General features: G+C 60.8%; 55 protein-coding genes, 1 tRNA gene and 1 pseudogene (2 of these 57 running past the window's edge). 35 read left to right on the forward strand and 22 right to left on the reverse strand.

The features are described from left to right. The 5 genes from recB to JF545_RS02660 form a co-directional block, all read right to left on the reverse strand. Positions 1 to 329, reverse strand: partial view of an exodeoxyribonuclease V subunit beta gene (recB, locus tag JF545_RS02640; RefSeq protein WP_206938459.1) — the 5' end (the start) only. It extends 3,586 nt beyond the left edge of the window; 329 of the gene's 3,915 nt are visible here — the first part of the coding sequence; its start codon is at positions 327 to 329; the stop codon falls past the left edge of the window. After that, a complete protein-coding gene (gene recC, locus JF545_RS02645; RefSeq protein ID WP_206938460.1) occupies positions 326 to 4,135 on the reverse strand; it encodes an exodeoxyribonuclease V subunit gamma in 3,810 nt (1,269 codons plus the stop codon). The genes recB and recC overlap by 4 nt, the downstream gene beginning before the upstream one ends. A gap of 126 nt (positions 4,136 to 4,261) precedes the next feature. After that, complete coding sequence (locus JF545_RS02650; protein WP_206938461.1) at positions 4,262 to 4,489, reverse strand: hypothetical protein; 228 nt, start codon at positions 4,487 to 4,489, stop codon at positions 4,262 to 4,264. 132 nt (positions 4,490 to 4,621) lie between these two features. Then, positions 4,622 to 4,945 (reverse strand): hypothetical protein, encoded by a 324-nt coding sequence (locus JF545_RS02655; protein WP_206938462.1) that lies wholly within the window; start codon positions 4,943 to 4,945, stop codon positions 4,622 to 4,624. 480 nt (positions 4,946 to 5,425) lie between these two features. Next, positions 5,426 to 5,785 (reverse strand): hypothetical protein, encoded by a 360-nt coding sequence (locus tag JF545_RS02660; RefSeq protein WP_206938463.1) that lies wholly within the window; start codon positions 5,783 to 5,785, stop codon positions 5,426 to 5,428. A 369-nt stretch (positions 5,786 to 6,154) separates the two neighbouring features. Here JF545_RS02660 and JF545_RS02665 point away from each other — a divergent pair. From JF545_RS02665 to JF545_RS02685, 6 genes and pseudogenes are all read left to right on the forward strand, one after another. Continuing rightward, positions 6,155 to 7,219, forward strand: a pseudogene (locus JF545_RS02665) (IS3 family transposase). A gap of 8 nt (positions 7,220 to 7,227) precedes the next feature. Next, positions 7,228 to 7,515, forward strand: a complete 288-nt coding sequence (locus JF545_RS20130) for a helix-turn-helix domain-containing protein (RefSeq protein WP_347401301.1) — start codon at positions 7,228 to 7,230, stop codon at positions 7,513 to 7,515. A 135-nt stretch (positions 7,516 to 7,650) separates the two neighbouring features. Further along, the gene (locus tag JF545_RS02670; protein ID WP_206938464.1) at positions 7,651 to 8,061 is read left to right on the forward strand and encodes a PAAR domain-containing protein; all 411 of its coding nucleotides are present in this window, start codon (positions 7,651 to 7,653) and stop codon (positions 8,059 to 8,061) included. A 69-nt stretch (positions 8,062 to 8,130) separates the two neighbouring features. Then, complete coding sequence (locus JF545_RS02675) at positions 8,131 to 8,787, forward strand: polymorphic toxin type 44 domain-containing protein (RefSeq protein WP_206938471.1); 657 nt, start codon at positions 8,131 to 8,133, stop codon at positions 8,785 to 8,787. Between the two features lie 3 nt (positions 8,788 to 8,790). Continuing rightward, positions 8,791 to 9,261, forward strand: a complete 471-nt coding sequence (locus JF545_RS02680) for a hypothetical protein (protein ID WP_206938473.1) — start codon at positions 8,791 to 8,793, stop codon at positions 9,259 to 9,261. Between the two features lie 661 nt (positions 9,262 to 9,922). Continuing rightward, positions 9,923 to 10,909: an IS481 family transposase gene (locus JF545_RS02685; protein WP_206938476.1), complete on the forward strand. Its 987-nt coding sequence runs from the start codon at positions 9,923 to 9,925 to the stop codon at positions 10,907 to 10,909. A 345-nt stretch (positions 10,910 to 11,254) separates the two neighbouring features. On the opposite strand, the gene JF545_RS02690 is transcribed toward JF545_RS02685, so the two are convergent. Further along, positions 11,255 to 11,331 (reverse strand) — tRNA-Pro (locus tag JF545_RS02690). Positions 11,332 to 11,536: 205 nt separating this feature from the next. On the opposite strand from JF545_RS02690, the gene JF545_RS02695 reads away from it, so the two are divergent. The 7 genes from JF545_RS02695 (at position 11,537) to JF545_RS02725 (ending at position 17,494) form a co-directional block, all read left to right on the forward strand. Continuing rightward, positions 11,537 to 11,890 carry a CidA/LrgA family protein gene (locus JF545_RS02695; protein ID WP_206938478.1) on the forward strand — a complete coding sequence of 118 codons (354 nt, stop codon included), beginning with the start codon at positions 11,537 to 11,539 and terminating at the stop codon, positions 11,888 to 11,890. Next, positions 11,890 to 12,618 carry an LrgB family protein gene (locus JF545_RS02700; protein WP_206938480.1) on the forward strand — a complete coding sequence of 243 codons (729 nt, stop codon included), beginning with the start codon at positions 11,890 to 11,892 and terminating at the stop codon, positions 12,616 to 12,618. Before JF545_RS02695 ends, JF545_RS02700 begins: the two co-directional genes overlap by 1 nt. 89 nt (positions 12,619 to 12,707) lie before the next feature. After that, a complete protein-coding gene (locus tag JF545_RS02705) occupies positions 12,708 to 12,881 on the forward strand; it encodes a DUF2970 domain-containing protein (RefSeq protein WP_206938482.1) in 174 nt (57 codons plus the stop codon). A gap of 247 nt (positions 12,882 to 13,128) precedes the next feature. Beyond that, the gene (coxB, locus tag JF545_RS02710; RefSeq protein ID WP_206938484.1) at positions 13,129 to 14,259 is read left to right on the forward strand and encodes a cytochrome c oxidase subunit II; all 1,131 of its coding nucleotides are present in this window, start codon (positions 13,129 to 13,131) and stop codon (positions 14,257 to 14,259) included. Between the two features lie 96 nt (positions 14,260 to 14,355). Then, positions 14,356 to 15,984, forward strand: a complete 1,629-nt coding sequence (ctaD, locus tag JF545_RS02715; RefSeq protein WP_206938486.1) for a cytochrome c oxidase subunit I — start codon at positions 14,356 to 14,358, stop codon at positions 15,982 to 15,984. A gap of 17 nt (positions 15,985 to 16,001) precedes the next feature. Continuing rightward, positions 16,002 to 16,634 (forward strand): cytochrome c oxidase assembly protein, encoded by a 633-nt coding sequence (locus JF545_RS02720; RefSeq protein WP_206938488.1) that lies wholly within the window; start codon positions 16,002 to 16,004, stop codon positions 16,632 to 16,634. After that, complete coding sequence (locus tag JF545_RS02725) at positions 16,631 to 17,494, forward strand: cytochrome c oxidase subunit 3 (protein WP_206938490.1); 864 nt, start codon at positions 16,631 to 16,633, stop codon at positions 17,492 to 17,494. The genes JF545_RS02720 and JF545_RS02725 overlap by 4 nt, the downstream gene beginning before the upstream one ends. A gap of 172 nt (positions 17,495 to 17,666) precedes the next feature. On the opposite strand, the gene JF545_RS02730 is transcribed toward JF545_RS02725, so the two are convergent. Then, positions 17,667 to 17,858, reverse strand: coding sequence for a DUF2909 family protein (locus JF545_RS02730; protein ID WP_206938492.1), 192 nt, complete (start codon positions 17,856 to 17,858; stop codon positions 17,667 to 17,669). Between JF545_RS02730 and JF545_RS02735 the strand changes: the two genes are divergently transcribed. The 13 genes from JF545_RS02735 (at position 17,857) to ihfA (ending at position 30,834) form a co-directional block, all read left to right on the forward strand. Next, positions 17,857 to 18,576, forward strand: coding sequence for an SURF1 family protein (locus JF545_RS02735; protein WP_206938494.1), 720 nt, complete (start codon positions 17,857 to 17,859; stop codon positions 18,574 to 18,576). The genes JF545_RS02730 and JF545_RS02735 overlap by 2 nt on opposite strands. Positions 18,577 to 18,599: 23 nt before the next feature. Then, the gene (locus JF545_RS02740; protein ID WP_206938495.1) at positions 18,600 to 19,370 is read left to right on the forward strand and encodes a hypothetical protein; all 771 of its coding nucleotides are present in this window, start codon (positions 18,600 to 18,602) and stop codon (positions 19,368 to 19,370) included. Then, positions 19,363 to 20,517: a COX15/CtaA family protein gene (locus JF545_RS02745; RefSeq protein ID WP_206938497.1), complete on the forward strand. Its 1,155-nt coding sequence runs from the start codon at positions 19,363 to 19,365 to the stop codon at positions 20,515 to 20,517. The genes JF545_RS02740 and JF545_RS02745 overlap by 8 nt, the downstream gene beginning before the upstream one ends. Next, a complete protein-coding gene (gene cyoE, locus JF545_RS02750) occupies positions 20,510 to 21,427 on the forward strand; it encodes a heme o synthase (RefSeq protein ID WP_206938499.1) in 918 nt (305 codons plus the stop codon). Before JF545_RS02745 ends, cyoE begins: the two co-directional genes overlap by 8 nt. 385 nt (positions 21,428 to 21,812) lie before the next feature. Continuing rightward, positions 21,813 to 22,280 carry a DUF2489 domain-containing protein gene (locus tag JF545_RS02755; protein ID WP_206938501.1) on the forward strand — a complete coding sequence of 156 codons (468 nt, stop codon included), beginning with the start codon at positions 21,813 to 21,815 and terminating at the stop codon, positions 22,278 to 22,280. Between the two features lie 319 nt (positions 22,281 to 22,599). Further along, positions 22,600 to 23,406, forward strand: coding sequence for an OmpA family protein (locus JF545_RS02760; RefSeq protein ID WP_206938504.1), 807 nt, complete (start codon positions 22,600 to 22,602; stop codon positions 23,404 to 23,406). Between the two features lie 243 nt (positions 23,407 to 23,649). Beyond that, a complete protein-coding gene (thrS, locus tag JF545_RS02765) occupies positions 23,650 to 25,548 on the forward strand; it encodes a threonine--tRNA ligase (RefSeq protein WP_206938513.1) in 1,899 nt (632 codons plus the stop codon). 97 nt (positions 25,549 to 25,645) lie between these two features. Next, positions 25,646 to 26,185 carry a translation initiation factor IF-3 gene (infC, locus tag JF545_RS02770; RefSeq protein ID WP_315857894.1) on the forward strand — a complete coding sequence of 180 codons (540 nt, stop codon included), beginning with the start codon at positions 25,646 to 25,648 and terminating at the stop codon, positions 26,183 to 26,185. An 86-nt stretch (positions 26,186 to 26,271) separates the two neighbouring features. Then, positions 26,272 to 26,466, forward strand: a complete 195-nt coding sequence (gene rpmI, locus JF545_RS02775; protein ID WP_045991495.1) for a 50S ribosomal protein L35 — start codon at positions 26,272 to 26,274, stop codon at positions 26,464 to 26,466. Positions 26,467 to 26,502: 36 nt separating this feature from the next. Next, complete coding sequence (gene rplT / locus JF545_RS02780) at positions 26,503 to 26,856, forward strand: 50S ribosomal protein L20 (RefSeq protein WP_045991494.1); 354 nt, start codon at positions 26,503 to 26,505, stop codon at positions 26,854 to 26,856. A 153-nt stretch (positions 26,857 to 27,009) separates the two neighbouring features. Then, positions 27,010 to 28,029 carry a phenylalanine--tRNA ligase subunit alpha gene (gene pheS / locus JF545_RS02785; RefSeq protein WP_206938518.1) on the forward strand — a complete coding sequence of 340 codons (1,020 nt, stop codon included), beginning with the start codon at positions 27,010 to 27,012 and terminating at the stop codon, positions 28,027 to 28,029. Positions 28,030 to 28,095: 66 nt separating this feature from the next. Further along, on the forward strand, positions 28,096 to 30,477 hold the full coding sequence (pheT, locus tag JF545_RS02790; protein ID WP_206938520.1) for a phenylalanine--tRNA ligase subunit beta: 2,382 nt from the start codon (positions 28,096 to 28,098) through the stop codon (positions 30,475 to 30,477). 57 nt (positions 30,478 to 30,534) lie between these two features. Then, positions 30,535 to 30,834: an integration host factor subunit alpha gene (gene ihfA, locus JF545_RS02795; protein ID WP_206938522.1), complete on the forward strand. Its 300-nt coding sequence runs from the start codon at positions 30,535 to 30,537 to the stop codon at positions 30,832 to 30,834. Between the two features lie 112 nt (positions 30,835 to 30,946). On the opposite strand, the gene JF545_RS02800 is transcribed toward ihfA, so the two are convergent. Together JF545_RS02800 and JF545_RS02805 are read right to left on the reverse strand one after the other, a co-directional pair. Next, positions 30,947 to 32,332 (reverse strand): uracil-xanthine permease family protein, encoded by a 1,386-nt coding sequence (locus JF545_RS02800; protein WP_242520571.1) that lies wholly within the window; start codon positions 32,330 to 32,332, stop codon positions 30,947 to 30,949. 507 nt (positions 32,333 to 32,839) lie between these two features. After that, positions 32,840 to 33,046: a DUF2788 domain-containing protein gene (locus JF545_RS02805; RefSeq protein ID WP_206938526.1), complete on the reverse strand. Its 207-nt coding sequence runs from the start codon at positions 33,044 to 33,046 to the stop codon at positions 32,840 to 32,842. A gap of 141 nt (positions 33,047 to 33,187) precedes the next feature. On the opposite strand from JF545_RS02805, the gene JF545_RS02810 reads away from it, so the two are divergent. Both JF545_RS02810 and JF545_RS02815 read left to right on the forward strand, forming a co-directional pair. Beyond that, positions 33,188 to 33,652: a flavodoxin domain-containing protein gene (locus JF545_RS02810; RefSeq protein ID WP_206938528.1), complete on the forward strand. Its 465-nt coding sequence runs from the start codon at positions 33,188 to 33,190 to the stop codon at positions 33,650 to 33,652. Further along, complete coding sequence (locus JF545_RS02815) at positions 33,652 to 34,020, forward strand: hypothetical protein (RefSeq protein WP_206938530.1); 369 nt, start codon at positions 33,652 to 33,654, stop codon at positions 34,018 to 34,020. Before JF545_RS02810 ends, JF545_RS02815 begins: the two co-directional genes overlap by 1 nt. A 116-nt stretch (positions 34,021 to 34,136) precedes the next feature. On the opposite strand, the gene ppnN is transcribed toward JF545_RS02815, so the two are convergent. Further along, complete coding sequence (gene ppnN, locus JF545_RS02820) at positions 34,137 to 35,510, reverse strand: nucleotide 5'-monophosphate nucleosidase PpnN (RefSeq protein WP_242520577.1); 1,374 nt, start codon at positions 35,508 to 35,510, stop codon at positions 34,137 to 34,139. A gap of 26 nt (positions 35,511 to 35,536) precedes the next feature. Then, a complete protein-coding gene (locus tag JF545_RS02825; protein WP_206938532.1) occupies positions 35,537 to 35,827 on the reverse strand; it encodes a YfcL family protein in 291 nt (96 codons plus the stop codon). A 205-nt stretch (positions 35,828 to 36,032) separates the two neighbouring features. Here JF545_RS02825 and JF545_RS02830 point away from each other — a divergent pair, with 205 nt between their 5' ends. Continuing rightward, positions 36,033 to 36,950 carry a LysR family transcriptional regulator gene (locus tag JF545_RS02830; protein ID WP_206939245.1) on the forward strand — a complete coding sequence of 306 codons (918 nt, stop codon included), beginning with the start codon at positions 36,033 to 36,035 and terminating at the stop codon, positions 36,948 to 36,950. A gap of 54 nt (positions 36,951 to 37,004) precedes the next feature. Here the strand turns inward: JF545_RS02830 and gcvP are convergent, their stop codons facing one another. Together gcvP and gcvH are read right to left on the reverse strand one after the other, a co-directional pair. Continuing rightward, positions 37,005 to 39,899 carry an aminomethyl-transferring glycine dehydrogenase gene (gene gcvP, locus JF545_RS02835; protein WP_206938534.1) on the reverse strand — a complete coding sequence of 965 codons (2,895 nt, stop codon included), beginning with the start codon at positions 39,897 to 39,899 and terminating at the stop codon, positions 37,005 to 37,007. 255 nt (positions 39,900 to 40,154) lie between these two features. Further along, positions 40,155 to 40,547: a glycine cleavage system protein GcvH gene (gene gcvH / locus JF545_RS02840; RefSeq protein WP_206938536.1), complete on the reverse strand. Its 393-nt coding sequence runs from the start codon at positions 40,545 to 40,547 to the stop codon at positions 40,155 to 40,157. Between the two features lie 754 nt (positions 40,548 to 41,301). Between gcvH and JF545_RS02845 the strand changes: the two genes are divergently transcribed. Further along, positions 41,302 to 42,636: an alanine/glycine:cation symporter family protein gene (locus JF545_RS02845; RefSeq protein ID WP_242520666.1), complete on the forward strand. Its 1,335-nt coding sequence runs from the start codon at positions 41,302 to 41,304 to the stop codon at positions 42,634 to 42,636. Between the two features lie 81 nt (positions 42,637 to 42,717). Further along, positions 42,718 to 43,827, forward strand: coding sequence for a glycine cleavage system aminomethyltransferase GcvT (gene gcvT, locus JF545_RS02850; protein ID WP_206938540.1), 1,110 nt, complete (start codon positions 42,718 to 42,720; stop codon positions 43,825 to 43,827). Between the two features lie 222 nt (positions 43,828 to 44,049). Here gcvT and JF545_RS02855 read toward each other — a convergent pair whose 3' ends face one another. From JF545_RS02855 to JF545_RS02880, 6 genes are all read right to left on the reverse strand, one after another. After that, positions 44,050 to 44,649, reverse strand: a complete 600-nt coding sequence (locus JF545_RS02855) for an alpha-ketoglutarate-dependent dioxygenase AlkB family protein (protein WP_206938542.1) — start codon at positions 44,647 to 44,649, stop codon at positions 44,050 to 44,052. Positions 44,650 to 44,804: 155 nt separating this feature from the next. Beyond that, entirely contained in the window at positions 44,805 to 45,380 is a 576-nt protein-coding gene (locus tag JF545_RS02860; RefSeq protein ID WP_206938544.1) for a phosphatase PAP2 family protein, read from the reverse strand. A gap of 59 nt (positions 45,381 to 45,439) precedes the next feature. Next, positions 45,440 to 46,600 (reverse strand): glycosyltransferase family 4 protein, encoded by a 1,161-nt coding sequence (locus JF545_RS02865; protein WP_206938546.1) that lies wholly within the window; start codon positions 46,598 to 46,600, stop codon positions 45,440 to 45,442. A 238-nt stretch (positions 46,601 to 46,838) separates the two neighbouring features. Further along, positions 46,839 to 47,777 (reverse strand): LysM peptidoglycan-binding domain-containing protein, encoded by a 939-nt coding sequence (locus JF545_RS02870; RefSeq protein WP_206938557.1) that lies wholly within the window; start codon positions 47,775 to 47,777, stop codon positions 46,839 to 46,841. Further along, complete coding sequence (locus tag JF545_RS02875) at positions 47,720 to 48,595, reverse strand: acyltransferase (RefSeq protein ID WP_206938559.1); 876 nt, start codon at positions 48,593 to 48,595, stop codon at positions 47,720 to 47,722. Before JF545_RS02875 ends, JF545_RS02870 begins: the two co-directional genes overlap by 58 nt. Positions 48,596 to 48,722: 127 nt before the next feature. Then, positions 48,723 to 49,649: a LysR family transcriptional regulator gene (locus JF545_RS02880; protein ID WP_206938567.1), complete on the reverse strand. Its 927-nt coding sequence runs from the start codon at positions 49,647 to 49,649 to the stop codon at positions 48,723 to 48,725. Positions 49,650 to 49,828: 179 nt separating this feature from the next. On the opposite strand from JF545_RS02880, the gene JF545_RS02885 reads away from it, so the two are divergent. The 3 genes from JF545_RS02885 to JF545_RS02895 all read left to right on the forward strand — a co-directional run bounded on the left by JF545_RS02885 (position 49,829) and on the right by JF545_RS02895 (position 52,889). Next, entirely contained in the window at positions 49,829 to 50,530 is a 702-nt protein-coding gene (locus tag JF545_RS02885; RefSeq protein ID WP_206938569.1) for a CoA transferase subunit A, read from the forward strand. A gap of 90 nt (positions 50,531 to 50,620) precedes the next feature. Continuing rightward, positions 50,621 to 51,280 (forward strand): CoA transferase subunit B, encoded by a 660-nt coding sequence (locus JF545_RS02890; protein ID WP_206938571.1) that lies wholly within the window; start codon positions 50,621 to 50,623, stop codon positions 51,278 to 51,280. 331 nt (positions 51,281 to 51,611) lie between these two features. Next, entirely contained in the window at positions 51,612 to 52,889 is a 1,278-nt protein-coding gene (locus JF545_RS02895; RefSeq protein WP_206938573.1) for an MFS transporter, read from the forward strand. 66 nt (positions 52,890 to 52,955) lie between these two features. Here JF545_RS02895 and JF545_RS02900 read toward each other — a convergent pair whose 3' ends face one another. From JF545_RS02900 to JF545_RS02910, 3 genes are all read right to left on the reverse strand, one after another. Then, positions 52,956 to 53,714 (reverse strand): DUF1338 family protein, encoded by a 759-nt coding sequence (locus JF545_RS02900; protein WP_206938575.1) that lies wholly within the window; start codon positions 53,712 to 53,714, stop codon positions 52,956 to 52,958. A 354-nt stretch (positions 53,715 to 54,068) separates the two neighbouring features. Beyond that, the gene (locus tag JF545_RS02905) at positions 54,069 to 54,332 is read right to left on the reverse strand and encodes a GrxA family glutaredoxin (RefSeq protein WP_206938577.1); all 264 of its coding nucleotides are present in this window, start codon (positions 54,330 to 54,332) and stop codon (positions 54,069 to 54,071) included. Between the two features lie 226 nt (positions 54,333 to 54,558). Further along, the gene (locus JF545_RS02910) at positions 54,559 to 55,395 is read right to left on the reverse strand and encodes an inositol monophosphatase family protein (protein ID WP_206938579.1); all 837 of its coding nucleotides are present in this window, start codon (positions 55,393 to 55,395) and stop codon (positions 54,559 to 54,561) included. A gap of 98 nt (positions 55,396 to 55,493) precedes the next feature. On the opposite strand from JF545_RS02910, the gene JF545_RS02915 reads away from it, so the two are divergent. Beyond that, on the forward strand, positions 55,494 to 55,639 hold the 5' end (the start) of the coding sequence (locus tag JF545_RS02915) for a [NiFe]-hydrogenase assembly chaperone HybE (RefSeq protein WP_206938580.1). 328 nt of this gene lie beyond the right edge of the window; only the first 146 of its 474 coding nucleotides appear in the window; its start codon is at positions 55,494 to 55,496; its stop codon lies off the right edge, out of view.

Below are 55,639 nucleotides of genomic sequence, written 5' to 3' on the forward strand. Positions count from 1 at the left end.
GCCTCGGCGGCCTGTACCAGGCGCGCCCGAATGCGCTCTCGCAGCTCCTGGCTGGCGGCTTCGGTGAAGGTCACCACAAGGATGTCGGGGGGCACCAGCGGCTGTGAAAAGCCGTTGCCCGCGCGACAGTCGCTGCGCCCCGGCTGGCCATGGCCCAGTACCAGGCGCACGTAGAGCAGGGCGATGGTAAAGGTCTTGCCGGTCCCGGCACTGGCCTCGATCAACTGGCAGCCGGTAAGTGGCAGGGCCAGCGGTAGCGCCTTGGTTGACGGGGGCTGATGTGCGTCTGACACCAGGGGGCCGTCAGCGGTGGTCTTGGCTGAGCTCATGCTTTGGCCCCCTTGGCGGAGTGACGGTTGCCTTGCGTTGCAGGGGCAACCGCAAGGGGAGACTGACGCGCGCGGCTGATCCAGGTGTGCAGGTCGGCATACAGCTCCCGGGTGGCGTCGGCAAAGTCTGGAGCGGTGACCAGTGCTTCCAGGGTAGGGAACTCCCGCAACATCAGCGGGCTGCGTTCGGCCAGGCGTTCCCAGCGGTTTTCCCATGAGGTGCGAAGCTTGGGATCGGACGCCAGGTCAGGTGGTGGCCAGTCAGGGTCATCCGCCGCGGGATAGGCCTCAAGGGCGTGGAAGGCGATATCGGGATGGGTCGGGGTGGCGCGCTGCATGGCGTGCTGCCACCGCTCCATCAGCCGGTTCAGCCGCTGTTCGGCCTGGGCTCGTGTCATGCCCGGTATGGTGAGCTGGCCGCTCGGCGATACCAGGTGGGTGACGGCGCCCGGATAAAGGGTTTGCAGCGCCAGGTGAGCAGGCCAGTGGCGCAGGATCTGGCGCCAGTTGAAGTGCTCGCCCTGGTGGATCTGACTGGTCAACAGCACGATGCGGGCCACTTCGGCTGAGGCATCTGCGCTGGCCTTTTCTCCCAGTTTCTCTCCCTGTCTTTCGCCCAGTGAGAGGGGCCGGTCGGCGTGCAGCTGGGTCAGGGTGTCTTCCAGCCGCAGGGTGAGCGCCTGCGTGTCGTCATCAGCGGCCAGTCGGCTTGCCTCCAGCGTAAGCCCGCTGTCGTGGCTGACCCGTGGGGCGATCTCCAGGGCATAGGGATAGCGGGCGAGCAGCGCCCGATAGGCCTCCAGGGCAGCGGGAATCCGCTCCAGCAGGCGGTGTCGAATGACCGGGCCCACCGGGGCCGGTGGATAGTGTCCGGCGCGCTGCTGGCGCAGGACCTGGCGGTCGATCAACTCGCTCAGTGAGGCGGGGTCGTCTGGCCGGTGCGCCAATTGCTGACCAATGGGCTGGACCAGGGCCTCGCGCTGTTGCCAGGCGGCCAAACCCGCAAAGCCAAAGGGCTCGTCGTCGTCATTCAGCACGTTGTCATCGCGCATGCTGGTGGACAGGCGCTGCTGAAACAGCGCTTCGACCGGGTCACGCAACAGCCCGGCCAGGTGCGACAGCTGAAGGGGGCCTTCCGGTTGCCATGGGCCCAGGCCGTTGGTCGCGGAATCTGCTCCATGCGGCCCGTGGGGGGCCGTCGAGTCGACTGCCGCCCCCGGCGAGTTAGCGGCCGCGCGAGTAGCGCCCCCAGCGGCAGTGTCCATGGTGCTGCCAGAGGCGGCGTGCAAGTCCTGCCACTCGTCGGCGTAGGTGAACAGTCGGGAATCCGCCTGGAAGTAGGCGGCGCCAAAGGGCTGCAACGGGTGCTGGGCCGTCAGCGCTTCGAGCAGGGCGTCGGCCATCTTGGCATCGTCGGCCAGGCTGCGCTGGGCGTGAGGCGGCTGACCAGGGAGGCGCCAGCCTTTGGCCAGGTGGTCGCGCAACTGGCCCACCAGCACGCTTGGGGGCTTTTCACCGTTGTCCTGTGGGCTGCGACCGCACCAGCTGATGGTCAGGCGCTCCCGTGCGGACAACAAGGCCTCCAGAAACAGGTAGCGGTCGTCGTCTCGACGTGAGCGATCTCCCGCGCGATAGTGACCGCGCATGGCCATCAGGTCGAAGTCCATGGCGGTGGCCTGGCGCGGGTAGGCGCCGTCATTCATGCCCAGCAGCACCACCTGCCGGAACGGAATGGCACGCATCGGCATCAGGGTGGCGAAGGTGATGCGACCCATCATGAAGCTCTGGGACAGCTGCGGGTCATCGATGCGCGATAGCCAGCTTTCGCGCACCACGGCCAGGGGCAGGTCGGTGGTCACCGCTGCCGAAGTGATCTCTTCCTGCCAGGTCTCGAGGGAGGCCTGGATGCGACCCATCAGGGTCTGCTCCGCGCTGGTGCTGGGGGTTAAGGTGCGTTCGAGCATGGTCGATAGCACGCGGTCCCAGTCCGCCGCCGGACGGGGTGCGGACAGCAACTGGCGCAGCTCACTCAGGGTCATGATCAGCCGGTACAGGGGGCCGACCAGCGCCGCGTCTAGGCCGGCCACCTCGTCGTAGGGCACCACCTCGAGCCAGTCGTCGCCACTGTCCTCGGCCTCGCCGACGGCGTAGCCCATCAGCATGCGTTCAAGACCAAAACGCCAGGTATGCAGTTCGTCGTGCTCCGGCAGTCCCAGTTCGGCCCGCTGGGCGGCGTCCAGGCCCCAGCGCACGTTGGCCTCGCGGATCCAGCGCTGCAGGGTGGGCAGGTCGCCTTCACCCAGGCCAAAGCGCTCGCGCACCGCCGGGATGTCGAGCAGGTCGAGAATCTCGCTGGCACGGAAACGCATGCGCGGAAGCGACAGCAGCGTTTCCAGGGCGACCAGCAAGGGCTCCCGATGTCGCTGCTGCTGGTCGGCGACGTGGTAGGGCAGATGACGACGTTCGCCCGGGGCGAATTGCCCAAAGACGGCGTCGATGTAAGGGGCGTAGTCGTTGATGTCCGGCACCATGACCATGATGTCACGGGGCTCTAGCGTCGGGTCTGCGGCAAAGCTTGCCAGCAGCTGATCGTGCAGGACTTCGAGCTCGCGCTGGGGGCTGTGGCAGATGTGAAAGCGGATCGAGCCATCTTGCTCAGGATCCAGTGCCGGCCATGTCTGCTGGGTCTCGGACAGTGGCCGCAGGTTGAGGATGTCGTCCTGCAACTGGCCCAGTAGGTGCTCGGTGGGCGGTTCGAGAAACAGGTCGACGGCGCCATCGAGCAGGGCGCTCATGGCCTCGACATCGGTATGGTCATGTTCGCTCAGCAGCTGCAGGTAGTCGCGGCCCTGCTTGCCCCAGGCCGCCAGCAATGGGTGGGCGTGCAGGTGCAGGTGTTCCAGCGACTGATGCAGGTCGGCGGGCATGCCTTCACGCCGGCGCTGACGCACATGGCGACGCAGCACTTCCTGGGTCTCGATGATCTCGCCCCAGTAGAACTTGCAGGGATTGAGCAGGCACAGCACTACCTCGCAGACCCCGGAGAGAGCCGCGAGAACTTCAAGAGTCTGCTGTGGCAGCGACGAGATGCCGAACACCACGATACGCGGCGGCAGCTCGTCGGGACGCTGCTGCAGGGTCTCTGCGGCGGCCTTGAAACGCTGATGAATGGCGCCACGATGGGTGTGACGCAGGCCGTCCTCCAGGGAGTCGCCGATCATGCGCCACAGGGCGGGTTGCCAGCGCTGCTCTTCTGGCATCGGTATGCGGCGATTGCCGGGTAGAACCAGGCTGTCGTCACCCTTTTCCCAGGCGCTCAGCCAGTCTGCCCGGTATACCTGATACTGGTCGAACAGGTCGGCCAGGCGCTCCGCCAGCTGGTAGTGCTTGCGGCGCTCATCATCGTCGCGCAGATAGCGTTCCAGAGGGGCGAACAGCGGATCCATCAACGCCTTTGGTAACAGCTCCATCAGACGCCAGCGCAGTCGGCTCTTGTCGAAGGGCGACGTCGTGGGCACTGTACCTGGTCCTTCGACATCCTCGATGACCGCACGATAGGCCTGCCACTGTAGCCGTGCCGGCAGCGCCACATCCGTTCCCAGACAGATACCGTAGCCGGGAGCGCCCTGACGCTCGGCGATAGAGGTCTTGAGCCATTGTGCAATGCCGTTGCTCTGCACCAGGAAAAGTGTACGTGCGAGCGGATGGAGGGGACGGCGACCGAGCCATTTCAGCGTCAGATCGCGCAGGTCTTCCATGCGGTTGCCCTGCAGGACAATCATCCCGGAGGCGGCTGTATCGGTCATGGCTTGCTCTCTTTGCGGCGCGGGAAGGCCTGTGGCGGAGGCCTGCGTCGTGACTGTCTCGGCATAGCCTAATAGATGCAGCGCCAAGGATCATCTGCGGGCAGTCACGCTGCGACAGATCGTCGGCTACTTCGGGTCACGTCGACGCTGGCGTTCGCCGAAGAGCAGCCAGATGCATAGGGCGGCGACCAGATAGACCACGAGGGGAATGGCCAGGCCGTAGGCCAGTACCTTGAAGGAAAAGTCGTTTTTGACAAAGAGGAACAGCAGAAGCACGGGGAACCAGCAGAGAGCGATGCCTTGCGCGAGCTTCTTTAGTGCGGTGATAACCACCGACGGAGCCTTGTCCTGCATTTACGCCTCGTCATATCCATATGGGCTGAAGAATTCTCCTGCCATGTCTAGGGGCACCTTGTGCACCCCAGTCGTCATGCACCGCAGCCATCAGGCACCGCAGCCATCGTGCACAGAATGCTCGCACCCGCGCTAGTCGGTCTCTTTCGGAGGTGGCGGGAAGGCACGCTGTATCTCTCGTTGGTTGGTATGACACACCTCGAGAGGAAAGTGCGATTCGATCCAGCGGGTAAAGCGCTGGCCTTGCATGGTTTTACGCTGTGCGCCTAGCCCGCGGCACAGGTTCAAGGCATTTCCTACCTCGCCGCCGACGATAATGACCTTGAACAAGGTGCCGGCAGAGTAGCACATGACCGCATGAGCAGGCCGGTGTGGGCGGCTCACGTCCTTCACTTCGAAGTCGTGGACGTGATCGGTGTATTGGTATTCGGGGAAGTCGGAGAGTGCACCTAGCATGAATCATGGCTCCTTGTGCGGTGTCTTCACGTCATCCGTGACGTGAACAGCGAAGGACTGCGTCAGGTTGCCCAGGGGCAATGGCTTGGGGCTGTTTGCCCGCTTGCCTGGGGTCGATAATGCCAGAGCTGGCGTCACGATCAATCACCAGGCAAGAGGACTTCCTGCGTCATGGCCTGGAGACAGTGTGACGGGACTCAGCGGTTCCGGGCCAGCGGCGTTGGCGGGTGGCCCGCTGCCACGAAACAGCAGGACCGGTTCTGGTCGTGCGAGCAGGAAGCGCGAGCAGGAAGCGCAGTCGCGACCGGACTGAGCTTCCGCTTCGGTAGGCCACTTTAGTGGGGCTTTGCTGCGTGCTCCGAGTTCCGCAGGTCGAGTTCTTTGCCTCGTTTCCTGTGCCCCGTTCCTTGTGCCCCAGGGCCTCTCAGGGTCTCCCGGAGCTCAAGACAGTTCGACTCGTCCCGGTGCAAGCGGTAACGCTTAGATGAGCTCTTCGATGTTGTCGACGGTGGGCTCGAGGATGAGCTCGCCAGTGCCTTGCTTTACCACGCGGTTAGGTTCGATAAAGCAGGTGACGAGGCACCTGGCGCTCTCGCCACCGTCGGAGATGGTGTAGGTCTTCTTGGTCGATACAACACGACCCTGGACGAAGACCAGGCTTGTCTTTCCTTCTTCTTCCGCGGTGAAGGGCAGTTCAAGCAGTTCGTCTGTGCCGGGTACTTCCAGCAAGGTATCGATCTGATGTTCGGGCATGTCCAGCGGTGACGGTTTCAGCGTCAGGGGTTCGAGAGACTTTGTGTTGAGGGAGTCTGTGAGTTGGAACATCAATCGGTAGTTCATGTCTCGTCCTGGTTGGTTTCCTTCCGGCGTAGTGCCTTCACACGCCTGTTCCCTGCGGTGCTCACTCACCCTCCGCGGCGCTGAGGACCTGGCCGATCTAGGAGGTTCCCGACCATGGCTACAACGCCTGCAGTATCAGTGACTTAAGAATTATACAGCGAGCGCTCCTTGTATAGCATTTGTGATGCGTCAGGGCTAATACTTTATGCCGAGGCGGGCAGAAGCTGGCTGGCACAGCCAGGGCTGGGCGTGTTGCATCACCCCCTTTCGAAGGGTGGGGCTGTGTCGTGGTGACCTTCCCCCTGAAGCCGGTCCACCAGCAATGTGATTTTTTCGCTACGTTTTATCCTGATAGCCGGAGATCTCGCGATGAAGCGCAATCGACATACTGAAGAGCAGCTCATCACCAGCCTCAAGGCCCATGAGCGGACGTCTCAGTGCCCAAGTTGGCTCGGCAGAATGGCGTCACCGAGCAGACCAGCTATCGCTGGAAGGCCAAGTACGACGGTATGGAGGTATCGGAGGCCAAGCGTCCACGGGAGCTGGAGGCAGAGAATGCCCGCCAGAAGCAGCTGCTGGCGGAAAGCGCTCTTGATAATGCCGCTCTCGAGGAGATCAAGTCGGGAAAGTGGTGACGCCCGAAGCCAAGCGGCGCGCGGTAACGCACCTGGTGGCAGACGGCTGGCTCAGCCAGCGACATGCCTTTCGATCGCTGGGCCTGCCACGATCCGTGGCCCGCTACCAAGCGATGCCGCACGACGATGAGCCACTTCGGGCGCGACTGAACGCCTTAGCGACCTGCCATCCCCGCTACGGCTACCTGCTGTTGCACGCTCTGTTGCGACAGGAGGGGCTGGTGGTGAATCGCAAGCGAACTTACCAGCTGCACGTGAGGCTGGGCTTCAGGTCCGCACCCGGCGGCCCAGGCGACTGGTGCGGCCAAGAGCGGCGATGCCGTGTCCAGACGGGCCCAACCAGCTCTGGTCGATGGACTTCGTCTCGGATTAATTGGCCTCGGGGCGACGATTCCGCGTGCTCAACATCGTATACGCCTTCAACAGAGAGCGTGTTGGTCAACTGGTGTACACGTTCATTTCCGGACGTCGCTTGGCCAAGTTCCTGGACGAGGTAGCGCATCAGCGCTCGCTGCCCGCGTAGATTGTCTGCGATAACGGCCCCGCACTGACCAGCAAGGCGATGTTTTTCTGGGCGTGTGAGCGGAAGATCACGCTGTCCTTCATCCAGCCGGGCAAGCCGACACAGAATGCCTTCATCGAGAGCTTCAACGGCAAGTTCCGCGATGGATGTCTTAACCAGCACTGGTCTTTGAGCCTGTCCGATGTCCGATATGAAATCGACCAATGCAGGACCCACTACAACCATGTTAAGCCGCATAGCCCGCTGGGCTATCTGGCACCCGTCGCCTATGCCTAGTGGTGTGCATGAAGGAGCGGTTCCCACATTATGGTTGGACTGAAACAAGGGGGAAGGTCACTGTCGCTCGCAAGGACTATGACGACAGGCGTAGACGGCAGTCTGAGGGAACAGAGAAGGCCAAAGATAAAGGGGCCTACAGGGGCCGTCCTGTGAATGAAGCGTTGCATCAGAGGATCAGGGAGCTAAGAGAGAAAGGCTTCAGTATCAGAAAGACGGCTGAGCTTGCAGGGTGCGGGGTATCGACGGTTCAGCGAGCACTGATGAATGCCACTGAACACAAGTCATTGCAGTAAGTTATCGTCATCAATGCTCTTAAAGTCCAGGTGCGACGTTTTGCCCGGGTTGCTGCAGCACAGCCCGCTTTCCCGAGACATTCCCTGCAGCGGTACGATGACCCTTCGACTCACAGGAAAGTAGGGGGGTAGGGAATGTTCAATTCAGGGGATGGAGTTATCTTGCTGGGCGACTCGACCAGTCATGGCGGAACGGTCGTCACTGCCCAGGCAAACTATCTCGTTAATGGTACCCCGGTTGCAGTAGTTGGCGATATGGTGGCTTGCCCACAGAAGGGACATGGTGTCTGCCCCATCGTCGAGGGGCATCCAACCTTTACCGTAAATGGTAAATCTGTTGCCTTCCACGGCTGTCACACCGCCTGCGGAGCAACGCTGCTCTCTTCCATGAATGGCGTGCATGCGCTAGGCGATAATCGCCAGCCTTCCGCACAGGCCCTCTACGACTCAGCGGTAGCACAACGACGACAGTACGCTGGTGCTGGAATCCGGCAGTCCTTCGCCAATACTGAACCTGCTGAGGCTCCCTGTAACCATCCTGATTAGGCACTGGACCTGGCTGCGTTCATCGTGGATGAGATTCAGAGGAATGTCGTGTCTCGGCCAGGCCGGATGATGTCACTCTGGAACGGGCAGAGTAGCGAGCTTTCCATTGATATATTCACGCAAGAGATGGACAGCATGGGGGGTGAGTACCCAGCGCTGGCGAATATCCGCAACTTCTTGATGCCGAAAGCTCCTAGTGGGATATTTGCTCTTGCCCTGTGGACGTTTATGGTGAGAGAAAATGGTGATTGGGACCATAAAAGGAGAATAAGCCGGAATGATAATTTTGCTTCACTCGGTAAGTCCTCCTATCGATACCATCACAAATACGGTGAGTACGAGTACTACTACGATATATGGGCCAATATCCATTACGGCTATGTCAGCCTGTGCTGTGGCTTCTCCGAAGGGTTGATGCTGGATGGTGCTGGGCTTGAGCAGATTGGCTCCGACACTCTGCATGATGACCAGGAAGTCACGTCTAGATCGGAGATTCCTAGCGGGTTGCCTTGGCCTTTGCCTGATTGGCTTAGCCCGCGTACCTATGACGATGTGACAGATAATCTCTCAGTACGCCTGGGGTTCGAGCTATACCACGAATACCCTGACCCTTCAGCGCTTACTGCTGATATCGTGATGCAAAAAATAGCCTCAGCACCTTACCCAATCAGGAAGGATTCGAAAATTCGTCACGACTGCGCATTGGCAAGAAGCCGGAGAATATAAGCAATGAAAAAGAGAGTCATCGGGGGTGCCGTACTGCTGCTTGTTAGTAGTCTGTTAGTGTATCTATGTCCAAGACAAACTCCCGATGACGTCTTGGTTAGGATGCAGGGGATATTAAATGAACTTGAAGAGATGTATGATGGTGAGATGATCTTAATACGGTCATATAATGCGGAACCCGATGGTCTTGATAGTGAAGGAGTTAAATGGATTCGGAGAGAAATGCGGGAGGCGGGGCTAAATATCGTTTCGCTTAGTTGCTCTGAATATAGCTGCCTATCTGTTTATGATATTGATAGGTGGCTTGTGATCTTTGGCGACTATATGTATTACAAGTATGACTCTGATAGCATGACTGAAGAAATAATAGTAGATAGCGTCGAGAAAGCCATAGAAGAAAACACTGATGTCCATTACGCCTTCTGCGAGAGAACCGAAGTCGAACACTGGTTCTACTGCGAGAACAACCATTGAATGCAATCATATGACAAGTAAAGGAAGCAACCGATACATTGACAGTACTCACCTACGACATCGAGGACATGCTTTCTCTTTAAAAGAAGCTGGGAAAACGGAAGACTCATAGGGTCAAGTATCACACAAAAAGAAAACAGGAAGATGCGCCAGGATCTTCTAAGTCCGGGGGACGTCCTGTAAGCCTCGAAGATGATCAGGAGGGTGTCTTGGTGACAATATCCTTTGATGAGCTGGCCTAGATTAACGTCGCATTACTTAAAGTGGTTGGCTTCAAGAAGCGCTATTGTATGCTATGGGATAGTATGTGGCTATGCGGTGGCTCTTATCATTGGTATGTCAGTCATGATGTTAAATATAGAAATCACCAGAAAAAATAAACCAATTCACTTTGCCACCTTCTCTTAAAAGAGGGTGGGGGTCTACAAAAGCTCAAAACGTCCCAGCGTTCTTGAAGAGACCCCCATCGGCTCCCGTACCCCCCCTCTTGAAATATCTCAAAGCTCTTCACTACGGGGCTGTCCTTGGCTTCCTGTGAGCCCTTATAAGCCCCTCTATTCTTAAGCTAAGTGTTGTGTCTCGGATGTTCAATTGACAAAAAGAAGCTATCCTTTGATAGCCGCCCGTGGGCTTCTCCGTCAATTCATCCAGGAGCATGGCCGTGGATATCAAACTTCATAAACAAGCGACGACGACCCCAAAGATCCGCGCTGAGATCCAGGCGGCTCCCGCTCACATTACCGATACGGCGCTGGCGGAGCGCTTTGGTGTCAGTGACATGACGATACGTCGGTGGCGGCACCGCGACGATGTCTATGATCGCCCCCACACCCGTCACAACCTCAAGGCAACGCTCAACCACGAGCAGGAAGAGGTGCTGATTGCGGCACGCGAATTCCTTCGTCTCGGGCTCGACGACCTGCTCGTCGTCGCCCAGGAGTTCTTGCACCCCACGCTATCCAGAGCGGCGCTCCACCGGATGCTGAAACGCCGCCAGGTGCCCACCTTGGCCCAATTGGCTAAGAAGGACCAGGAGGGCAAGAAGGACGCCCCCAAGCCCTTTCGAGACTACGAACCGGGCTTCCTCCATATCGATATCAAGTATCTGCCGCAGATGCCTGATGAGACGCAGCGCCGCTATCTGTACGTTGCCATCGACCGAGCTACGCGCTGGGTCTATCTAGAGCTACGCTCCAGCCAGGCAGCACGCGATGCTGAAGCGTTTTTTCATCGGGTCGTTGAGAAGGCCCCGTTCAAGGTCCAAAAGGTGCTGACGGACAATGGCAAGAGCTTCACGGATCGCTTCACCTCTGGTGGAGAGCGCAAGCCCACCGGACAGCATCCGTTTGACCAGGCATGTGCAGCGCACCACGTGGAGCACCGCCTGATTCGACCGGGCCACCCTCAAACCAACGGAATGGTCGAACGCTTCAATGGCCGTATCAGTGACGTCTTATCGACGCGTCGCTATGTCTCTGGAGAAGACCTGGAGCAAACGCTTAAACGGTACTGCTGGCTGTACAATCATCACATCCCGCAGAAGGCATTGAAGCACCAGGCCCCAATTTCTGCGATGAAAGACTGGCAGAACCGGCGTCCCGAACTATTCACCAAGCGCGTAATTAATCATCCGGGACCTGACAGCTAAGCCTTGGCCTTGTCAGTTCCCTCTCACCCTTCAGCGAGCCTTGTAGGCGGTTCTTCAGCAAGGGAGGAGATGCCTGTTGGATGAGCAAGCACGGTCAGGGCCAAGTGGCACAGAAAATCTGACAGTGCGGTGATGTGCGTGGGCGGCAAGCGGTAAGTCACTTGCACATGCACTGGGTCGAACGTGGGTCTTTTCGTAGTGAGGCGTCGGGAAGGGGGGGGGTATCATCCGGTCACGAGGTTGTGCGTGCTGACACCTAATTGACACCTAGAAGAGATTGGGGCTTCAGAAACGAAAAAGGCTCCTGCGTGAATGTTCGCAAGAGCCTGATTCATAAGTATTCAGTGGTCGGAGCGACAGGATTCGAACCTGCGACCTTTGCAACCCCATTGCAACGCGCTACCAAGCTGCGCCACGCTCCGACTTGGCCTTTGGGCTCTGTGACCGTCTGGCCTGTCCCCCGAAGACGAGGCGTATACTAGCGCGTTCATTTCGAAATGAAAACCCCTTTTTGCGCTTTTATTTCAATTGGTTGGAAATTGACCGCTGGTGATGGTCAGCGCTGCCCAGTTTGTCTGTGCTCTGACACACTATAGGGAGAGTAAACAAGGTGCGGAGGGGACGCGGATGCCGCTGATTCTGGGAATGAGCCTATTGCTGGGCTGTCAGTTTGCGGGTGAATTATTGGCTCGGCTGTTGGGGCTGCCGATTCCGGGGCCTGTTATCGGGATGGTCATACTGCTGGTGGGTCTGACGATCCGCGGCAAGGTACCTAAGAGTCTGCGGACCACGGGTGAGGGGCTGCTGCGTTACCTGACGCTGTTGTTCGTGCCTGCCGGGGTGGGCTTGATGGTGCATGGTCGACTGATTGCCAATGATGGCGTGGCCATCGCGGCAACTCTGGTGCTGTCGACCGCGCTGACATTGGCGGTAACGGCATGGGTGATGTCGTCGCTGGCGACGCGCAGGGGAGGTCGCTAATGGAAGCCTCTGCTCTGGATGAACTGTGGGTCTATCTGTCAGGGAATCCGCTGGTCTCGCTGCTGGTGACGCTACTGGCCTTTGCCCTGGCCGTGCGCATCAATCGTTGGCTGGGTGGGACGCCGCTGCTGCATGCGGTGACGCTTAGCATTGCGCTGATCATTACCTTTCTTCTGCTGACCGGGATTGACTACGCGACGTACTTTGAAGGCGCTCAGTTCATCCATTTTCTGCTGGGCCCGGCCACCGTCGCTCTGGCGATACCGCTTTACGATCACCGAGAGCGGGTGCGCCAACTGCTGGTGCCACTGTTGGCCGCCTGTGGCGCGGGTATCGTGACGGCGGTGGCCTCGACGCTGGGCTTGGCGCTGCTGTTCGGCGCGTCTCCGCAGACAGTGCTGTCGCTGGCACCTCGTTCGGTGACGTCGCCGATTGCCATGGGGGTGGCGGAGCAGATTGGTGGTATTCCATCGTTGGCGGCGGGCCTTGTGCTGATTACCGGCTCCATTGGATGTGCCCTGGGGCCTTTCATTTTTCGCATGCTGGGCGTTCGTGATCCTGTGGTGCAGGGCTTCACCATGGGACTGGCGGCGCATGGTTTTGGTACCGCCCAGGCTTTTGCCAAGCTCGGTGCCATGGCGGGGGCCTTCTCTGGGCTTGCCATGGGGCTCACAGGTTTGGTGACGGCCTTTCTGCTACCGGCGCTGGTAGCACTTTTCGGACTATGACCTTCGTCTAATGCGCAACGCAAACTGTCTCCGGCTGAACTATGGTCAAGCGAAGGACGAGGGATGACTTGACCTGACCGGAGGTCGCGATGTGGAAGACCATTACGTCTGTACTCGCCGCCTTCTTTGGCGTTCAGAAGGAATCCCGACGGCAGGAGGATTTCACCTCTGGCAAGGCGTCCAGTTTTATCGTGGTAGGCATCCTGGCAGGGGTGCTGTTTGTGGTGGTACTGGTAGTGATCGCCACCTTGGCGGCGGGGTAGTGACTCCACCGTCGAGGTGGCGATCTGCGTTGTGGCACCTGGTGTGGGGGAAGTGGGTGATGCGCTACCGGGAAGTGCCGGGTAAGGCAACAGCGCGGTGTTGCATGCCGGATGCATCAGGTCATGACGGATGCGTCAGGTGAAGATCCAGGGAATTCACCGATCAGCCCGCATCTACCACCGGGCACAGACGTAACACGACAGACGAATAACAACCGACGTATCACACAGGCTCCAGGAGGCATCGATGCGCATACGCCACGTATGGATGACTGCAGGAATGCTGGTTGCAGCGCTGATGACCGGAGTGAGCGGTCCTCTCCTCGCGGCTGACTGGAACATGCCGGTCGGTGTCACTGACGTGAGTCGTGAAGTGCACTCCTTGCACATGACGATTTTCTGGATCTGCGTAGTGATTGGCGTGGTGGTCTTCGGCGCCATGTTCTATTCGCTGTTTCGCTACCGCCATTCCCAGGGTGCCAAGGCCGCCACGTTTCATGAACACACCACGGTAGAGGTCATCTGGACCGCGCTGCCTTTGCTGATTCTGGTCGGCATGGCGGTGCCGGCCACGGCGACGCTGAAGAAAATGTATGACGCCTCTGACGCTGATCTCGACGTCATGGTCACGGGCCAGCAATGGCGCTGGCATTACAGCTATCTGGGCGAGGATGTCGAATTTACCTCCAATCTTGCGACCCCGCGTGAACAGATCACCGGTGACAGCGCCAAGGGGGACCACTACCTGTTGGAAGTCGATGAACCGTTGGTACTGCCGGTGGGCAAGAAGGTGCGCCTGCTACTGACGGCAGATGACGTCATCCACTCCTGGTGGGTACCGGAGCTGGCGGTCAAGCAGGATGCGGTGCCGGGATTCGTTAATGAGAACTGGGTAAGGATCAACGAGCCGGGCATCTATCGCGGCCAGTGCGCCGAGCTATGTGGCAAGGATCACGGTTTTATGCCCGTGGTGGTCGAGGCGGTGGAGCAGGAGCAGTTCGACACCTGGCTGGCACAGCGCAAGGAGGCCGCCGCCCAGGAGGCGCAGGGCGTCGACCGCGAGTGGAGCATGGATGAGCTGATGGCCAGGGGCGAGCAGGTGTATGGCTCGATCTGTGCGTCTTGCCATCAGGCTGATGGCAGCGGACTGCCGCCGGCTTTCCCCGCCCTGGCGGGTAACCAGGCGCTGCTGGATGATCCCGGCCGGCATGTCGATACCGTCGTCAACGGTGTGTCGGGGTCGGCCATGCCGGCGTTTCGCACCACGCTGAATCCTGTCGAGATAGCTGCTGTCATCACCTATGAACGTAATGCCTGGGGCAATGACTCGGGTGAGGTCACCCAGCCCGCCGAGATCGCCGCAATGCTGGCCGAGTGACGCCCCGTGCGTCACCCAGCTTCGATACACAGATTGACGTGACACGCTGACACCTGGTCCGTGTCGGACGGACTGCCAACCGGGGAGAACTTCGCCATGGCGTCACTGCCTCCCAAGCATCGTCTGCAATCCTCCGCAGCGGATAGCGCTGCGACAGGCCAGCACGAGCATCATCGACCCCGCGGCCTGATGCGGTGGGTGCTGACGACCAACCATAAGGAGATCGGTACGCTGTACCTGATCTTCTCCTTGACCATGTTCTTGATTGGCGGTGTCTTCGCCTTGGTGGTGCGGGCCGAGCTGTTTCAGCCAGGACTTCAGCTGGTTCAGCCTGAATTCTTCAATCAGATGACCACCATGCACGGGCTCATCATGGTGTTTGGCGCGGTCATGCCTGCCTTCGTGGGTCTTGCCAACTGGATGGTGCCGCTGCAGATAGGGGCTCCGGACATGGCGCTCCCGCGGCTTAACAATTTCAGCTTCTGGCTGTTGCCGATTGCCTTTACGCTGATGCTGAGCACATTGTTCATGCCTGGCGGTGCGCCGAACTTCGGCTGGACATTCTATGCCCCCCTGTCCACGACCTACGCACCTCCGTCCACCACCTTCTTCATCTTATCGCTGCATATTGCTGGAATCAGTTCGATCCTCGGCGCCATCAACATCATTGCGACCATTCTCAACCTGCGTGCCCCTGGGATGCGCATGATGGACATGACCTTGTTCGTGTGGACGTGGCTGATCACCGCCTTCCTGTTGATCGCCGTGATGCCGGTCCTCGCGGGCGTTGTCACCATGATGCTGATGGACATTAATTTCGGCACCAGCTTCTTCAACGCGGGGGGCGGCGGCGATCCGGTGCTGTTCCAGCATCTCTTCTGGTTCTTCGGGCATCCCGAGGTCTACATCATGATCTTGCCGGCGTTCGGCATCGTGTCGGTGATTATCCCGACCTTTGCGCGCAAGCGGTTGTTCGGGTACGCCTCAATGGTCTACGCCACGGCGTCCATTGCCATCCTGTCCTTTCTGGTTTGGGCGCACCATATGTTTGTCGTCGGGCTGCCATTGGTCGCAGAGCTGTTTTTCATGTACAGCACGATGCTTATCGCGGTACCCACCGGGGTGAAAGTGTTTAACTGGATCACGACACTGTTTCGCGGCTCTATCAGCTTTGAGCCGGCGATGCTGTTTGCCATTGCCTTTGTCGTACTGTTTACCATCGGAGGTTTCTCGGGCTTGATGCTGGCGATCTCACCAGCAGATTTTCAGTATCACGACACCTACTTTGTGGTGGCTCATTTCCACTATGTTCTGGTGCCAGGGGCGGTGTTCTCGATCATGGCGGCGGTCTATTACTGGCTGCCGAAGTGGACCGGCCATTATCCGCACCTGCGGTTGTCTCAGTGGCATTTCTGGCTGTCGGTCATTGGCGTGAACCTGACGTTCTTCCCGATGCACTTTTCTGGTCTCGCTGGTATGCCACGGCGTATTCCCGACTATTCGCTGCAGTTCGCTGACTTCAACATGGTGTCGAGCATCGGTGCCTTCATGTTCGGCCTTTCGCAGCTGCTGTTCGTGGTGATCGTCATCATGTGTGTAAGAGGTGGCAAGACCGCGCCCGCCAAGGCGTGGGACGGGGCTGAGGACCTGGAGTGGACCGTGCCAAGCCCGGCTCCACTGCATACCTTCGAGCACCCGCCCCAGTATCGACCGGTCGAACACTGACGTGCGGGAGATCGCCCATGGTGAATGTCGTCGAGGATCGCAGGCCGCAGGTACGACGCACCGTCATCAAGACCCTGGTGGTGCTGGCGGGTATGTGCGTCTTTGCCTTCGCGCTGGTGCCCCTCTACGACGTCTTCTGTCAGGTGACGGGGCTGAACGGCAAGACGGCGTCCAGCGCTCAGTCTCTGGTGCACCAGGAGGTGGATGACGAACGTACCGTGACCATGCAGTTCGTGACACGTGGTGCGGCTGGCCTGCCATGGCGGCTAGAGGTGGAGGAGCGACAGATCCGGGTGCATCCAGGGCAGAGCGCAGAGGTGCACTTCACCTTTCGCAATCTTGGTGAGCGCTCGCTGGTGGCCCGAGCTGTGCCAAGTGTGACGCCGTCGCCGGCATCGCTACATCTCCGCAAGCTGGTGTGCTTCTGCTTCGAGAACCAGCGTCTGGCGGCGGGCGAAAGCTTTACTGCGCCGCTGGTGTTTCAGCTGACGAGGGACTTGCCGCCCGAGATCAAGGCCGTGACGTTGGTGTACACCCTATATCCCCAGGAAAACGACACCGTAACAGCCGCGATGCCGGACGATGGCAAGCATATTGACGCTGTGGCCACGCGGCGCTGGGCGGACAGGTCCTCAGGAGGTGAAACATGAGTGGTGGCAGCTACTATGTTCCCGCAACCAGCAAGTGGCCAATTCTGGGCTCTCTGGCGATGGGCGTGATGATGGTCGGAGGCGGCACCTGGCTGGTACATGGAGCCGTGGGGTCACCGCTGATGTTGGCAGGGTTGGTGGGGATTCTCGCCGTCATGGTGCTGTGGTTTCGCGATGTGATTCGAGAGTCCATGGCAGGCCTGTACGACGCGCAGATGGATCGCTCATTCCGCTGGGGCATGGGCTGGTTCATCTTCTCTGAGGTCATGTTCTTTGCGGCCTTCTTTGGCGCGCTTTTCTACGTGAGAACCTTGGCACTGCCCTGGCTGGATGGCGAAGGCGCCAAGGGGGTGACGGCGCTGCTTTGGCCTGATTTTTCGGCCAGCTGGCCATTGCTCGATCCGCCGGATAGCCGCATTTCGGGACCCGCGGAGACTCTCAGTCCGTGGCAGCTGCCGCTGGTCAACACGCTGTTGCTGGTGTCATCCAGCATCACTCTTACCGTGGCTCATGAAGCGCTGAAGATGGGGGAGCGACAGGCAACGCATAACTGGCTGTTCGGCACCGTACTGCTGGGGACCTGCTTCATCATTATTCAAGGAGTGGAGTACTACGAGGCCTACCATCACCTCGGGCTGACCCTTGAAGCCGGCATCTACGGTTCAACCTTCTTCATGCTGACAGGCTTTCACGGCCTGCACGTCATCATCGGCACCATCATTCTCGCCAGCATCCTGCTGCGCATACGCAAGGGACACTTCAGTGGCGCCAACCACTTCGGCTTCGAGGCCGCAGCCTGGTATTGGCACTTTGTCGACGTGGTATGGCTTGGGCTTTTCATCTTCGTTTACGTCTTCTGACGCTGACAGGCACCGGGTGATGACAAGCCCGCGTCCCTCGCCTCAAGGCACAGGGGGGGGGGCGAGACCAACAGGGCTGAAGCGGTCGAGAGGAAGTGGGCTGAGACAGGGCTGACTGAGACAGACATGCTCAAGACAGAAAACGACCTGAGCGGGTCAGGGACAGATCGGTTCAGCCAAGCGTGCCGCTGGCAAAACCATAGATCAACAAGCCCAGGAGCAGGGCAGCCAAGCCAACGCGAATCTTAAGGGAGATCAGCAGGCGGCGAGATTGACTGTCGTCCTTGAGCAAGAATCCGACGCCTGCGGCCAGGCTGGTCAGCATGGCAATGAAGACGATCAGGATCAGGGATTTGAGCAGCATGGCAAGCGTCCGTTCCGGTGACAGTGAGTGGCGGTGGTCGCCCCGATTGGTGGTGTGGTGCGTGCTCTGCGCAGCGCTGATCGTGCTGGGAGTGTGCCTGGGACTATGGCAGTGGGAGCGGGCTGCCGACAAGCGCCTCTATCTGGAACATCGCGATACGGCACCGACGGTGCACATGCCAGAGACAGTACCGCCAGACGGCGCAAGAGTGTCGTTACAAGGGCGGTTTATGGGTGCCGAAACCCTGTTTCTGGATAATCGCACCCTAGGTCAGCAACTGGGTGTGGCGGTGCTCACACCCTTTGTTGACCTGGAGGGACGGCGTTGGTTGGTGGAGCGCGGGTTTATCGAGACCGGCGTTTCAAGGATGGCACCGAGCGCTGATACGCCAGAGGGTACGGTCACGATCAGCGGCGAATGGCAGATCGACAGCCGCCGTGCGCCACGCTTTGGTGACAATCTCGAGGGCACTCGGTTGCAGCGAATCGAGCTGGCCAGCTGGCAACAGCCTTTCACCTATCCCGGCTGGCTGCACCAGCGGCAAGGCGAGGGCCATCTGCTTGATTGGTGGGTGCCCAGCGTCATGCCCCCCGAGCGCCATCTTGCCTATGCGGTGCAGTGGTGGGCCTTGGCAGGGGTCGCGACGATCGCTTTGGTGGTGGGTGCCAGGCGGATGCGACAGGACCAGCTGATCAAGACAGACCTTGATGCACGGTAGCGACCGAAAAGACGGGAGGGCCCATGACGGCATTGGCATGGCAGCGCACGAAACTGATCGCTCTGATATCGATCTTCGTGGCACCGATGTTGGTAGCGTGGATCATGGCCGAATGGCGTATCGGCATCCCCGTTGAGCGAACGGCACACGGCTCGCTCGACAGTCAGGTGCCGGTGTTGTCGGAGTGGCCCATCGAAGCTCTGGAGACGGGGCAGGGGGTGACAGGGTCTGCTGATGAGGACAGCCAGGCCAGCGGCGAACCCATGGCGAGTTCAAGGGCGTGGCGGCTGGTGTTTGATTGCGGTAGTGGCTGCCAAGCAGATGCTGACCGTTGGTGGCGGTTGCACCGTGCATTGGGTAAGGAAGCGCATCGGCTGACCAGGCTTCGCATTGGCGGAACGCCGCCTGCGTTACCCGGCGAATCCCTCTGGCGTTGGTCGACGGTGCCAGAGTGGAGTGGCCAAGGCAGAGCCTGGTTGCTGGATCCCGTTGGGAATGTGGCAGTGGCCTATGCCGATGGCACAGAGACCAGGGCAGTGATGGATGACATCGAGCACCTGTTCAAACGCAATCCAGAGTGGCCAGCCGCGGCAAGGCATCAGCAGGCTACGCCTGGGGTTGCCGGCGCACTTGATGGGCCTCCTTCGATGTCCGGATCAATGTATTTTCTCGGTAATCGCGCTGATGCAGTCGCTATTGCTGGCGCTGAGGCCTGGGCGGAGACGCGGCCAATGGCCTTGTCTAGTGCACAGGCTTTTACGGCGCTGGTCAGCAGGGAGGTGGCCCATGAGTGATCGGCGGCTATTCTGGTTGCGAGTGTTGAGCCTGGCGGGGGCCGCCTTCACGGCGGTGGTGATTCTGGCAGGGGCATGGACCCGGCTGCTTGATGCGGGGCTTGGCTGCCCGGATTGGCCGGGCTGTTATGGCAACTTCATGGTGCCGGATGCCGACCAAGCGCTGCGACACAGTCCCGACAGTCCGCTTGATGCCACCAAGGCCTGGATGGAGATGATCCATCGCTATCTGGCCAGCGGGCTGGGATTGCTGGTGGTCAGCCTGCTGGTGATCGCCTGGCCTCACCGTCGACGGCCAGGCATGCCCTGGCGCCAGATGCTGTTGCTGTTTGCGGTGTTGATGGTGCAGGGCGCCTTTGGCGCTTATACCGTTACCCTCAAGCTGTGGCCTCAGGTCGTCACCTTGCATTTGCTGGGTGGACTGTCTGTGATGAGCCTCTTCGTCTGGCTGCATCTTCGCCTGAGACGCCTGGCTCGCGGCCAAGGTGCTGGCGCAGCGCGCCGGCCCGGTCGTGTGCTGACCATCGCGTTGTTGCTACTGGTGATGCAGCTGGCATTGGGTGGCTGGACGTCGAGCAATTACGCCGGACTGGCCTGCCAGGGGTTTCCTACCTGCAACACACAATGGTGGCCGGAGACCGATTGGGGGGAAGGTTTTCATCTCACCCAGGCAGTGGGGCCCACTTACCTGCATGGGGCTTTGCATGCTGAGGCGCGAACCACCATCCACCTTGCCCATCGCTTTGGGGCAGGATTGCTGGGCATCGCCTTGATGGTCGTCGTGGTCTGTTACTGGCGGCGTCGCGAGATGCGGCCCTGGCTGGCGAGCTTGGCTGCCGCGCTACTGCTACAAGTCGCACTGGGCGTGGCCAATGTGCTGTGGTGGCTACCCCTTGGCCTGGCGTTGCTGCATACAGCGGGGGCGGTATTGCTGGTGTTCACGTTCACGCTGGTGGTCTGGAAACAGCGCTACAGCACGGCCGTGGTGGTCCGCCAACGTCGTCCAACGTCGCTGGTGCTGGCTGTGGATGACCTGGACGCCGACCGGCGGCGAGTCGGCAGCGCAGGCTCTTTGATACCTTCACGCTCTGGGCAAGATGTCGGTAGTGAGCCCCAGCGCAAGAAGCGGGGGTGGCTACATGCGTGATGGCCAAGCGGTAGTTCCCGGCATGGCGCCTGTGTCCGTATGGCATGACCTGTTGGTGCTGTGCAAGTGGCGTGTCGTGGCGGTGATGCTGGTCTGTGTCCTGGTGGGCATGCTGCTGGCGGTGCCCTTGCCGCCGCTCGATACGGTGGTGCTCGGTCTAATGGGGATTGGCTTGTCTGCGGCCGGAGCCGCAGCGATCAATCATGTGGTGGATCGCAAGCTTGATGCCAGAATGGGGCGCACCGCTCGCCGGCCGCTGGCCTCAGGTCGGCTATCAACGCCCCTGGCATTAGGGTGGGCGCTGTCGCTGTGCGTGGTGGGGGTAGGGCTGCTGGCCATCGCCGTCAATGACCTGACGGCCTGGTTGACCTTGGCCTCGCTAGTGGGCTACGCGCTGGTGTACACCGTTTTTCTCAAGCGCGCCACACCGCAGAACATCGTCATTGGCGGTGTTGCCGGGGCCGCGCCACCGCTGCTGGGCTGGACCGCGGTGACGGGCGCCATGGCGCCCGAGCCCCTGTTGCTGGTGCTGATTATCTTTGCCTGGACACCTCCGCACTTCTGGGCCCTGGCGATCTACAAGCGAGACGAATACGCCGAGGCCGGAATTCCCATGCTGCCGGTGACCCATGGCCTGGACTTTGCGCGTTTGCAGGTGTGGCTTTACGGCTGGCTCACGGTCGCGGCGACGCTGTTGCCATTTGTCATTGGCATGAGTGGATGGTGGTACCTGTGCTGCATCCTGCTGCTGAACATACGGTTCATGCATTGGAACCTGAGGGTTTGGCGTGGTCGCGATGAACAGGTGCCGCTGCAGGCATTCTGGTTCTCGATACGCTATCTGTTGGGCGTGTTTCTGGCGTTGCTGAGCGACCACTACCTGTCTCTGGTGCTGACACTCTGGGCCTGATGCTCTCTTTCAGGTTCGCCCTTGCAGATGAGCTCTTAGGTATTCCCGGCATTTAGGCCCGGGTGTCAGGTCTCGGGCTTAGGCGTCAATTTCATGCCTCGGTTTTGGCCTTCAATGTTAGGGCTCGGTGTCAGGTCTCGGGCTTAGGCGTCAATTTCATGCCTCGGTTTTGGCCTTCAATGTTAGGGCTCGGTGGTAGGTCTGGGGCATGGGTTCATCTGATCGTCACTGATAGCCGCTACGCTTCCTCGAAAGGGGGCTGAGACCGACTGCCGCTGTGCAGGTCTGTTGGCGCGGATGGGGACGTCCGCCCTCGGCGAAAGCGGTTCCGCCCATTGTCAGGATGTGTAGAATGCGCCCTTTGACCATCGCAAAGGGGGCTTCTATGTCCACGACGCTTGCACTTGTCCTGCTGGGAATTGGCTGTGCCGTGATTGCAGGCATGGGCGGGTACGCCTGGTCTCTGCGTAAGGAAGTGCGTCGCCGCGAGGCCTTCCGTCAAGACGAGGAACGTCGCGCGCGGGAAAACGGCCTGGAAAATCTCGGACTGGTTGCGTCGGCCCTGGTGCAGCGACAAGTCGATGTGACAGAGGGCTGCTGGCGCCTGAAAGTCCTGTTTGAACTGATCGACCCTGCGCTGCTTGAGCGGCGCGAGTTTCGCGTTGTTGCAGAGGTGTACGAGCAGACACGGCATCTGCATACGCACCAGGCTCGTCAGGCACTTACACCGAAAGAACGGTTTGCCGAGGACAAGCAGAGGTTGGCCGTGGAAGAGGCAAATCGTGAGGATGTGCTGGCTGCGGCACAGGCTGCGCTGGATTTTCAGGCCCGTTACCCCGACAGTCTCAATTGAGCGATCTCGAACACTGTTCGATGAAGTGAATGACGGGCGTCTATCGGCTGTGCTAATTTGATTGTACAGAAGCGATACGTCATGATGTCGCCTGCAAGGGATTGGTCGTGCAGCGCATTTCTTGCACGATGGGCCGTCGGCGGAAGACGTTGAGATATCGAAGGCTATCAGACTGGCTAGTCGCGATATTTCATGCTTTTCTTGCCTATGAGGAAGTAGGGTACCTATCCTGTTTCTCGATCGGCACAACATTGGACCCGCTGAAGAACAGGGTTACCCGTATTCAGCATTGAGTGTCAGAAAGAAGAAGGAGTCTTAAATGAAAAAATCAACGACTGGCTTGCTGCTCGGTTCTGCTCTGGTTGTCGGCCTCTCTGGCTGCGCCAGCTCCGCTTCACAGTCTTCCTCCGGCATGAGCGACGCTAAGCCGTGGTACCAGCACCCGATGGTGTGTGGTATTGCTGGCGGCCTGATCGGCGGCGGCATCGGCTACGGCACCACCAGCGACGACGACGAAGAAACCGGCGCAGCTGTTGGCGCTACTGTCGGCACCGTGGCTGGCGCTCTGCTGTGTGCTGAGCCGAACAAAGAGCCGATGGACGCTCCGAAGGATTCCGACGGTGACGGCGTTTATGACGCCAACGACCAGTGCCCGGGTACTCCGGCCGGTGTCGCGGTTGACGCCGTGGGCTGCCCGCTGGATTCCGACAACGACGGCGTGCCGGACTTCCAGGACCAGTGCCCGGGTACTCCGGCTGGCGTCCAGGTCAACTCCCTGGGCTGCGAAAAGGACCTGGTCCTGCGTGACGTGAACTTCGAGTTCGACTCCGCCACCCTGACAGCTCAGGCTGAGCAGGTACTGGTCGGCATCGCTGAGCGTCTGCGTGCCAACCCGAACGTCGGCGTGCGCATCGAAGGCCACACTGACAGCGTCGGTTCCGACACCTACAACAAGCAGCTGTCTCAGGAGCGTGCCGCTTCTGTTGCTCGCTTCCTGGCCAGCCAGGGCGTGCAGCCGAACCGCATGCGTGCTATCGGCTACGGTGAAGAGCAGCCGATCGCTACCAACGACACTGATGCAGGTCGTGCGGAAAACCGTCGTGTCGAGCTGGGTGAGTGGCAGTAAGTTTGCCCTGACCGAGTCTGTCTCGATCATCTGATCGAGCGCGACGACATCAGCGAGGCGCCTTCGGGCGCCTCGCTGCGTTTGGTCGCGCAAGATTGTTGCGACATTCGCCCGCCGCGAAGGTAGAGCGTGGCATCGACGACGCTGCATCTGGTAGGCTATGTCGCTGTTTCACCCATTGAATCCATTTTGGCGACACGTGATCCCTGGTATGGATCACCACTGCGCACAAGGACAGCTTGCATGCCCATCGTGACACTGCCTGACGGCAGTCAGAGAACCTTTGATTCCCCCCTTAGCGTCATGGAGTTGGCCGAAAGCATCGGCCCGGGACTTGCCAAGGCCTGCGTGGCTGGCAAGATCGACGGCGTATTGGTGGACGCCGCGGACCTGATTGAGACGGACGCCGAGGTGGCGATCCTGACCGCAAGAGACGAGGAAGGGTTGGAGATCATCCGGCATTCCTGCGCCCACCTGATCGGGCACGCGGTCAAGCAGCTCTATCCCGAGGCCAAGATGGCCATCGGCCCGGTGATCACCGACGGCTTCTATTACGACATCGATTTCGGCCAGTCGATCACCCCGGAAGACCTCGAGACCATCGAGAAGCGCATGAAGCAGCTGATCGATGAAGAATACGATGTGGTCCGCGAGTACGTGGATCGCGATAAGGCGATGCTCGAGTTCCTGCATCGTGACGAGCCCTACAAGCAGGAAATCGTTCGCGGCATTCCCGAGGGCGATACCATCCGGCTGTACCGGCATCAGGAATACACCGACATGTGCCGCGGGCCTCACGTGCCCAACACCCGTCACCTGAAGGCGTTCAAGCTGACCAAGCTGGCGGGCGCCTACTGGCGCGGCAATGCGGACAACGCCATGTTGACCCGTATCTACGGCACCGCCTGGGGCGACAAGAAGCAGCTCAAGGCCTATCTGCACCGGCTGGAAGAGGCCGAGAAGCGTGACCATCGCAAGCTGGCGCGTCGTCTTGACCTGTTTCACATGCAGGAAGAAGCTCCGGGCATGGTGTTCTGGCACCCCAATGGGTGGACGCTGTGGCAGCGTGTCGAGCAGTACATGCGCGGTGTCTACAAGGAGGGCGGCTATCAGGAGATCCGCTGCCCGCAGATCATGGACGTGTCGCTGTGGAAGAAGTCTGGCCACTGGGACAACTACGCCGACGGCATGTTCTTCACCGAGTCCGAGAAGCGTGAATACGCGCTGAAGCCGATGAACTGCCCGGGGCATGTTCAGGTCTTCAATTCCGGACTGCGCAGCTACCGCGAACTGCCGGTGCGCTTTGGCGAGTTTGGCGGGTGTCATCGTAACGAGCCCTCTGGTGCGCTGCACGGCATCATGCGCGTGCGTGCGTTCACCCAGGACGACGGGCACATCTTCTGTACCGAAGAGCAGGTCCAGCCTGAAGTGACCAGCTTCCACCGTCAGGCACTGAAGGTCTACAGTGACTTCGGCTTCGAAGACATCGCGATCAAGATCGCGCTGCGCCCTGAGAAGCGTATCGGTGATGACGAGACGTGGGATCGTGCCGAGAACGCACTGCGCGGTGCGCTTGAGGCCTGCGACGTCGAATGGCAGGAACTGCCTGGCGAAGGTGCCTTCTACGGTCCCAAGATCGAGTACCATATGAAGGACTGCCTGGGCCGCGAATGGCAGGTCGGGACCATGCAGGTCGACTTCATGATGCCGACTCGCCTGGGTGCCCAGTTCGTGACAGAAGAGGGCGAGCGTAAGCCGCCCGTCATGCTGCACCGTGCCATTGTCGGCTCCATGGAGCGCTTCATCGGCATCCTGATCGAGCACTATGCCGGTGCCATGCCTTTGTGGCTGGCTCCTGAGCAGGCGGTGGTGATGATTATCACCGACGCGCAGAAGGAATATGCCGAAGCTTTGACCTCTCGTCTGCAAAAAATCGGTTTACGCGTCAAGTCGGACTTGAGGAACGAGAAGATCGGCTTTAAAATTCGCGAGCATACGTTGCAGAAGGTACCCTATCTCCTGGTGGTCGGAGATAAGGAAGTAGAGGCCGACTCGGTGGCTGTGCGTACGCGCAGCGGCGAAAATCTAGGCACCATGACGGTGGATGCCTTCATCGAGCGAGTTCAGGCCGAGCGGTACTAACGGGTAGGCGGCATGGGCCGCCCCCTCGTGCGAAGCTCGTAAAGGCACGCACCTTCCCAGCTCTCGCACCTTCCAAAGCTATAGTGGAGACGGAACCATCAAGCGAAGCAACCCCAGAGGACGCCCCCAGGACAAGCGTCCGCCAATGAACGAGCGTATCACCGAAGATCAGGTCCGCCTGATCGCTGCTGACGGCGAACAGCTTGGTATCGTGGACACCCGCGATGCTCTTGAGCGCGCCGAGGCTGAAGGCCTTGACCTCGTGCAGATTTCAAATGCCGATCCCATCGTCTGTAAGATCATGGATTACGGCAAGTTCGTCTTCGAGCAGAAGAAGCAGAAAGCTGCTCAGAAGAAGAAGCAGAAGCAGATCCAGGTCAAGGAAGTCAAATTCCGGCCTGGCACCGACGAGGGCGACTACCAGGTCAAGATGAAGAATCTGATCCGGTTCCTCGAAGGTGGCGACAAGGGCAAGGTCACCCTGCGTTTCCGCGGGCGTGAAATGGCGCACCAGGACATCGGCCGCAAGCTGATGGAGCGGATCGCGGCCGATCTCGAAGAGATCGGTACCGTGGAGTCCTTCCCCAAGATGGAAGGCCGCCAGATGATCATGATCATTGCCCCCAAGAAGAAGTGATTCGACGGCCCGTCCAACGAATGGCCAGCTCCAGAGCTGGCCATTGGCCCCGAATTTTCTAAAGAAACTCGAGCGGAGTTATTCTCATGCCGAAGATCAAGAGCAACAGTGGCGCTGCCAAGCGCTTCAAGAAGACTGCTAACGGCTTCAAGCACAAGCAGTCCTTCCGTAGTCACATTCTGACCAAGAAGTCCACCAAGCGTAAGCGTCAGCTGCGCGGCATGCAGCAGATCCACGATGCCGACAAGGCACTCGTGCGTCGCATGCTGCCGTACGTCTAATCCTTGGTGAACCCCCTTTAACGTCAGGAGAGTGCTATGACTCGTGTCAAGCGTGGTGTCGTCGCCCGTCGTCGTCACAAGAAGATCATGAAGCAGGCCAAGGGTTACTACGGTGCCCGTTCGCGTGTTTTCCGCGTAGCCAAGCAGGCCGTCATCAAGGCCGGTCAGTACGCCTATCGCGACCGTCGTCAGCGTAAGCGTCAGTTCCGTGCCCTGTGGATCCAGCGTATCAACGCTGGTGCTCGTCAGCACGGTCTGTCCTACAGCCGCTTTGTTGGCGGTCTGAAGAAGGCCGGCATCGAAATCGACCGTAAGGTCCTGGCTGACCTGGCTGTTCACGAGAAGGCGGCATTTGCTGCCATCGTGGAAAAGGCCAAGGCTGCCCAGTAAGCGCGTTCGATGGATGACCTGACCCTCTTGAAGGAGGGTCAGTGCATGATCGCCCCAGGGGAAGAGCAGCCGCTCTTCCCCTGTTTTTTTGGCGACCCTTTTATCATCGCTACTCTCCACTAAAGAAAGATCAACGCTACCGGAGCTCAACGTATGGACCACCTTCCCGATCTGGTTCAACAAGCTCGCGACGCCATCCAGTCCGCCGAGGGCATGGCCGGGCTAGACGATATTCGTGTCAGGTATCTGGGCAAGAAAGGCGAGCTGACGGCGCTGCTCAAGGGGCTTGGCAAGCTGCCGCCGGAAGAGCGTCCGGCCGCAGGTGAACGCATCAACCAGGCCAAGCAGGAGCTGGCCAAGGAGCTTGAGGCACGTCGTGACACCCTGGCCAAGGCAGAACTGGACGCCAGGCTCGCTGCGGAGCGTCTTGACGTCACGCTGCCCGGTCGCGGCCAGCCCGCTGGTGGCTTGCACCCGGTGACTCGAACGCTGGAGCGGATCGAGGGACTGTTCAAGCGGATTGGCTACGATGTGGCGGTAGGGCCTGAGCTCGAAGATGACCACCACAACTTCGAAGCGCTGAACATTCCTGCCCACCATCCAGCCCGCGGCATGGCCGACACCTTCTATTTCGACGCCACGCGACTGCTGAGAACGCACACCTCTCCCGTACAGGTGCGCACCATGAAGGCGGAGGAACCCCCGATCCGCATAGTGTGCCCGGGCCGGGTGTATCGCAGCGATTCGGATCTGACTCACACGCCAATGTTCCACCAGGTCGAAGGCCTGCTGATCGAGGAAGACGTCAGCTTTGCGGACCTCAAGGGCACCATCGAAGACTTCCTGCAGGCGTTCTTCGAGCGTGACGACCTGTCCGTGCGCTTCCGTCCGTCCTACTTCCCGTTCACCGAGCCATCTGCTGAGGTCGACATTGCCTGTGTGATGTGCGCCGGAGAAGGCTGTCGGGTCTGCTCCCACACCGGCTGGCTGGAGGTGATGGGCTGCGGCATGGTGCATCCGGAGGTGTTCCGCCACGGTGGTATCGACCCCGAACGCTACACAGGCTTTGCCTTCGGCATGGGGGCCGAGCGCCTGGCGATGTTGCGCTACGGCGTCAATGACCTGCGCCTGTTCTTCGAGAACGATCTGCGCTTCCTGCGCCAGTTCCATTGATCAGAGGCCCGCACAGCGGCCCTTCGAAGAACATTGACTGCGTGAACAGGACGTCAAGGAGTCCTCATGAAAGTATCTGAACAGTGGCTGAGGGAGTGGGTTTCCCCTCAGCTGTCTACCCAGGGGCTGGCCGACCAGATCACCATGGCGGGGCTCGAGGTAGATGCCGTCGAGCCCGTTGCGGCGTCATTCAGCGACGTCGTGGTGGCACAGGTGACCGACAAGGTCCAGCATCCCGACGCTGACAAGCTGAACGTCTGCCAGGTTGACGATGGCAGCGGTGAGCCGGTTCAAGTGGTGTGTGGCGCCCCGAATGTGGCGGTGGGACAGCGGATTCCCTTTGCTCGCGTCGGCGCCGTGCTACCCGGCGATTTCAAGATCAAGAAGGCCAAGCTGCGTGGTGTCGAATCTCGCGGCATGATCTGCTCCGCATCGGAGCTGGGCCTTGAGGAAGGCACTTCCGAAGGCATCCTGGTGCTCCCCGAGGACGCGCCGGTGGGGACGGCCCTGCGTGAGTACCTCGCGCTGGATGATCACACCATTGAAGTGGACCTGACGCCCAACCGTGGCGACTGCTTGAGCGTGCAGGGTCTGGCTCGGGAAGTGGGCGTGCTGAATCGTCTCGGCCTGACTGAGCCAACCATTGACCCGGTTGCTGCACGTCACGACGAGACCTTCCCGGTACGCGTCGAGGATGCTCAGCGTTGCCCGCGTTATATCGGTCGTCTGATCAAGGGTGTCGACATCAGCCGTCCGACGCCAATGTGGATGATTGAGCGCCTGCGCCGCAGCGGCGTGCGTGCGATCGACCCTGCCGTTGATGTCACCAACTATGTCATGCTCGAGTTGGGACAGCCATTACACGCCTTTGATCGTGCCAATCTTGAGGGTGCCGTCGTGGTGCGCCTGGCGCGCCAGGGTGAGGAGCTGGTGCTGCTTGACGGCCAGACCGTGTCCCTCGATCCGAGCACCTTGATCATTGCTGACGACAAGGGCCCTCTGGCCTTGGCGGGCGTCATGGGCGGCGAGCACTCCGGTGTGGGGGCCGAGACGCGAGATATCTTCCTGGAAGGCGCGTTCTTTACTCCTCTGGCGGTCGCAGGCCAGGCCCGCTCCTACGGGCTTCACACTGACGCGTCCCATCGTTTCGAACGGGGCGTCGACCCCGAGCTGACGCGACGTGCCGTGGAACGTGCGACTGCGCTGCTGGTCGAGATCTGTGGCGGCGAGCCGGGCCCGCTCAACGAGCAGGCGGATGACGCTCATCTGCCCGGTCAGCGAGACGTCACGCTCCGCGCTGAGCGGTTGGCGAAGGCACTGTCAAAGCGCCTGGACGACGCTGAGGTCAGCGAAATCCTGGAGCGTCTCGGCATGGCGGTTGACGCCCATGATCGTGGTTGGACGGTCAAGGTGCCGAGCTGGCGCTTTGATATCACGATCGAGGAAGACCTGATCGAGGAGGTGGCCCGCATCCATGGCTACAATCGTCTGCCGGTACGCCGTCCCGCAGTACGCTTGGGCTTGAAGGCTGACCATGAGGCGCAAAGCCCGCTGGGCAGATTGCGCAGGCAGATGACGGCCCGTGGCTACCAGGAAGCGATTACCTATAGTTTTGTCGCGCCTGAGCTGCAGCGGACCTTGCTGCCTGAAGCGGTATCGCCGGTTCTCGCCAACCCCATCTCCGCGGACCTGTCGGTGATGCGTGCCAGTCTGTTTCCGGGGCTGGTGAGGGCGCTGGAACACAACCTCAATCGCCAGCAGACCCGTGTGCGCCTGTTCGAGAGCGGCCTGGTCTTCCGGGGTGAGCTCGATGACCTGGAACAGGTGCCGATGCTAGGCGCTGTCGTTTGCGGTTCGCGTCTGCCCGAAGGTTGGACCGGTGGCCGTGACAAGGTCGACTTCTTTGATCTCAAGGGAGATCTGGAAAGTCTGTTGGAGGTCAGCGGTGACGCCGACGCCTGGCGTTTCGAACCAGGCGAGCATCCCTCGCTCCACCCGGGGCAGTGCGCGCGGATCCTGCATCGCGGTGAAGAAGCCGGCTGGATTGGCACGCTGCACCCCGCGGTCAAGGGCAAGCTGGGCCTCAAGACTGACGCCGTGTTGTTCGAGGTTCGCCTGGATGCACTCAGCCAGGGCCGTATCCCGGCCTTCGCACCGCTGTCGCGCTACCCCGAGGTGCGGCGTGACTTGGCCTTCGTCATCGATGAGGACCAACCGGTACAGGCACTGCTCGACCGGGTCAGGGCCGAGGCGGGTGAATGGTTGACGGATCTGGCGCTTTTCGACGTCTATCAGGGCAAAGGTGTAGCCGAAGGTCGTAAGAGTGTGGCCTTGGGCTTGACCTGGCAGCATCCATCGCGCACGCTAAATGACGAAGAAATCAATCAGTTGGTCGATGCCATCGTGGCAACGGCTCGGCAGGGAGTCAATGCTGAGCTGCGTGCTTGACGCTTTAGCCTGACGGGCGCGGACGGTTGGCGTGACCATCACCATGAGGATGACGACATGGGAGCGTTGACCAAGGCAGAACTGGCCGAGCATCTGCACACGGAACTTGGCCTGTCCAAGCGGGAGGCGAAAACCATGGTGGAAGCCTTCTTCGAAGAGATCCGTGCCTGTCTGCGAGAGAATGAGCAGGTCAAGTTGTCGGGGTTCGGCAACTTTGATCTGCGCGATAAGCGCGAACGTCCTGGCCGTAACCCCAAGACCGGGGAAGAGATCCCCATCTCGGCGCGGCGTGTGGTGACCTTCCGGCCTGGCCAGAAATTAAAGAGCCAGGTAGGTCATCCAGATGACGAGGAATGACCCGCTGTAAAGCTGAAGCGCCGCCTGATACCAGGCGGCGCTTTTTTTGGTGCTGGTCCCGCTGTATCGATGGGCTGGTCATGTCGGTAGCCCGATGCGGGTTGTCGACCGCTTAGCCGTTGTCAGAGCCGGTGGCCGCCGCGCTGGGTGTCGCTGTCGTCGGTGGCTCGTCTCTCTCGGCGGCTTCTTCGGCCAGCGTCTTGCGCGGCAGCAGCAGGTTGAGCAGAAAGGCGCTGAGGGCCGCGATGACGATGGGCGCACCGCTCACGACATTCTTGAAGGTTTCCGGGAATTGCTCGATGGCGGCTGGCTCCGAGGCGATGCCAAGGCTCAGTGCCAGTGACAGGCCAACGATGGTCATGTTGCGGGCCGTCATCTCGTCTTTGATCAACAGCTGAATGCCGGTCACGGTGATCATGCCAAAGACCGTGATGGTGGCGCCGCCGATGACAGGGTAGGGGATGGTCGTCATCAGGGCGCTGAATTTAGGACTGAACCCCGCCACCAGGACGATAATGCCGGCAAGCAAGAAAACCGTGCGGCTGACCACCTTGGTAATGGCGACAATCCCGACGTTCTGGCTGTAGGTGGAGGTCGGCAGGGCACCTAAAAGGGTGCTGATGGTGGTTGTCAGGCCATTGCCGAGAAGGCCTCCGGTAAGCTCCCTGGTGGAGAGCTCCCGGTTCATGCCGGCGACGCTGGTCGCAGATAGATCCCCAATGGTCTGCACTGAGTTGATCACACAGATGACCACCATGGAGATGATCGCAGCAGAGTGAAACTCCATGGCAAAAGGCATGGCCTTGGGCACTGCCAGCCAGGGCGCGTTATGGATCGGGCTAAGGTCGATCATGCCCAGCGGGATGGCAGCCAGATATCCCACCAGCATGCCGATGATGATGGCGGACAGCTTGATGATCCCGCGACCAAACTGTGATGCCAGTAGCACGGCAATCAAGGTCAGCAGTCCGAGCCCCCAGTTGGAGAGATTCCCGAAACCCTCTGCATTGACGTTGCCGCTTCCTGCAATGTAGCGGATCGCGATGTCATACAGCGACAGGCCGATGACCAGTACCACGGTGCCCGCCACGACCGGTGGAAACAGGTGACGAATGAACTGTATGAAGTAGCCCACTATCACCATGGTAATGCCGCCGATAAGTTGGGCGCCGAGAATACCTTCGATGCCATATTGGCTGCCGACGGCGATCAGCGTCGGAACGTAGGCAAAGCCGACACCGAATATGGCCGGCAGGCGAGCGCCAAACTTCCAGAGTCCGTACAGGTGGAACAGGGTACAAGCGCCGGAGGCCAGGATAGCGACCTGGATGAGCTGCAGTTTCTCGGCAGGGCTCACCCCCACCACGCCCGCCACGATAAGCGGAGGAGTGATGACTCCCGCAATCATTGCCAGCACGTGCTGTAACGAGATGGGAAGCGCCTTGGCCAGGCCTGGACGCCCGTGGAAATCAAACAGTGTCTTGGGAGGAGTGTGCATGTTCTCGGCCATTGTCATCGTTGTTGTTGTGCCAACAAGATCGGCCGGGACGAACTGTTGGCCAGACGTAGGGGCAGGGCGTGGGCGCTGCTCCTGATCCTGATGGCGAGGCGGTTGCTGTTGCCTACCTGGCTCTAGGCTAGTGTATTCACGACAATGTCGCGTGTGTATACAGGATAAGTGCGCGATGGTGCGTCATGATTTGATCGATATCACACAGAGGCGAGGAGAAAGACGACTCGAGTTGAGGTTCTGGTTCAACTCGATGGGAGAGCGCCGCGTGGGCAGGGCACCCAGCCGCGTATGTCTTTGTTGGTGGGAGAGGGCCTGGCGGCAGACAATTCTGTGCTGAATGGCTGCGCTGTGCTGATTGAGTGGTCCGTGCAAGTGGTTCGTACGCTGAGGGCCGTACGGGTGCTGATGGGAGATATGGCAAACGGCGCTCCACGACCTGCTGGCGTGGACCTGGGCGGGGCGCAGCAGGGGGATAGACCGACCTTGGAGGGGCTAGACGCCGTGGCTTTCGAGGTACCAGGTGATCGCCACCTTGGCCACATAGCCGAGCATTCCGGCCCCGAGTACGATGAACAGCATCAGGGTGCCAAAGCGCCCCGCCTTGGATTGCTTGGCCAGATCCCAGATGATGAAGCACATGAATAGCATGAGTCCGCCGATCATGATGGGGGTGATCCATGTCTCGAAGGTGTCTTGCATAGAGGTCTCGCTGTCCGGGGAGGCGTCTGGCTTGCGCCTGCCATGGTAGCGCCTTGCCGGGCAGATTGCAGGTCGCCGGGGATGCGTCGGTCTCGGCCAGCATGCTAGAATCCGACCAGAATTCTCAGGTAATTCCTTTACATGCCTACACTCAAGATACTGGTTGGCACCATGTACGGTGGTGCACTCGACGTGGCGGAGCAGGTCAAGCCGCTGTTCGAGGAGGCCGGGTACGACGTCTCGGTTCTCGAAAATCCCTCTCTGGCTGATGTCACCGACGATGCGCCGGATCTCGCCCTGTTCTGCGTGTCGACGACAGGTAGCGGTGATTTCCCCGGCAATTTCGTCAGTTTCGTACGCGAATTGCAGGACCAGAGTCCGGGGCTGGGCCACCTGCGCTATGGACTGATCGCCCTGGGTGACAGCTCCTACGGCGACACCTTCTGTGGTGCCGGCCGCCGTCTGGATCAGCTGCTCGAGGAGCAAGGCGCGACCCGCCTTGATGACCGACTGGAGATCGACGCCATGGAAACCTTCATGGCTGACGATGAAGCCTTGCCCTGGGTCGAGGGCTGGATCTCTCGCCAAGATCTCAAGGTGGCATGATGGCACGGGCAATCGCGAGCCCCGCTCGCCTCAGCCTGATGGTGGGTCTGATGCTGGTATTGGCGCTGACCCTGCCACGTTATCAGATGGCCGGCCTGGCGACCCGCGAGACGCTGGTCTACATCGTGCTGGGTGTGCTCGCCCTGGCTTCCCTGTTTCAGTGGCGCCTGCTCGATGGCGCCGGGCGCTCTCGCTTTCTGCGCATGTTGTTCACCCTGCTTGGCTGCATGGTCGTGGCGCTGGTCGCCATGGTGATCTACAAGCTGGTGGTGGGCGGCGTGGCCCTGGGCGTCATCACGTTATCCCAGGGAGCGACCGCAGGCCTTTTGTTGCATGCTGTAGTACTGGTGTTTTCCAAGCGAGATTGAGCTGGGTTCAGCTGATGCCAGCCAGGGCGAGGCCCTGACGCGGCCGACTCGATGACAAAACGCCCTGGATCATGGATCCAGGGCGTTTTTTTTACCTGCCAAGAAGGCGATATCCGTCAGCCGGATCTACCGCCAAGGGTGTAGCACGGCACGTAGTCGCCGGCCAGCTTCATGCGTCCTTGGGCAACGAAGGAGGTCAGCAGGGCGTCCAGCTTCTCCATCAGGTCCGCTTCGGCGTGCAAGCGGAAGGGGCCGTGTGCTTCGATGGCGCGAATCCCTTGCTCCTTGACGTTACCGGCCACGATGCCCGAGAACGCGCGGCGCAGGTTGGCGGCCAACTCATGCTTGGGCAGTTCCCGATTGAGCTCGAGCCCGGCCATGGCCTCGTGGGTGGGGACGAACGGCTCCTGGAAGTTTCGGGCAATGGTCAGGCGCCAGTTGTAGTAGAAGGCATCCTGACGGGCGCGCCGATACTCCGTGACCTTGTCGATGTTGGCGCGCATGGTGCGGGCGACCTGGGTGGGGTCGTCGATGATGATCTGGTAGAGCTCGCGCACGGACTCACCCAAGGTATAGACCAGAAACTCATCGATACGCTGAAAGTACTCCGCGGCACTCGCCGGCCCGGTGAAGACCACCGGCAGCTCCATGTCGACGTTGTCGGGATGCAGCAGGATGCCGAGCAGATACAGAATCTCTTCCGCCGTGCCCACGCCGCCGGGGAAGACAATGATGCCGTGGCCCAGGCGGACGAAGGCTTCGAGGCGCTTCTCGATGTCCGGCATCACCACCAGCTCGTTGACGATGGGATTGGGCGCTTCGGCAGCAATGATGCCGGGCTCGGACACGCCGAGGTAGCGTCCTGGATAGCGCCGCTGCTTGGCGTGGGCAACGTTGGCCCCCTTCATGGGGCCTTTCATGGCGCCGGGACCGCAACCGGTGCAGATGTCCAGGTCACGCAGGCCTAGGTGGTATCCCACGTCCTTGGTGTATTCGTATTCCTCTCGAGAGATGGAATGACCACCCCAGCAGACGACCAGGCTGGGATCGCGGCTCGGCTTGAGCGTGCCGGCCTTGCGCAGAATGTGGAAGACGGCGTTGGTGGTGCCTTCTCCCGTGGACAGGTCGAAGCGCGACTGGTTCTGGATCTCGTTGTAGACGTAGACGATATCCCGCAGCACGCTGGAGATGTGCTCGCGGATGCCGCGGATCATGCGGCCGTCGACAAAGGCTTCGGCCGGGGCGTCGGTCAGCTTGAGGCGCACGCCGCGGTCTTGCTGGAGCAGCTCAATGTCAAAGTTGGGGTAGGTTTCCAGCAGTGCCAGGCCGTCATCCATGGGGTTGCCGGAATTCAGTACCGCCAGCGTGCAGCGACGCAACATTTCATGCAGCCCGGTTTGAGAGCTGTCGCGGAGGCGGTTGACTTCATGCTGGGACAGGATTTCGAGGCTGCCCTCAGGGGAAATCGTGGTGGAAATGGTCTCGGCCATTTTTGGGCTTCCTTGTCAGAGGCGATTCAAGGCATCGGTGCCTTGTCGCACGCCTGGTTGAAGAGTTCGCGCACGGCTGTTTGGTCCGCGTCGCTCATGCCATCCTGGGCAAAGGCGCCATCCAGCCATTCATGGAAGACGGCGTCGAAGTCGTCGCTGCTTACCTCGCTGGGGTTGTAGTCAAGCTGGTCCACCACCAGGGGGATCTGCGGAATCAGATACCCGAGGGGAAACAAGTCGTCGGCACTGGCCTCACGCTCCATGTTTAGCAGGGCATCATGAATGGCGTCGGCACGTGCGGCGATGGGGTCATGCATGGAAAGTGACTCTTGTGCTGTGGTGGAAGGTGCTGTGGCTGACATCGAACTCTTGATCATGGTGTGATGCTATCACGGCCGTGCGTTCAGGCGCACCGCTGCGGCCCCCGGGTGGAAGTGGTAGACTATGCCGCGTCACCCGGATTGTGCCTGGCCCCGTCGCCTGATGGCCCAGGACGCCGGCGAATCATCCTGGCGTCATTCCATGTTCAATGCCCTGTATTTTCGTACCTTCATCACGCTGGTGGAAACCGGTAGTTTTACCCGTACCGCTCAGCGTCTCGAGATGACCCAGCCTGGGGTCAGTCAGCATATTCGCAAGCTTGAGCGGTACCTGGACAAGCCGCTGCTGGAGCGCCAGGGGCGACGTTTCCGGCTGACCGAGGCAGGGCGCCGTGTCTACGACTACGCGGTGAAGCTGTTTTCAGAGCACGAGCAGTTCCGACATTCTCTGGACGACGAGAGCCTGGACAGCGGTGAGTGCCGGCTGGCGTCGCCGGGCAGCATCGGCCTGATGCTGTATCCGTTTATTCTCGGCCAGCAGCAGCGCCATCCCGGGCTTACCGTCTCCTACTGCTTTGCCTTTCATCAGGAGATCCTGGCCGATGTACTGGCCGGGCGACATGACCTTGGGATCGTGACGGAGGCAACCCGGCATCCGGACCTGGTCTGCGAGCCATGGCACGACGAACCCCTGAGCCTTGTGGTGCCGGCAGACTTTACCGGTACCACCCTCAACGATCTGCTCGGACTGGGCTTCATCAGCTATACCGACGGCCTGGACAAGGCGGTGAGCCTGCTGCGTGCCAATTTTCCCGATGACTTTCGCTCGATGAGCCACTTTCCCCGCCAGGGCTTCACCAACGAGGTAGGCATGGTGCTGGATGCGGTGGCTCGAGGGCTGGGTTTCAGCGTGGTGTCTCGGCTGGTGCTGGAGACGTCGCCGTGGCAGCGCCAGGTGCGCGAAATGACGCTCAGCCAGCCGTTGGATGAGACGCTCTATCTGGTGAGTCGTCGCGGTGCTCAGGTGCCGAGTCGTTACCACCATTTACTGGAAGCCTTCCGTGAGCAGCGCCACCTGGAACGCTTCGGTCATCCTGATGGGCGAGCGCTGGAAGGCTAGCTTCAACGCACGAACCCCGCCAATTGGCGGGGTTCGTGGTCTAGCGAGGTCCGCTTAGTCGCGATACTCGTCGATGCTCGGGCAGGAGCAGATCAGCTGTCGATCGCCCAGCACGTTGTCCACCCGGTTGGCGGCGGGCCAGTACTTGGCCCCCTTGACCGCCTCGGACGGGAAGGCCCCGATTTCCCTGGAGTAGCCGCGGCTCCAGTCGGGGTCCATCAGGTCCGCCATGGTATGCGGCGCATGCACCAGCGGGTTGTCGTCGAGCGCCCATTCACCCTTCTCGACCCGAGCGATTTCCTCACGAATGCCGATCATGGCGTCACAGAAGCGGTCGAGCTCGTAAAGAGATTCGGACTCGGTTGGCTCGATCATCAGGGTGCCTGCCACCGGGAATGACATTGTCGGTGCATGGAAGCCATAGTCCATCAGGCGCTTGGCAATGTCTTCCTCGCTGATGCCGGAGGCCGCCTTGAGCGGACGAATGTCGATGATGCACTCGTGTGCCACTGTGCCGCTTTCGCCCTTATAGAGCACCGGATAGTGTCCGTCGAGGCGCTGGGCGATGTAGTTCGCGCCGAGGATCGCCAGTTCGGTGGCCTCGCGCAGGCCCCGTGCGCCCATCATCTTGATGTAGGCCCAGGAGATCGGCAGGATCGATGCGGAGCCAAAGGCCGCTGCCGATACCGCGCCTGAGTCCGCCTCAACGCCGTCGAGGGGGGTGACGCTGTGATTGGCAACATGGGGGGCGAGGTGCGCCTTGACCCCGATGGGGCCCATGCCGGGGCCGCCACCGCCGTGGGGAATGCAGAAGGTCTTGTGCAGATTGAGGTGGCTGACGTCGCCGCCAAAGTCGCCCGGACGGGCGAGACCCACCTGAGCATTCATGTTGGCTCCGTCGATATAGACCTGGCCACCAGTGGCGTGAACGATATCGCAGGCATCGCGCACTCCCTGCTCGAACACTCCGTGGGTAGACGGGTAGGTCAGCATGATGGCGGACAGGGTGTCGGCGTGCTGCTCAGCCTTGGCCTTGAGATCGGCAAGGTCGATGTTGCCGCGCTCGTCGCATTCCACCACCACGACCTTCATGCTGCACATGGCAGCGGAAGCGGGGTTGGTGCCATGGGCAGAGCTTGGGATCAGGCAGACGTCACGATGGCCTTCGCCCTGCGCCGCCTGGTAGCGACGGATGGCCACCAGCCCTGCGTATTCGCCCTGTGCGCCTGAGTTAGGCTGCATGGAAATGTGGTCGTAGCCAGTGATTTCGACCAGGAAGGCCGACAGCTCGTCGATCATCTGGCGATAGCCCGCGACCTGGTCCTTCGGCGCGAAGGGGTGGATGCGGGCGAACTCCGGCCAGGTGATCGGCATCATCTCGGTGGTCGCGTTGAGCTTCATGGTGCAGGAGCCCAGCGGAATCATGGCGTGGGCCAGCGACAAATCCTTGTTTTCGAGGCGCTTCAGGTAGCGCAGCATCTCGGTTTCGCTGCGATAGCGCTGGAACGTCGGGTGCTCGAGGAAGCGACTCTCGCGGCGGCAGGCGCTGGGGATGCCGCTGGCCTTGCTGTCGAGCACGCCATCGTCCAGTTCGCGCACGCCAAGGCCGTGTTCTTCGCCCAGCAGGACGTCGAACAGCACGTCCAGGTCGTGGGCCGTGGTGGTCTCGTCCAGACTGACGCCGACGTCGCCGTTGTCGAAGTAGCGCAGGTTGACCTCGTGGGTCATGGCGCGACCCAGGATCTTGCCACGATCAACGCCGGTCAGGCGTAGCGTGTCAAAGTAGCTGTCGTTGGCGAGGGAGACGCCTTTCTGTTCCAGGCCCGTGGCCAGAATGGTGGTCAGGCGATGAATACGGCCGGCAATGGTGCGCAGTCCCTCTGCACCGTGGTACACCGCATAGAAGCCGGCGATATTGGCCAGCAGCGCCTGGGCCGTACAGATGTTCGAGGTGGCCTTCTCGCGGCGAATATGCTGTTCGCGGGTCTGCATCGCCATGCGCAGCGCGGTGTTGCCGCGGGCATCCTTGGACACACCGATGATACGCCCGGGGATCGAGCGCTTGAGCTTGTCGGTGGTGGCGAAGAAGGCGGCGTGAGGCCCACCGAAGCCCATGGGGACACCAAAGCGCTGACTGGAACCGACCACGATGTCGGCACCCATCGCACCAGGCTCCTTCAGCAGTACCAGGGCCATCAGGTCGGTGGCCACGCAGGTCATGATGCCGCGGTCCTTGGCCTCGGCGATCAGCGGCGCCAGGTCATGCACGCGGCCGTCGTTGCCCGGGTATTGCAGCAGCGCGCCGAACACATCGTGCTGGCCGAGCTCCGCTGCCGGAGCGGTAACGATGTCGTAGCCAAACCACGAGGCCCGGGTCTTGAGCACGTCCAGGGTCTGAGGGAAGACGTCGTCGGCGACGAAGAAGGCATTGGTCTTGGCCTTCTTGTTGGAGCGACGACACAGCGCCATGGCTTCGGCGGCGGCGGTAGCTTCATCCAGCAGGGAGGCATTGGCCAGCTCCATGCCGGTCAGGTCCATGACCATCTGCTGGAAGTTCAGCAGGCCTTCCAGGCGGCCCTGGGAAATTTCTGGCTGGTAAGGGGTGTAGGCGGTGTACCAGCCTGGGTTTTCCAGCACGTTGCGTTGAATGACGGCGGGCAGGTGAGTGTCGTAGTAGCCCTGACCGATGTAGCTCTTTGCCACCTTGTTCTGGCGCGCCAGCCGGTACAGATAGTCAAGTGCCTCGGCCTCGGCCTTGGGCGGGTCCAGGTCGAGCTCACGACCCAGACGGATATTCGCGGGGACTGTCTTGTCGATCAGGGCATCCATGCTATCGACGTCAAGCGCTGCAAGCATCTTGGCTCTGTCAGCGGAGCCGGGACCGTTGTGACGACGAAGAAAGGCATCATGATCGGCCAGTTCGGCCAGGCGACGTGTATCGAAAGCCATGGAACACCTTGAATGTGGTGGATTGACGAGATCCAGTGTGAGTGAAGCGTTAGAAAAGATGACAGAAGTGCCTGAGCTGATGAGCCTGTGCGTCACAGGCTGCCAACGTCCTCAGCGATACGGCAGTGGGGTCGGGGAGGGCGCTATCTGCTGCTTGCCCTCTGACCTGTACCCTCAGCCCTCAGCTCTTCCTGGGCGGTAACCGGGGCCCTGGTAGGCCCCGGTGGTGGTGGCGTGGCTCGCCACCAAGCCGGATCAGCCTTCGGCGTCGACCACTGCCTGATAAGCCTCTGCATCAAGCAGATCGTCGAGAGCGCTCTTGTCGTCCAGGCGCACCTTCATGATCCAGCCATCTTCGTAGGGAGCTTCGTTGACGGTCTCCGGCGAGTCTTCCAGAGATTCGTTGACCTCGATGACCTCGCCGTCCACCGGCGCGTACAGGTCGGAAGCCGCCTTGACCGATTCGATGACGCCAAACTCGTCACCTTTGGACAGGCTGCTGCCGACGTCAGGCAGGTCAACGAACACCACGTCGCCCAGGGACTCCTGCGCGTGGTCGGTAATACCGATGGTGACAGTTCCGTCGCCGTTGTCCTGAATCCATTCGTGGCTGTCGACGTAGCGCAGGTTGGCGGGGATTGAGCTCATCTCGATTTCCTATACGAAAAAGGTTTTCCGGTTTCGCGCATGCTAACGCCATTCAAGGCATTTGGCGAGTCCATGACAAGAGAATACCGAGTCGGTTGACGTATCCTCACGACATAGGGTGGATCGAAGCGCTCGTCGCGTCCAGCCCGGCGGGAAAGTTCGTGATGCCGTTCGCTGGCAGGTCACACCTCTTCCTCACCCGAGGTAGCGCTGGCCGGGGCTGCTTGGCGCTTGAGGGTGGCGGGTCAGGCGGGCGGTGGGCAGCAGACATGGCGGGGGACTATGCTGATATTGCAGAACGGAGGCCTTCGCCCCGTGCTGCGGGCAATGTTTGCCAGGAAGCGCTGTCTTGGATATGGTGTCAAAAGTTTCCAATAAGAAACTTTGATGGAGGTGTCGCGAGCCCGCAACGCAGCACATCGTCGGCGTAGGTCTTTATTCGGTGGTTGCCTTATGCCGGTGTCGACGGGCCTGTCTTATGCAGCTTGGGCCAGCGTTTGCGAACAGGGGCTTGCGTGAAACAGCGTGACTGGTGCGCGTGTAGCAATATCCGCTATCTTAGGCGGGTCCGTGCTACCTAATCCGCTGGCAGATCCGTTGTTTCGATAGAGTTTTATCGGAATGCGGCAGGGCAGCAGCGGGTAGCGCATCAATACGTGGCGCATAATAACAAGTGCCGAGTCAAAGGGAGACTTCCGTGGACGCACTCAACAACATCTTCTCCGCCATTAATGGCGTGGTGTGGGGGCCAGTCATGCTGGTCCTGCTGCTGGGGGTAGGCATCTACCTGCAGATCGGTCTGAAGATCATGCCTATTCGCAAGCTGGGTATGGGCTTCAAGTTGATGTGGGGGGGACGAGACAGCAAGGCGTCCTCCCAGGACGAGGGGGAAATTTCTCCCTTCAACGCCCTGATGACGGCGCTGTCAGCGACGATCGGTACCGGTAATATCGCCGGCGTGGCGACGGCGATTGCGCTGGGTGGTCCAGGCGCGGTGTTCTGGATGTGGATCACCGCACTGGTCGGTATGGCCACCAAGTTTGCCGAGGCCGTGCTGGCGGTGCGTTATCGCGAGACTGACGAGAACGGCTTCCACATCGGCGGGCCGATGTACTACATCAAGAACGGTCTTGGCCGCAAATGGCTGTGGCTGGGTGGCGCTTTCGCCTTCTTCGGCGCCGTGGCCGCCTTTGGTATCGGTAACACGGTGCAGTCGAACTCCGTCGCCGACGCGCTGGATTCCAGCTTTGGTATCCCGCACTGGGTCACCGGTCTGGTGATCATGGTGCTGGCGGGTGCCGTTATCCTGGGGGGGATCAAGCGCATCGCCAAGGTGGCGGGCAAGCTGGTGCCGGTCATGGGCATCGCCTACATCATTGCCGGCGTCAGCGCGCTGTCCGTGAATGCCGACCAGATCGGTAATGCCTTCTCCGACATCTTCTATTACGCCTTCAACCCCCATGCAGCAGTGGGTGGCTTTGCCGGTGCAGCGGTGATGGCGGCCATTCGTTTTGGTGTGGCGCGCGGTATCTTCTCCAACGAGGCGGGCCTCGGTAGTGCCCCCATTGCTCACGCCGCGGCGCAAACCAAGAATCCGGTGCGTCAGGGCCTGATCGCCATGCTGGGTACCTTTATCGACACCATCATGGTGTGCACCGTGACGGCGTTGGTCATCTTGACCGCCCCCATCTGGGAAACCGGTGAACAGGGTGCCTCGCTGACCGCCATGTCCTTTGAAAACGCCTTGCCTGGTGGATGGGGTGACATCATCGTCTCCATTGCCCTGGCGGTGTTTGCCTTCACCACGATTCTGGGCTGGTCCTTCTACGGCGAGAAGTGCTTCCAGTTCCTGTTCGGCACGCGCTCCATCATGCTGTATCGCATTCTGTTCGTGGCTGCCATTCCGGTAGGTGCACTGGCGCAGCTTGGCTTCATCTGGCTGATGGCAGACACCTTCAACGCCATGATGGCGATTCCCAACTTGATTGCCCTGGCCCTGTTGTCGCCGGTGGTGTTCAAGCTGACCAAAGACTACTTCGACGGCAAGGACATCCTGCCGGGCGAAGACCTCGACCATCACAAGTCCTGAACCCAGGCCGTCGGCAGGAGGTGCCTCAAGGGCACCTCCTGTCGTTCGGGGGTTCTTTCATGAACCACGAGATGAGACGCCATGAGTGACCTCAAGACCACACCGCTGAATGCCCTTCACCGCGAGCTGGGGGCCAAGATGGTGCCCTTCGCTGGCTATGACATGCCTGTTCAGTACCCCCTGGGGGTGAAGAAGGAGCATGAGCACACTCGGGCCGCCTGTGGCCTGTTCGACGTGTCGCACATGGCACAGATCCTGATTCGCGGCGATGACGCATTGGTCGCCCTGGAATCGCTGGTACCGGCGGACCTGGTGGGACTGCCGGAAGGCATGCAGCGCTATGGTCTGTTCACCAGCGAGGAGGGTGGCATTCTCGATGACTTGATGACGGTCAATGCCGGGGACCATCTCTATCTGGTGGTGAATGCGGCTTGCCGGGAGCAGGATATTGCGCACCTTCGCCGCGGGCTGCCGGATCATGAGATTGAAGTGGTAGACCGTGGCCTGCTCGCCCTTCAGGGCCCAAAGGCTGCCAGTGTCATGCAGCGCCTGTGCCCGGCGGCTTGTGACATGGTGTTCATGCAGCATGGCCGGTTCGACATCGATGGTATTGCTGTGTGGGTGAGTCGCAGCGGTTACACCGGCGAGGACGGCTTCGAGATTTCTGTGCCGGCAGAACAGACGGATGCGCTTGCCCGCAAGCTGCTGGCAGAAGATGAGGTCGAGGCGATCGGTCTCGGCGCGCGGGACTCGTTGCGCCTGGAAGCGGGGCTTTGCCTGTACGGTCACGATATCGATACCACCACGACTCCGGTCGAGGCAGGATTGATCTGGGCGATCGGCAAGCCAAGGCGTCGCGGTGGCGAGCGTGCCGGCGGTTTTCCGGGGGCGGACATGGTGCTGCATCAGATTGAGGTCAAGGACCATCAGCGCAAGCGGGTCGGGCTACTGGCCGAGGGCCGGGCGCCGGTGCGTGAGGGTGCCGAGCTGTACAGTGAAGACAATCAGCTCTTGGGCAGCGTGACCTCCGGAGGTTTTGGGCCCAGCGTGGGCAAGCCCGTGGCCATGGGCTACGTCACGCTCGACCACGCGGAGTTGGGCACCACGGTCTACGCTGAGGTGCGTGGCAAGCGGCTGCCGATGACGGTGACACGGATGCCGGTCATCACGCCTGGCTACTATCGGGGATAGGCCGCCAGCGAGCGTTCGTCACTTTAGGCCTGAGCTTTCAGCGTAGTGGGTGTTATACCGTTATCTTGTGTGTGAGATTCGGGGACAACAGCCACAAAGCCTCAGCTGAACGCAAGCATCTCTACGAAACGGCGCCCATCGGCGCCGTTTTTTGTGTCAGCACGACACTATTGCGATCTCGGTGCGCCTTCGTTGTCCGGCCTCTACGTCAGCTGTGACGTGTCAGGAGGCCGTGTCGAGATGGCGAAAGGTCAAGTTGACCCGCTGGCCGACGCTGCTGCGGGGCAGCAGCGCATGCTCCAGCTGCTCCTGACAGCCAGGTCCCATCCACAGCAGGCTGCCATGGTCGAGCCAGACATTGAACGCCGGTGATCGGCGGTCCTTCCAGCGAAAGCGCATGGGTCGGCTGGCGCCGAGGCTAATGGAGGCGATGACGGGCAGGGGGCCAAGCTCTCGCTCATTGTCGCAGTGCCAGCCCATGCGATCGTCCCCACTGCGATAGCGGTTGATCAATACGCTGTTGAAGAGAGGCGTTGTAGGGGGAAGCTGAGCATTCAGCCGGTCCCGCAGATCAGCGACCAGCGGGTGCCAGGGGCATGGCAGAAAGTCGTTGCCGGAGAACCGGTAAGCGTGGTCGCCCATCCATACCTGCTGGCGCGGGATCAGGTGGGTCTTGCCGTAGAGGCGGATAGCGGGGCGCTGCCAATCCAGGTCTCTCAGCAGTCCTTCGAGGGTGTCAGTGGCGACGTCGCTCGGCAGAAAGCGTGAGACATACGTCAGCGGGGGCGACGTCAGAATGTGATGGGTATCAGGGTTGGGCATGGCGTCAGCATAACAGCCCTGCAGGGCCATGGCATGAGGGCCAGGCTCTAGATAAGGGAAGCTGGGGCTCGTAGGAAGGGACGCTGTGGGAGCGCTGGGCGCTGTGTCAGATTAGGGCGGACCCGCTGGCAGGCAGTACAGGGTCCGCACTCGGTTCACGACGTGGCTGCCACCACCAGCACGGAGGTGGTCGATAGACCCAGGCTGGCCAACGCCATGGCATATCCCAGCGCGGCACCGGCGACGACATCGCTGTAGTAGTGCAACCCCAGGCCAACCCGGGAGATGGCAATCAACCCGGCCAGAGGCAATAGCCAAGGCAACAGGGCGGGACTATGCACTGCTGCCAGGGTGCAGAACATCACGGCGTGCATGGTATGCCCGCTGGGAAAGCTGTAGCGGTCTCTGGCGGGCTCGTTGCATTGGATGCTGCCGCCGAAGGTAATGAAGGGACGCTCACGACACAGGCGCGTCTTCAGCAGCTTGTAGACCGCGATGGCGACCAGCGCAGTAGCGATGTATTCGAACATCAAGCGCAGTCCGATATCACGGCCATGCAAGGCCGGCAGGGCGATGATCAGCGCCACCCATACCGGCCAATCGCCAAGCTTGCTGGCGATTTTCAGGGTAGACAGCCAAGGCCGATAGATGCTGAATCCGGCGGTGCGCTGGCAGAGCTGCCACTCGAGCATGTCGAGTCGGTCGAACCACTGAGGAATCTTGTTGGTCATCTCGTGTCTCCTCTCCGTTACATCAATCAGCGCCCGACCCGGCGTGGGTCATGCCACTCTCAGGCTTCGGCAGGGTTCGAGAGCTGTCCGCGTGCATGGCGTGCATGTTCGTGGGCGTCCAGGAAGGTCTGAGCGATAGTGGGCCAGCGGTAGGCCAGTGCTCGTTCCCGAGCCGCTCTGCCCAGCCGCGCGTAACGGGCCTGCTGTTGGCATAGCGCCACAGCCTCTTGGCGGAAGGTCTGGTTATCTCCCGGCGGGATACTGACCCCATCGTGATCGGTGCTGATCAGCTCTGCCCCTGCGGCATGGCGGTAGGCGACGACGGCGAGCCCGCTGGCCATGGCCTCGAGTATCACGTTGCCCCAGGTTTCCGACAGGGAGGGAAAGACGAAGATGTCGGCGCTGGCGTAGTGTGTCTGCATCTGGGCTGAGTCAATGAACCCCGTGAAGATGGCGTCAGGCAGCGCCTTCTCGAGGCTTGCTCGTCCAGGACCATCGCCCACCACGACCAGGCGCATGTCAGGACGAGCCTCCAGCATGTCGAGGAAGGTGTCTCTGAGCAGGTCGAGGTTCTTTTCTGGCGCCAACCGTCCGACGTACAGGGCCACCGGCTGGTGCTGACCGACTCCCCAGGAGTCCCGGAGCTCCTGGCTCCGCTTGTCAGGAGTGAAGCGGTCACCTTCGATACCACGCGCCATCACAGACACGCGCTCGAATCCTGCCGTCGCCAGTTCACGCGCCTGCTGATGTGTCGGCACCAGCGTGGCGGCGCAGCGGTTGTGGAAGTGGCGCAAGCGCTGGCGGACCAGCGGAGCTAGCCAGGGCACACCGTAATCCTGGCAATAGTGGTCGAAGTTGGTGTGCCATCCACTGACCACTGGTATGTCCAGTTTCTCGGCGGCACGCAAGGCCGACCAGCCTAGCGGGCCTTCGGTGGCTACATAGATGGCATCTGGCTTGGTCGTCTGCCACAGGCGCTTCAGCGTGCCGACGCTGGCCCAGCCAATTCGAACTTCCTTGTAGCGTGGCATCGACATCCCGCGCACACTTAGCTCGTGCTCCATGCCCTCCGCCTTGGCGGCGCTGGCATCGACAGGCTCCGGGCGCACCAGCTGCAAGGTGACGCCGAGGGCAAGCAGCTCCCGGCTGATACGTCCGAGTGTGTGGGCGACTCCGTTGATGTCGGGAGACCAGGTTTCGCTGACCAGACAGATGCGCATGGCGTTCCTCGTGCCCGTCGGGCCCCACTTGGCCCGCTCGAGGACGAGCATGCAATGCGCCCATGACAGCTCTGGGTCAGCCACGTGAATAGCCTGTTACTACAGGCGGACGGAGCGGGTGGTGCGGGCAGGAAAAAGCAGCTGCAGAGAGGATCGACGGAAAGACGCGGCGCAAGGCCAAGGGGCAAGCCGTCGCTCTGGGAGTGAGAGCGACGGCAGAGGGCGACGGCCGAGGCGTTTAACGCAGGATGGTGCCAGGATCGATGGGTTTGCCCCCATGGCGCATATCGAACAGCAGGTCATAGCGGCCGGTCGACGAGTGCTTGCCGACCGAGCACAGCGGCGTACCGCGGGTGACCTGATCGCCCTTGGATACCACAATGTCGCCGCACAGCGCATAGACGCTCTGCAGGTTATCGGCATGGTGCACGATGACCACCTTGCCAAGCTGGCGCATGCTGTCAGCGAAACTGACTTCCCCATCGGCGACCGCCTTGGCATTGGCACCCTCGTCGGTGGCCAGCAGCATCGGCTGCAGCCTGCCGCGACTGTCATTGCCGTAGCGGCGCACCACACGATAGTCGTCCAGCGGCCATGGCCAGCCACGTGCCCGCGATGTCACCGGGCCAGGGTCCGGCAGGCGGGCGCTGCTGGAAGGAGCGCTCGACGCAGCGGTCGCACGGCTGGACGATGCGCTGCTGGCGCGCAGTGGAACCTGAATCAGTTGCCCGACCTTGAGATCAGTAGCGCGGACACCGGGGTTCGCGCTTTGAATGCGCGCCGTGGTCGTGCCGAAGCGTCTGGCGACGGCGCTGTAGGTATCGCCGGGCCTCACCTGATAACGGTAGGGGCCGCCGGAGGGCGCGCGTTCCTGTCGTGACGGTACCAGCAGGCGTTGCCCCACCGCCAGGTGACGAGAATCGACACCCGGGTTAAAGCGCTGAAGACGCAGCAGCGGAATGCCAGCCCTGCGGGCGATCGTGCCGAGGGTGTCGCCGCGTTGAACGCTGATCCAGTCTCCTGCGATGGAGGCACTCGCCACATGGCTGGATCTCGCGCTGGGGCCGCTGTTGGCGCCGGAACCAGCGCACCCGGTGATCAGCAGCGCCATGCCGGCGATCACCAGCGGTGCGAGGCGAGCGAAGCGTCCTTGTCTTGCCAAAGGGCATTGAGCCATGAATGGAAGCGTTCCTTGTAGATCGGGTCGTCGTGGTAGCGGCCATCCAGCATCCAGTCAGCGACGTCCAGGCGACGCGCATCAAGCCGAATGGCCTTTTCCTTGCCACACAAAAAGCGCCAGAAACTCGGCGCGCTCGACTGGTAGTCGATCGTGACGTCGAGGATCGCATCCAGGCGATCTCCCAGCAGGGCCAGCACCTGCGCGATGCCCCCCGCCTTTGGACGCAGCAGATGGGTGAACGGACTCTGGCGCGCATCACGCTTGGCCGGCGTAAAGCGGGTACCCTCGACAAAGTTGATGATGGCGATGGGGACATCCCGCGCACGCTCGCACATGCGCTCGGTGGCCTTGCGGTCACGTTCCGCCAGGGCCGGATTGGCCGCCAGCTGTTCCTTGCTGTAGCGCCGCATGAAGGGAAATTCCAGGGCCCACCAGGCCATGCCGACTACCGGAATCCAGATCAGCTGCTGTTTAAGGAAAAAGCGAGGCATGGGGACCTTGCGATGCATCGCCATCATCAGCAGGAAGATATCGGTCCAGCTGCGGTGATTCGACAGGATCAGGTACCAGGACTCCGGAGACAGATCGTCAGGCACCGTTATCCTGACGTCAGGGCGTACCCAGTGGCGTATCCACCACAGGTTGAAGCCTATCCAGTTCAGAGCGATCGCGTTTAGGCCGCCCAGCACACGACGCTGCAGATGGCGTCCTGGGGTGATCAGCTTGAGCAGGGTCAAGCACACCAGGGGCAGGGTCCAGAACAGGGTGTTGGCCACGAGCAGCAGAATGCTGACCAGTCCCTTGAGGCTAGACATCAAGTTACATACCTCATCTCAGAATTGTGTCGCTTGGTTCGCTGCAGGGGGGCAGCGGGGAGCTCGCCAATCCTAATGGATATGCCGCTGGCTGCCCAGCCGAAGGCGCATCCTCGGCGTTGGCTACTCACCGTTGCGCCTCTTGCTGCGCCGCCCGGGAAGGTAGCTGTGGGGGCGGCGTGGCACCCTCCAGGATATCGACCATGGCGCGGGCGGCGACAGACAGTTCATGGGGATTCCAGGTCACGATACCGACCCTGCGCTCGATCGCCGGGTCGGAGAGTGGCCGACAGACGGCTCCGGCTTCTTGCATCTGCGACATACACAGTGCTGGCACGGCACTGACCCCAAGCCCGTTGGCGACCATGCGCCCCACACTTGCCAGCTGATGGGTCTCGAAGGCGACCTTGAGCGCGCCATGGCGGCTGCCCAGCTGTTGTTCCAGCAGGCGCCTGACCATGGAGGGACGCTGAAGGGCGACAAAGTCCCAGTTCATCAGGGTGTCCCAGGACAACGATGAGTGCTGTACCAAGGGAGAGCGGGGGGGCAGCACCGCAATGAAGCGATCGCTGAACAGCGGGGTAAAGTGCAGGCTGCCTGTGGCTTCCGGCTCAAAGGCAATGCCCATCTCGACCTGGCGTTGGCGGACCATGTCGATGACCTGCTCGTTGACCACATCGTGCACGGTCACGTTGATACGTGGGTGACGGCGGTGAAAGACCGCCAGGGACGGCGCCAGCAGATTGCCCGCAAAGGCGGGCATGGCCGCCAGCGAGAGGCGACCCAATTGCAAGGTAAAGCGCTGGCGCAAGGCGTCCTCAGTGTTATCCCACTCCACCAGCAGGCGCTTGGCCAGGGGCACCAGCGACTCGCCTTCCGGTGTCAGTCGCACGCTACGGGTGGTGCGGATTAGCAGGCGCCCGCCCAGGCTGTCTTCAAGCCCCTTGATGGCCAGGCTAAGGGCGGGCTGAGACAGGTGCAGCTGCTCGCAGGCCTGGGTGAAACTCAGCGTCCTTGCGACGGCGAGAAAGGCGCGGAGTTGCTTCACGGTCATGGTGTGCTACCAAGGTCAAATTTATAAGGATGGTAAAACAATCAATAAATAAAACAAACTTAACAAATATATTATCCCGGGCAACACTGCCATCAGTGCTACCTTGTAGCAGTGTCCTGCTGCCCATTGACGGCTGCCAGGCATTTCCTTCACTGATCATCGACAGACGAGGCGCCCACATGGCCGGATTCGACAAGCGCGTGTATTCCTATGAAGAGGCGATGGACGGCATCGAAAGCGGAATGACGGTACTGGCCGGAGGCTTCGGCCTCTGTGGTATCCCTGAAAATCTGATTGCCGAGATCAAGCGTCGCGGGGTCAAGGACCTTACCGTCGTATCCAACAACTGCGGCGTGGATGGCTTCGGCCTTGGTGTGCTGCTGGAAGATCGTCAGATCAGCAAGATTCTGGCGTCCTATGTGGGCGAGAACGCGCTGTTTGAACGTCAGATGCTTGACGGTGAAATCGATGTCCAGCTGACCCCGCAGGGCACCCTGGCGGAGAAGATGCGCGCTGGTGGCGCCGGGATTCCCGCGTTCTATACCGCCACTGGGTACGGGACACCTATCGGCGAGGGTAAGGAAGTCCGCGAGTTTAATGGACGTCACTACATTCTTGAGGAAGCGATTGTCGGCGACTTTGCCATCGTCAAGGGCTGGAAGGCGGATCGCTACGGCAATGTTGTGTATCGCAAGACTGCCCAGAACTTCAACCCGATGGCGGCCACCGCAGGCAAGATCACCGTGGTCGAAGTGGAAGAGATCGTCGAGCCTGGCGAGCTGGATCCGGCCGAAATTCATACGCCGGGTATCTATGTGGACCGCCTGATCCAGGGCACCTTTGAGAAGCGCATCGAGAAGCGCACGGTGCATCAGGGCTGACAGGCCGCTAGATTCAGACCCGTTGAGGGTGCTTGCCAAGGTAAGCGCCAACGGGCAACCAGCTCCATGACATAGACAAGAGGCATCAAGATGGCACTTACTCGTGAACAGATGGCACAGCGTGTCGCCCGTGAACTCGAAGACGGTTTCTACGTGAACCTGGGCATCGGTATTCCCACCCTGGTCGCCAACTATGTGCCGGAAGGCATGGACGTCATGCTGCAGTCCGAGAACGGGCTCCTCGGCATGGGCCGCTTCCCGACCGAAGAAGAGGTCGATCCGGACATGATCAATGCGGGTAAGCAGACCGTGACGGCGCGCCCTGGAGCGGCCATTTTCTCGTCTGCAGAATCCTTCGCCATGATTCGCGGCGGTCACGTTGACCTGACCGTACTGGGCGCCTTTGAGGTAGACCAGAACGGAAACATTGCCTCGTGGATGGTGCCCGGCAAGTTAATCAAGGGCATGGGCGGGGCCATGGACCTGGTGGCCGGGGCAGAGAACATCATCTGCACCATGACCCACGCCTCCAAGGATGGATCGTCGAAATTGCTGGAGTCGTGCACCTTGCCCCTGACCGGTGCGGGTTGCATCAAAAGGGTGCTGACCGATCTTGCCTACCTCGAGATCGATGACGGCGCCTTTATCCTCAAGGAGCGTGCGCCTGGTGTGAGCGTCGAGGAGATCAAGGAGAAGACCGCCGGCAAGCTGATCGTTCCAGAGCACGTACCGGAGATGGTATTTGACTGATTGACGTGTCAGCTTGAACACGCATTATCGCGGCCCGGCTCTTGTCGGGCCGCTTTCGTTGAAGTGCTTCAAGGGGTTGTCGATTTTGTGACCATCTTGAGCATGCCCCCCCTGTGGCCGGGCCCCTGGGCCATTCAAACGCCTTGATGCACAGCCTTATCCACAGATTTTGTGGATGAACCTCCTGCGAGGGATGGTCTCCTCTCAACGGATCGGTACAATGCGGCGCCGTTGCCCCCGTATCGTCCCTGTCCTGTCCCTGTAGCCCACCCACGCAGAGCGGACGACAGACAGGTCGATCGTCCACGTCCCATACCCACGGAGGTTCCCCTTGCGCGCGCTGCCCGCCACGCTACCTGTGCTTTTTCTGTGTGAGATGTGCTTTCTGCTAGGTCACGGCCTGATCATGACCTTGCTGGGGGTCAGGATGTCACTGGAAGGGTTTCCCTCGCAGATGGCAGGCCTATTGATGTCGAGCTTTTCGCTGGGGTTCGTGGCGGGAAGCTATTGGCTCGAGAAGCGCATCCGCAGCGTCGGCCATATTCGCGTGTTTGCGGCCTGCGCCGCCTCCCTGGCAGTCACGGCCATGCTCCATGGTTTATGGGTAAATCCCTGGGCTTGGCTGGTGTGGCGGCTGATTGGCGGTGGTGCCACCGCGGGCCTGCTGATGGTGATGGAGTCATGGGTATCGGGTGAGTCCAGCAATGACAATCGGGGCAAGGTACTCGGCTGGTACATGGTGATCTCGACGACCTCACTGGCGGGTGGGCAATGGATGCTGAACATCGCCGACCCGGCCGGGCCAGTATTGTTCTCGGTAGTCGGTATGCTGTTTGCCCTGTCCCTGGTGCCGCTATCGATTCATCGTATCCACGGGCCCAGCCGCCATGGCGATATTACCCCTCGCAAGATCAAGCTGAAGACGCTCTATCGTCGTGCTCCGGTCGGGCTGGTCGGCGCCTTCACTGGCGGTCTCATGGTTCAGGCCTTCTTTGCCATGACCCCCTACTATGGACAGGAAATCGGTCTGACAACGGCCCAGACCGCGAAATTCATGGCGGTGACCACACTGGTGGCGCTGGTGGCCCAGTGGGGCCTCGGTCGCGTATCGGATCGGCTGGACAGGCGGCGCGTCATCCTGTGGATGGCCATCGTCATGACCGTCACCGGGGCGCTGATTTCGGTAGTGGCGGGCGGCAGTTTCTGGTGGTTGCTGGCGATCGCCTGCGGTCATACCGCCATGTTGCATACGCTGTATTCATTGAGCCTTGCCCACACCAACGACTGGCTGGAGCCGGAAGAAGTGGTAGCCGCCAACGCCAAGCTGATGATGTGGTACGGCATCGGCTCGGTCATTGGCCCCTTCAGTGCGTCGCTGGTGATGCAGGCGGCAGGCCCCGATGGCCTGTGGCTGTTCCTGGGCATGGCGGCGTTTTCGCTGGCCATGTTTGTGATGGTGCGACTGCATGGTGAACGAGATCGCCACGTGGAGCAGGAGCCCTTCGTGGCTCAGCCGGTCATGGAGACACCGCATTTCGCCGAGGTCGATCCACGCCACGAACCGCAGCAGCTGGAACTGGATCTTGAGGCTGAGTCGACCCCGAGCTGACAGTCGGTGCGCCAGGCCGAGTGCATGTCGTCTTGGATATGCGCGCAGGTGCTGACGCTATATGCGCTAGAGGATTTCGCAGCGACTGTGGGGTGGCAGCATCACGTCGGCGGTGCGCTCCTGGCCGGCACTGGCCTGTTTTTCCAGCAGCAGCAGTCCACCCAGCTGCACCCGATGCTCATCACCATGGGCGAAGGCCAGTCGGCGTGAGCAGGTAGGGTAGAAGCGATGCTCGACCATGGCCGACATCGGCAACGGGAGGTCATCGTCGTCGCCGAGGGCAAGTCCTTGCTGGCGCACCGCGTTATCCAGCTGTGACAGGGGACGGCCCAAGTGCTGGCAGTCCAGCGCCACGTGATGGACCCTGGGGCCCATCACTGACAGCCAGGCAGCCAGCGGGTGGGCTGCATGCAGGCGTTCATACAGCGACCAGTCAGGCATGGGCCAGGGACGGCAAGCGCCGGGAAGGGGCAGGGCCGAAGGGTGGCCCTGCTTGACCAGCGAGAGCAGCGCGTCCCGAGGCGCTCGCGAGAGGCGGGTGGTCTGCAGCTCCACGATGATGATACGCGGGCCGTCGCCAAGCCCCCCTAGTAAGCAGGCCAGCAGGCCTCGCTCGGGCAGGGCATAGCGGTGCAGCGGGCGGTAGTCATGGGCTTCCAGCATCGGCAGCAGTGACGCGAGGTTCCATGGCGACTGGCTCAAGGTCACCAAGGTAAAGCTCTCGATCGGCGCATCCACTGGCCACAGGCGCAAGGCACTGACATCCGGATGCTGGTGAATGTAGTCCAGCCTGAGTTGCTGAACGAGGCGCTGCTGCTCTGTCATTGCCGTTCCTTGCCTGCCCGATACCTGTGCCATGAGTATAGGCGTGGCGTCGTCAGGACCATTCAACGACGCGAGAACGTTTGTCTGCTTGGATCTTGGATGACGTCGTTTTTGCTCGCTTGAGCATAAAAGCCTGCGCATAAAAAAACGGCGAGGGGTCCGATGGATCCCTCGCCGTGCTTTTACCAAGAGCTTTCTCGACGTGTTTTTTCACGTGTCTTTCAGGTGTCTTCCACGCGTCCTTCGCGTCGTTCAGCACATCAGGCTCCCCGATCACCGCCTACCGCGGTGTCTTTACCGCGTAGCCGTTCACGGTGGTGCCTGGCCAGGTGTCCAGCCGACTCCCGGTGGTGGTCAGGCAGGCAACATGGCGTTGTCACGGACGTACTGATCGAATTCCGTGAAACCACCGACGTGGGTCTGGTCCACGAAAATCTGCGGCACGGTGGTCACAGGCTTGCCAATGGTCTTTTCCATGTCGGCTTTAGTGATGCCTTCTTCATGGATATCTACGTAGCGGTAGCCTTCGATGCTGCCGGCATCGCTCAGGGTGTTGGCAAGCTCCTTGGCGCGCACGCAGAAGGGGCATCCAGGACGACCGAAAATAACAACAAACATGACATCTCCTTGCATACGCAATGCATTGACGAGTGGTGTCTGTGACCTGCGTGAAGACGCTTCGAAGACGACCTTCAAAGGCATTGGTTCAGCCCTATCGGTTGGTCGTTGGTGAGAACAGCACAGCGAAGCGAGCAGGTCGACGAAGAAAGTGGCGCGCATTGTGACGGATTGTGCTGTCGAAGGCCAATAGGTGGAACATATCTCTCCCTATCAGCCATCGCTATCACGCCTGGTCGGCGCTGTCCTCACGCAGCTCGCCGGCGTCGGCACGGCGCAGTAGATCGGCCAATTCGGCGTGGATACTCGGTGCGCTGACCAGCAGGTTTTCACCGTACAGGTCCTCCGGCAGACCACCAGGACAGGGGTAGAGGTGTCCGGTGGTGGCGCCAGCCTCGGCGGCAATTAGCCAACCGGCGGCGAAATCCCAGGGGGATACGGTTTCGTAATAGGCATCCAGCCGACCGCGAGCCACGTCACACAGGTCCAGCGCGGCGGAGCCATTGCGGCGGATGTCGCGGCAGCGATGAAGCACCGCGCCGAGTCGGCGCATCAGCGGGGGGCGGCTGTCACGACGATAGGGAAAACCGGTACCGACCAGGCTGGCGTCCAGGCTCTTCGCCTGGCTCGCCTTGATCGGCTGGTCGTTGCACCAGGCACCTTTGCCACGAACGGCGGTGTAGGTCTCTCCCAGGAACGGGGCATGCACCACGCCGAGCTGGGTGACCCCATCCTTGACGTAGGCAATCGACACCGCCACATGACACAGCCCGTGGGCAAAATTGACGGTGCCATCAATGGGGTCGACCACCCACAGGTCGCCACCTTGCTCCAGGGCATCCTTATCGGGCGAGAGTTCCTCGCTCAGGCGCTCTTCGCCGGGGAAAGCCGACTCCAGTCGCTGGCTGATCATGGTGTCGACGGCGACGTCGGTATCCGTGACCAGCTCCTGTCCGTCCTTGTAGTGGTGCTGTAGATCGTCATTGTCGCGGGCGTCAGCGATCATCTGACCCGCGGCTTTCGCGATCTCGATGGTAACGGCCAGGCGCTCCTCGAGGTTCATGGGGCACTCCTTGCAGGGGACAATGGTGTAGAGTCTACCATCGCCACGATCTCACGCCGATATCTCGCACCCCGTGCCGCGTCAGTAGAGGAAACATCATGAGCGCCCTGACCCGCGATCAATACCGTCGTCTCGAGGCCCTGGCGGTCACCTATCGCGTTGCCCACCAGCAGGCATTGGACGTGTGCGCGGGCTCGCGCCGGGGGCTGAAGGTCGACGCGCTGTGTTTCGGGGTCTGTCCCGG

Source organism: Halomonas litopenaei (genome assembly GCF_017303055.1).
Lineage (GTDB): Bacteria > Pseudomonadota > Gammaproteobacteria > Pseudomonadales > Halomonadaceae > Halomonas > Halomonas litopenaei_A.

Bases quoted from the DNA above. Each gene is read 5' to 3' on its own strand.
- coxB (WP_206938484.1), top strand. From the start codon at position 13,129: ATGCGCATACGCCACGTATGGATGACTGCAGGAATGCTGGTTGCAGCG.
- JF545_RS02885 (WP_206938569.1), top strand. From the start codon at position 49,829: ATGGCCGGATTCGACAAGCGCGTGTATTCCTATGAAGAGGCGATGGAC.
- ihfA (WP_206938522.1), top strand. From the start codon at position 30,535: ATGGGAGCGTTGACCAAGGCAGAACTGGCCGAGCATCTGCACACGGAA.
- JF545_RS02825 (WP_206938532.1), bottom strand. From the start codon at position 35,827: ATGCATGACCCCATCGCCGCACGTGCCGACGCCATTCATGATGCCCTG.
- JF545_RS02700 (WP_206938480.1), top strand. From the start codon at position 11,890: ATGGAAGCCTCTGCTCTGGATGAACTGTGGGTCTATCTGTCAGGGAAT.
- JF545_RS02650 (WP_206938461.1), bottom strand. From the start codon at position 4,489: ATGCAGGACAAGGCTCCGTCGGTGGTTATCACCGCACTAAAGAAGCTC.
- JF545_RS02675 (WP_206938471.1), top strand. From the start codon at position 8,131: ATGTCACTCTGGAACGGGCAGAGTAGCGAGCTTTCCATTGATATATTC.
- rpmI (WP_045991495.1), top strand. From the start codon at position 26,272: ATGCCGAAGATCAAGAGCAACAGTGGCGCTGCCAAGCGCTTCAAGAAG.
- JF545_RS02900 (WP_206938575.1), bottom strand. From the start codon at position 53,714: ATGACAGAGCAGCAGCGCCTCGTTCAGCAACTCAGGCTGGACTACATT.
- ctaD (WP_206938486.1), top strand. From the start codon at position 14,356: ATGGCGTCACTGCCTCCCAAGCATCGTCTGCAATCCTCCGCAGCGGAT.
- JF545_RS02695 (WP_206938478.1), top strand. From the start codon at position 11,537: ATGCCGCTGATTCTGGGAATGAGCCTATTGCTGGGCTGTCAGTTTGCG.
- gcvP (WP_206938534.1), bottom strand. From the start codon at position 39,899: ATGGCTTTCGATACACGTCGCCTGGCCGAACTGGCCGATCATGATGCC.
- cyoE (WP_206938499.1), top strand. From the start codon at position 20,510: ATGCGTGATGGCCAAGCGGTAGTTCCCGGCATGGCGCCTGTGTCCGTA.
- JF545_RS02855 (WP_206938542.1), bottom strand. From the start codon at position 44,649: ATGCCCAACCCTGATACCCATCACATTCTGACGTCGCCCCCGCTGACG.
- JF545_RS02845 (WP_242520666.1), top strand. From the start codon at position 41,302: ATGCTGGTCCTGCTGCTGGGGGTAGGCATCTACCTGCAGATCGGTCTG.
- pheT (WP_206938520.1), top strand. From the start codon at position 28,096: ATGAAAGTATCTGAACAGTGGCTGAGGGAGTGGGTTTCCCCTCAGCTG.
- recC (WP_206938460.1), bottom strand. From the start codon at position 4,135: ATGACCGATACAGCCGCCTCCGGGATGATTGTCCTGCAGGGCAACCGC.
- JF545_RS02730 (WP_206938492.1), bottom strand. From the start codon at position 17,858: ATGCTGCTCAAATCCCTGATCCTGATCGTCTTCATTGCCATGCTGACC.
- JF545_RS02830 (WP_206939245.1), top strand. From the start codon at position 36,033: ATGTTCAATGCCCTGTATTTTCGTACCTTCATCACGCTGGTGGAAACC.
- JF545_RS02740 (WP_206938495.1), top strand. From the start codon at position 18,600: ATGACGGCATTGGCATGGCAGCGCACGAAACTGATCGCTCTGATATCG.
- JF545_RS02870 (WP_206938557.1), bottom strand. From the start codon at position 47,777: ATGGCTCAATGCCCTTTGGCAAGACAAGGACGCTTCGCTCGCCTCGCA.
- JF545_RS02745 (WP_206938497.1), top strand. From the start codon at position 19,363: ATGAGTGATCGGCGGCTATTCTGGTTGCGAGTGTTGAGCCTGGCGGGG.
- JF545_RS02810 (WP_206938528.1), top strand. From the start codon at position 33,188: ATGCCTACACTCAAGATACTGGTTGGCACCATGTACGGTGGTGCACTC.
- JF545_RS02865 (WP_206938546.1), bottom strand. From the start codon at position 46,600: ATGCGCATCTGTCTGGTCAGCGAAACCTGGTCTCCCGACATCAACGGA.
- JF545_RS20130 (WP_347401301.1), top strand. From the start codon at position 7,228: ATGAAGGAGCGGTTCCCACATTATGGTTGGACTGAAACAAGGGGGAAG.
- JF545_RS02890 (WP_206938571.1), top strand. From the start codon at position 50,621: ATGGCACTTACTCGTGAACAGATGGCACAGCGTGTCGCCCGTGAACTC.
- JF545_RS02755 (WP_206938501.1), top strand. From the start codon at position 21,813: ATGTCCACGACGCTTGCACTTGTCCTGCTGGGAATTGGCTGTGCCGTG.
- JF545_RS02800 (WP_242520571.1), bottom strand. From the start codon at position 32,332: ATGCACACTCCTCCCAAGACACTGTTTGATTTCCACGGGCGTCCAGGC.
- gcvT (WP_206938540.1), top strand. From the start codon at position 42,718: ATGAGTGACCTCAAGACCACACCGCTGAATGCCCTTCACCGCGAGCTG.
- JF545_RS02760 (WP_206938504.1), top strand. From the start codon at position 22,600: ATGAAAAAATCAACGACTGGCTTGCTGCTCGGTTCTGCTCTGGTTGTC.
- JF545_RS02860 (WP_206938544.1), bottom strand. From the start codon at position 45,380: ATGACCAACAAGATTCCTCAGTGGTTCGACCGACTCGACATGCTCGAG.
- JF545_RS02720 (WP_206938488.1), top strand. From the start codon at position 16,002: ATGGTGAATGTCGTCGAGGATCGCAGGCCGCAGGTACGACGCACCGTC.
- JF545_RS02910 (WP_206938579.1), bottom strand. From the start codon at position 55,395: ATGAACCTCGAGGAGCGCCTGGCCGTTACCATCGAGATCGCGAAAGCC.
- pheS (WP_206938518.1), top strand. From the start codon at position 27,010: ATGGACCACCTTCCCGATCTGGTTCAACAAGCTCGCGACGCCATCCAG.
- JF545_RS02735 (WP_206938494.1), top strand. From the start codon at position 17,857: ATGGCAAGCGTCCGTTCCGGTGACAGTGAGTGGCGGTGGTCGCCCCGA.
- JF545_RS02725 (WP_206938490.1), top strand. From the start codon at position 16,631: ATGAGTGGTGGCAGCTACTATGTTCCCGCAACCAGCAAGTGGCCAATT.
- JF545_RS02660 (WP_206938463.1), bottom strand. From the start codon at position 5,785: ATGAACTACCGATTGATGTTCCAACTCACAGACTCCCTCAACACAAAG.
- rplT (WP_045991494.1), top strand. From the start codon at position 26,503: ATGACTCGTGTCAAGCGTGGTGTCGTCGCCCGTCGTCGTCACAAGAAG.
- JF545_RS02655 (WP_206938462.1), bottom strand. From the start codon at position 4,945: ATGCTAGGTGCACTCTCCGACTTCCCCGAATACCAATACACCGATCAC.
- JF545_RS02705 (WP_206938482.1), top strand. From the start codon at position 12,708: ATGTGGAAGACCATTACGTCTGTACTCGCCGCCTTCTTTGGCGTTCAG.
- thrS (WP_206938513.1), top strand. From the start codon at position 23,650: ATGCCCATCGTGACACTGCCTGACGGCAGTCAGAGAACCTTTGATTCC.
- JF545_RS02815 (WP_206938530.1), top strand. From the start codon at position 33,652: ATGGCACGGGCAATCGCGAGCCCCGCTCGCCTCAGCCTGATGGTGGGT.
- JF545_RS02805 (WP_206938526.1), bottom strand. From the start codon at position 33,046: ATGCAAGACACCTTCGAGACATGGATCACCCCCATCATGATCGGCGGA.
- JF545_RS02680 (WP_206938473.1), top strand. From the start codon at position 8,791: ATGAAAAAGAGAGTCATCGGGGGTGCCGTACTGCTGCTTGTTAGTAGT.
- JF545_RS02880 (WP_206938567.1), bottom strand. From the start codon at position 49,649: ATGACCGTGAAGCAACTCCGCGCCTTTCTCGCCGTCGCAAGGACGCTG.
- gcvH (WP_206938536.1), bottom strand. From the start codon at position 40,547: ATGAGCTCAATCCCCGCCAACCTGCGCTACGTCGACAGCCACGAATGG.
- JF545_RS02905 (WP_206938577.1), bottom strand. From the start codon at position 54,332: ATGTTTGTTGTTATTTTCGGTCGTCCTGGATGCCCCTTCTGCGTGCGC.
- JF545_RS02670 (WP_206938464.1), top strand. From the start codon at position 7,651: ATGTTCAATTCAGGGGATGGAGTTATCTTGCTGGGCGACTCGACCAGT.
- JF545_RS02875 (WP_206938559.1), bottom strand. From the start codon at position 48,595: ATGTCTAGCCTCAAGGGACTGGTCAGCATTCTGCTGCTCGTGGCCAAC.
- ppnN (WP_242520577.1), bottom strand. From the start codon at position 35,510: ATGGCCGAGACCATTTCCACCACGATTTCCCCTGAGGGCAGCCTCGAA.